Source organism: Glycomyces sp. NPDC049804, assembly GCF_040674615.1.
GTDB classification, from domain to species: domain Bacteria; phylum Actinomycetota; class Actinomycetes; order Mycobacteriales; family Micromonosporaceae; genus Glycomyces; species Glycomyces niveus.
In genome coordinates this window covers 49,934-107,604 of sequence record NZ_JBFAMQ010000009.1, presented here as the reverse complement: position 1 = coordinate 107,604, position 57,671 = coordinate 49,934, and the positions used below count along the sequence as shown (strand labels likewise).

48 protein-coding genes (1 of these 48 cut by a window edge) are annotated in these 57,671 nt (G+C 71.4%); 20 read left to right on the top strand and 28 right to left on the bottom strand.

Annotation, left to right across the window (positions count from 1 at the left end):
* Positions 1-379, top strand: partial view of an NAD(P)H-binding protein gene (locus tag AB0K52_RS16305; RefSeq protein WP_363532368.1) — the 3' portion only. It extends 356 nt beyond the left edge of the window; 379 of the gene's 735 nt are visible here — the last part of the coding sequence; its start codon lies off the left edge, out of view; it ends in the stop codon at positions 377-379.
* Between the two features lie 37 nt (positions 380-416).
* On the opposite strand, the gene AB0K52_RS16300 is transcribed toward AB0K52_RS16305, so the two are convergent.
* Complete coding sequence (locus AB0K52_RS16300) at positions 417-1,316, bottom strand: RNA polymerase sigma-70 factor (protein ID WP_363532366.1); 900 nt, start codon at positions 1,314-1,316, stop codon at positions 417-419.
* 144 nt (positions 1,317-1,460) lie between these two features.
* On the opposite strand from AB0K52_RS16300, the gene AB0K52_RS16295 reads away from it, so the two are divergent.
* Positions 1,461-2,555: a cellulose binding domain-containing protein gene (locus tag AB0K52_RS16295; RefSeq protein ID WP_363532363.1), complete on the top strand. Its 1,095-nt coding sequence runs from the start codon at positions 1,461-1,463 to the stop codon at positions 2,553-2,555.
* Between the two features lie 134 nt (positions 2,556-2,689).
* Here AB0K52_RS16295 and AB0K52_RS16290 read toward each other — a convergent pair whose 3' ends face one another.
* On the bottom strand, positions 2,690-3,184 hold the full coding sequence (locus tag AB0K52_RS16290) for an excalibur calcium-binding domain-containing protein (protein ID WP_363532360.1): 495 nt from the start codon (positions 3,182-3,184) through the stop codon (positions 2,690-2,692).
* A 314-nt stretch (positions 3,185-3,498) separates the two neighbouring features.
* Positions 3,499-4,956 carry a glycoside hydrolase gene (locus AB0K52_RS16285; RefSeq protein ID WP_363532357.1) on the bottom strand — a complete coding sequence of 486 codons (1,458 nt, stop codon included), beginning with the start codon at positions 4,954-4,956 and terminating at the stop codon, positions 3,499-3,501.
* Positions 4,957-5,194: 238 nt separating this feature from the next.
* Here AB0K52_RS16285 and AB0K52_RS16280 point away from each other — a divergent pair, with 238 nt between their 5' ends.
* Positions 5,195-6,187, top strand: coding sequence for an SDR family oxidoreductase (locus AB0K52_RS16280; RefSeq protein WP_363532590.1), 993 nt, complete (start codon positions 5,195-5,197; stop codon positions 6,185-6,187).
* A gap of 3 nt (positions 6,188-6,190) precedes the next feature.
* Here the strand turns inward: AB0K52_RS16280 and AB0K52_RS16275 are convergent, their stop codons facing one another.
* From AB0K52_RS16275 to AB0K52_RS16220, 12 genes are all read right to left on the bottom strand, one after another.
* A complete protein-coding gene (locus AB0K52_RS16275) occupies positions 6,191-7,936 on the bottom strand; it encodes a serine hydrolase (RefSeq protein WP_363532354.1) in 1,746 nt (581 codons plus the stop codon).
* A gap of 27 nt (positions 7,937-7,963) precedes the next feature.
* The gene (locus tag AB0K52_RS16270; protein ID WP_363532587.1) at positions 7,964-9,214 is read right to left on the bottom strand and encodes a DUF1343 domain-containing protein; all 1,251 of its coding nucleotides are present in this window, start codon (positions 9,212-9,214) and stop codon (positions 7,964-7,966) included.
* Between the two features lie 5 nt (positions 9,215-9,219).
* Entirely contained in the window at positions 9,220-10,998 is a 1,779-nt protein-coding gene (locus AB0K52_RS16265; RefSeq protein ID WP_363532351.1) for a glycoside hydrolase family 3 N-terminal domain-containing protein, read from the bottom strand.
* 112 nt (positions 10,999-11,110) lie between these two features.
* Entirely contained in the window at positions 11,111-12,034 is a 924-nt protein-coding gene (locus tag AB0K52_RS16260) for an LD-carboxypeptidase (protein WP_363532348.1), read from the bottom strand.
* The gene (locus AB0K52_RS16255) at positions 12,031-14,013 is read right to left on the bottom strand and encodes an LpqB family beta-propeller domain-containing protein (RefSeq protein WP_363532345.1); all 1,983 of its coding nucleotides are present in this window, start codon (positions 14,011-14,013) and stop codon (positions 12,031-12,033) included. The genes AB0K52_RS16260 and AB0K52_RS16255 overlap by 4 nt, the downstream gene beginning before the upstream one ends.
* Before the next feature lie 12 nt (positions 14,014-14,025).
* Positions 14,026-15,339, bottom strand: coding sequence for a M20/M25/M40 family metallo-hydrolase (locus AB0K52_RS16250; protein WP_363532342.1), 1,314 nt, complete (start codon positions 15,337-15,339; stop codon positions 14,026-14,028).
* Complete coding sequence (locus AB0K52_RS16245) at positions 15,332-16,156, bottom strand: M55 family metallopeptidase (protein ID WP_363532339.1); 825 nt, start codon at positions 16,154-16,156, stop codon at positions 15,332-15,334. Before AB0K52_RS16245 ends, AB0K52_RS16250 begins: the two co-directional genes overlap by 8 nt.
* The gene (locus AB0K52_RS16240) at positions 16,153-17,169 is read right to left on the bottom strand and encodes an ABC transporter ATP-binding protein (RefSeq protein ID WP_363532336.1); all 1,017 of its coding nucleotides are present in this window, start codon (positions 17,167-17,169) and stop codon (positions 16,153-16,155) included. Before AB0K52_RS16240 ends, AB0K52_RS16245 begins: the two co-directional genes overlap by 4 nt.
* Positions 17,159-18,139, bottom strand: coding sequence for an ABC transporter ATP-binding protein (locus tag AB0K52_RS16235; RefSeq protein ID WP_363532333.1), 981 nt, complete (start codon positions 18,137-18,139; stop codon positions 17,159-17,161). Before AB0K52_RS16235 ends, AB0K52_RS16240 begins: the two co-directional genes overlap by 11 nt.
* Entirely contained in the window at positions 18,136-19,044 is a 909-nt protein-coding gene (locus AB0K52_RS16230; RefSeq protein WP_363532330.1) for an ABC transporter permease, read from the bottom strand. The genes AB0K52_RS16235 and AB0K52_RS16230 overlap by 4 nt, the downstream gene beginning before the upstream one ends.
* Positions 19,041-20,087: an ABC transporter permease gene (locus AB0K52_RS16225; protein WP_363532328.1), complete on the bottom strand. Its 1,047-nt coding sequence runs from the start codon at positions 20,085-20,087 to the stop codon at positions 19,041-19,043. The genes AB0K52_RS16230 and AB0K52_RS16225 overlap by 4 nt, the downstream gene beginning before the upstream one ends.
* On the bottom strand, positions 20,084-21,913 hold the full coding sequence (locus AB0K52_RS16220; RefSeq protein WP_363532325.1) for an ABC transporter substrate-binding protein: 1,830 nt from the start codon (positions 21,911-21,913) through the stop codon (positions 20,084-20,086). Before AB0K52_RS16220 ends, AB0K52_RS16225 begins: the two co-directional genes overlap by 4 nt.
* 216 nt (positions 21,914-22,129) lie before the next feature.
* Between AB0K52_RS16220 and aspT (AB0K52_RS16215) the strand changes: the two genes are divergently transcribed.
* From aspT (AB0K52_RS16215) to AB0K52_RS16200, 4 genes are all read left to right on the top strand, one after another.
* Positions 22,130-23,857 (top strand): aspartate-alanine antiporter, encoded by a 1,728-nt coding sequence (gene aspT / locus AB0K52_RS16215; protein ID WP_363532322.1) that lies wholly within the window; start codon positions 22,130-22,132, stop codon positions 23,855-23,857.
* 22 nt (positions 23,858-23,879) lie between these two features.
* Positions 23,880-25,499, top strand: a complete 1,620-nt coding sequence (gene aspD, locus AB0K52_RS16210; protein ID WP_363532320.1) for an aspartate 4-decarboxylase — start codon at positions 23,880-23,882, stop codon at positions 25,497-25,499.
* A 21-nt stretch (positions 25,500-25,520) separates the two neighbouring features.
* On the top strand, positions 25,521-27,206 hold the full coding sequence (gene aspT, locus AB0K52_RS16205) for an aspartate-alanine antiporter (protein WP_363532318.1): 1,686 nt from the start codon (positions 25,521-25,523) through the stop codon (positions 27,204-27,206).
* 191 nt (positions 27,207-27,397) lie between these two features.
* On the top strand, positions 27,398-28,018 hold the full coding sequence (locus AB0K52_RS16200) for a GyrI-like domain-containing protein (protein ID WP_363532315.1): 621 nt from the start codon (positions 27,398-27,400) through the stop codon (positions 28,016-28,018).
* A gap of 4 nt (positions 28,019-28,022) precedes the next feature.
* Here the strand turns inward: AB0K52_RS16200 and AB0K52_RS16195 are convergent, their stop codons facing one another.
* Positions 28,023-28,898, bottom strand: coding sequence for an SMP-30/gluconolactonase/LRE family protein (locus AB0K52_RS16195; RefSeq protein WP_363532312.1), 876 nt, complete (start codon positions 28,896-28,898; stop codon positions 28,023-28,025).
* Between the two features lie 469 nt (positions 28,899-29,367).
* Between AB0K52_RS16195 and AB0K52_RS16190 the strand changes: the two genes are divergently transcribed.
* From AB0K52_RS16190 to AB0K52_RS16175, 4 genes are all read left to right on the top strand, one after another.
* On the top strand, positions 29,368-30,132 hold the full coding sequence (locus AB0K52_RS16190) for an IclR family transcriptional regulator (RefSeq protein WP_363532584.1): 765 nt from the start codon (positions 29,368-29,370) through the stop codon (positions 30,130-30,132).
* Positions 30,133-30,405: 273 nt separating this feature from the next.
* Positions 30,406-31,179 carry an MIP/aquaporin family protein gene (locus AB0K52_RS16185; protein ID WP_363532309.1) on the top strand — a complete coding sequence of 258 codons (774 nt, stop codon included), beginning with the start codon at positions 30,406-30,408 and terminating at the stop codon, positions 31,177-31,179.
* Between the two features lie 67 nt (positions 31,180-31,246).
* Positions 31,247-32,776: a glycerol kinase GlpK gene (gene glpK, locus AB0K52_RS16180; protein ID WP_363532306.1), complete on the top strand. Its 1,530-nt coding sequence runs from the start codon at positions 31,247-31,249 to the stop codon at positions 32,774-32,776.
* 13 nt (positions 32,777-32,789) lie between these two features.
* Positions 32,790-34,409 (top strand): glycerol-3-phosphate dehydrogenase/oxidase, encoded by a 1,620-nt coding sequence (locus AB0K52_RS16175; protein WP_363532303.1) that lies wholly within the window; start codon positions 32,790-32,792, stop codon positions 34,407-34,409.
* 226 nt (positions 34,410-34,635) lie between these two features.
* Here AB0K52_RS16175 and AB0K52_RS16170 read toward each other — a convergent pair whose 3' ends face one another.
* The gene (locus AB0K52_RS16170) at positions 34,636-35,181 is read right to left on the bottom strand and encodes a winged helix-turn-helix domain-containing protein (RefSeq protein ID WP_363532300.1); all 546 of its coding nucleotides are present in this window, start codon (positions 35,179-35,181) and stop codon (positions 34,636-34,638) included.
* A gap of 61 nt (positions 35,182-35,242) precedes the next feature.
* Between AB0K52_RS16170 and AB0K52_RS16165 the strand changes: the two genes are divergently transcribed.
* Positions 35,243-36,550 (top strand): MFS transporter, encoded by a 1,308-nt coding sequence (locus AB0K52_RS16165; protein WP_363532297.1) that lies wholly within the window; start codon positions 35,243-35,245, stop codon positions 36,548-36,550.
* Here AB0K52_RS16165 and AB0K52_RS16160 read toward each other — a convergent pair.
* Positions 36,547-37,032 carry an RDD family protein gene (locus AB0K52_RS16160; protein ID WP_363532294.1) on the bottom strand — a complete coding sequence of 162 codons (486 nt, stop codon included), beginning with the start codon at positions 37,030-37,032 and terminating at the stop codon, positions 36,547-36,549. The genes AB0K52_RS16165 and AB0K52_RS16160 overlap by 4 nt on opposite strands.
* Positions 37,033-37,084: 52 nt before the next feature.
* Entirely contained in the window at positions 37,085-37,603 is a 519-nt protein-coding gene (locus AB0K52_RS16155; protein ID WP_363532291.1) for an N-acetyltransferase, read from the bottom strand.
* Positions 37,604-37,726: 123 nt separating this feature from the next.
* On the opposite strand from AB0K52_RS16155, the gene AB0K52_RS16150 reads away from it, so the two are divergent.
* Positions 37,727-38,623 (top strand): sigma-70 family RNA polymerase sigma factor, encoded by an 897-nt coding sequence (locus AB0K52_RS16150; RefSeq protein WP_363532288.1) that lies wholly within the window; start codon positions 37,727-37,729, stop codon positions 38,621-38,623.
* 275 nt (positions 38,624-38,898) lie between these two features.
* Here AB0K52_RS16150 and AB0K52_RS16145 read toward each other — a convergent pair whose 3' ends face one another.
* The 4 genes from AB0K52_RS16145 to AB0K52_RS16130 form a co-directional block, all read right to left on the bottom strand.
* Positions 38,899-41,013 carry a beta-galactosidase gene (locus AB0K52_RS16145; RefSeq protein ID WP_363532285.1) on the bottom strand — a complete coding sequence of 705 codons (2,115 nt, stop codon included), beginning with the start codon at positions 41,011-41,013 and terminating at the stop codon, positions 38,899-38,901.
* Positions 41,014-41,180: 167 nt separating this feature from the next.
* Positions 41,181-42,587: an FAD/NAD(P)-binding oxidoreductase gene (locus tag AB0K52_RS16140; protein ID WP_363532282.1), complete on the bottom strand. Its 1,407-nt coding sequence runs from the start codon at positions 42,585-42,587 to the stop codon at positions 41,181-41,183.
* Positions 42,584-42,841, bottom strand: coding sequence for a (2Fe-2S)-binding protein (locus AB0K52_RS16135; protein WP_363532279.1), 258 nt, complete (start codon positions 42,839-42,841; stop codon positions 42,584-42,586). Before AB0K52_RS16135 ends, AB0K52_RS16140 begins: the two co-directional genes overlap by 4 nt.
* Positions 42,838-44,016, bottom strand: a complete 1,179-nt coding sequence (locus AB0K52_RS16130; protein ID WP_363532582.1) for an FAD-dependent oxidoreductase — start codon at positions 44,014-44,016, stop codon at positions 42,838-42,840. The genes AB0K52_RS16135 and AB0K52_RS16130 overlap by 4 nt, the downstream gene beginning before the upstream one ends.
* Positions 44,017-44,310: 294 nt before the next feature.
* Here AB0K52_RS16130 and AB0K52_RS16125 point away from each other — a divergent pair, with 294 nt between their 5' ends.
* On the top strand, positions 44,311-44,820 hold the full coding sequence (locus AB0K52_RS16125; RefSeq protein WP_363532276.1) for a DUF6448 family protein: 510 nt from the start codon (positions 44,311-44,313) through the stop codon (positions 44,818-44,820).
* Positions 44,821-45,125: 305 nt separating this feature from the next.
* Entirely contained in the window at positions 45,126-45,377 is a 252-nt protein-coding gene (locus tag AB0K52_RS16120; protein WP_363532273.1) for a hypothetical protein, read from the top strand.
* A gap of 162 nt (positions 45,378-45,539) precedes the next feature.
* Here AB0K52_RS16120 and AB0K52_RS16115 read toward each other — a convergent pair whose 3' ends face one another.
* Positions 45,540-46,283: a GNAT family N-acetyltransferase gene (locus AB0K52_RS16115; protein WP_363532270.1), complete on the bottom strand. Its 744-nt coding sequence runs from the start codon at positions 46,281-46,283 to the stop codon at positions 45,540-45,542.
* Between the two features lie 7 nt (positions 46,284-46,290).
* Entirely contained in the window at positions 46,291-48,195 is a 1,905-nt protein-coding gene (locus AB0K52_RS16110; protein ID WP_363532268.1) for a GTP-binding protein, read from the bottom strand.
* A gap of 178 nt (positions 48,196-48,373) precedes the next feature.
* Between AB0K52_RS16110 and AB0K52_RS16105 the strand changes: the two genes are divergently transcribed.
* Positions 48,374-49,558, top strand: a complete 1,185-nt coding sequence (locus tag AB0K52_RS16105) for a serpin family protein (RefSeq protein WP_363532265.1) — start codon at positions 48,374-48,376, stop codon at positions 49,556-49,558.
* Between the two features lie 46 nt (positions 49,559-49,604).
* A complete protein-coding gene (locus tag AB0K52_RS16100; RefSeq protein ID WP_363532262.1) occupies positions 49,605-50,801 on the top strand; it encodes a serpin family protein in 1,197 nt (398 codons plus the stop codon).
* A gap of 744 nt (positions 50,802-51,545) precedes the next feature.
* On the opposite strand, the gene AB0K52_RS16095 is transcribed toward AB0K52_RS16100, so the two are convergent.
* From AB0K52_RS16095 to AB0K52_RS16085, 3 genes are read right to left on the bottom strand one after another with little or no spacing between them, the layout of a single operon-like run.
* Complete coding sequence (locus tag AB0K52_RS16095; protein WP_363532259.1) at positions 51,546-52,181, bottom strand: hypothetical protein; 636 nt, start codon at positions 52,179-52,181, stop codon at positions 51,546-51,548.
* 41 nt (positions 52,182-52,222) lie between these two features.
* A complete protein-coding gene (locus AB0K52_RS16090) occupies positions 52,223-53,962 on the bottom strand; it encodes an ABC transporter ATP-binding protein (RefSeq protein WP_363532256.1) in 1,740 nt (579 codons plus the stop codon).
* Positions 53,959-55,653 carry an ABC transporter ATP-binding protein gene (locus AB0K52_RS16085; protein WP_363532253.1) on the bottom strand — a complete coding sequence of 565 codons (1,695 nt, stop codon included), beginning with the start codon at positions 55,651-55,653 and terminating at the stop codon, positions 53,959-53,961. The genes AB0K52_RS16090 and AB0K52_RS16085 overlap by 4 nt, the downstream gene beginning before the upstream one ends.
* 152 nt (positions 55,654-55,805) lie before the next feature.
* Between AB0K52_RS16085 and AB0K52_RS16080 the strand changes: the two genes are divergently transcribed.
* From AB0K52_RS16080 to AB0K52_RS16070, 3 genes are all read left to right on the top strand, one after another.
* Positions 55,806-56,108, top strand: coding sequence for a hypothetical protein (locus tag AB0K52_RS16080; protein ID WP_363532250.1), 303 nt, complete (start codon positions 55,806-55,808; stop codon positions 56,106-56,108).
* Positions 56,109-56,272: 164 nt separating this feature from the next.
* Positions 56,273-57,235: an iron chelate uptake ABC transporter family permease subunit gene (locus AB0K52_RS16075; protein WP_363532579.1), complete on the top strand. Its 963-nt coding sequence runs from the start codon at positions 56,273-56,275 to the stop codon at positions 57,233-57,235.
* A 170-nt stretch (positions 57,236-57,405) separates the two neighbouring features.
* A partial coding sequence (locus tag AB0K52_RS16070) for a hypothetical protein (RefSeq protein WP_363532247.1) occupies positions 57,406-57,671 on the top strand: 266 nt, incomplete at its 3' end.

Below are 57,671 nucleotides of genomic sequence, written 5' to 3'. Positions count from 1 at the left end.
CGGACCGGTGCCTTTCACGATCGTGCGGTCCACGCAGTTCTTCGAATTCGTGGACGCGGTGATGTCCTGGACCTCGGACGAGAACGCGGTGCGCCTGCCCGCCACGCCCGTGCAGCCGATCGCGGCCGCGGACATCGCCGCGGCGGTGGCGGACGCGGCTTCGGGCGCGCCGCTGCAGGGCACGCGCGATGTGGCGGGGCCGGAGGTGTTCGCGCTCGACGAGCTCGGCCGGATCACCCTCGCCGCCCAAGGCGACCCGCGCCCGGTCGTCACCGACGACACGGCCGGGATGTTCGCCGCGGTCAAGGGGGACGCCCTGGTCCCCAAGGGGGAGGCCGTGATCGCGAAGACCACGTACCGGGAGTGGCTCGCGCGTTGATCGAGTCGGGGCCGCGCCGCGCGCGGCCCCGCTCTGCTCAGCCCCGCTGCGGCAGCGCCGTCAGCTTCTCGGGGTTCACCATCCACAGCACCTGGTCGATCCCCTGGTCGGAGGCGCTGACGGTGATCACGCCGTAGACCTCGCCGTCGCGGCGCAGCACCGCGCCCGTCTGCCCGTTCACCTCGACCAGTTCGATCTCGAGGGCGTCCCAGAACCAGGTCGCGATGGCCGCGAGGAACTTCGCCACCCGCATCGAGCCGACGACCGGGCGGCGCGAGACCTGGTGCGCGCCGTTGCCGTCGGACACGCTCGCCACGTCGGCGGCGAACAGCCGCTCCAGGCCGTCCATGTCGCCGGAGCGCGCGGCGGCGAGGAACGCCGACAGCAGCCGGCGCTGCGCGTCCGGTTCGGCGGGTGTGCGCCGCCCTTCCGCCATGCGCTTGCGCGCCCGGCTCACCAGCTGCCGGACCGCCGGCTCGCCGGCCCGCAGGATCTCGGCGATCTGCGCGTACGGGTAGTCGAAGGCCACTCGCAGCACGTACGCGGCGCGCTCGTTGGGGGAGAGCTTCTCCATGACCATGAGCGCCGCGAACTCCAGCGCCTCGCCGCGCTCGGCGCCGAGGTACGGGTCCGCCTCGGTGTCGACCGGTTCGGGCAGCCACGGCCCGATGTAGGTCTCGCGCCGGGCCCGTGCCGACTTGAGCGCGTTGATGGCGAGACAGGTCGTGGTGGTCGCGAGGAACGCCGCGGGGTGCTCGACCCGCGCGCGGTCGTACGCCTGCCAGCGCAGCCAGACCTCCTGCACCAGGTCCTCGGCTTCGGCGGCGCTGCCGAGCATCCGGTACGCGATGCCGAACAAACGCGGCCGAACCTCGGTGAAGACGGCTGCGGCCTCGTCGAGCGCGTCGTCCGGCCGCCGCTCCGCCTCAGTTGTCACACCGCGCCCCTTCCGCTCGCCCGCTCCGGAGCGTACTCCGCGGAGGGCGGAGCCGCCCCCCGCGCACAGGGCATTCATATACTTGACTACGTTAATTAAATCTCGCTACGATCGCCGGGAGCGCTCCCGAAAGGACGTTGCGATATGGATGTCAAACGAAGCAGGCGACTGGCCCTCACCACCGCCGCGGTCGCGGCCCTCGGCGCAGGCGCGCTGACGATCGCCACCGCCAACCAGGCTCAGGCCGAGGAGGGCTGCGAGGTCGAGTACCGGATCGTCAGCAGCTGGGGCGGCGGGTTCCAGGCGAACGTCGCCGTCACCGCCGCCGAGCCGATCGACGGCTGGGAGATCACCTGGGACTTCCCGGCCGGCACCGCCGTCTCCAGCGCCTGGAACGTCGACTGGAACCAGTCCGGCACCGGTTTCAGCGGCTCCGACGTGGGCTGGAACGCGGCCATCGGCTCCGGCCAGACCCGTGAGGTCTTCGGCTTCATCGGCTCCGGCAGCACCGCCGCCCCGCAGGGCATCGCCGTCAACGGGGACCTCTGCGACGGCCAGTCCGAGCCCACCGGCGGACCCACCGACCCGACCGCGACGCCCACCGTCGACCCGCCCGGCGAGCCCGTCGCGATCATGCCCCTCGGCGACTCCATCACCGGCAGCCCCGGCTGCTGGCGCGGCAACCTCTGGGACCTCCTCGACCGGGCCGGCCACGAGGTCGACTTCGTCGGCTCCCTCTCCCAGGCCTGCAACCCGACCGGCTCCGACCCCGACCATGAAGGCCACGGCGGCTACCAGGTCACCCAGTCGGTCGCGAACGGCAGCGTCCGCGGCTGGCTCGAGCAGCACACCCCCGACGTGCTCATGATGCACTTCGCCACCAACGACGTCTGGTCGGCGATCCCGCCCTCGCAAATCCTCGCGGCCTACACCCAGATCGTCGCCGACCTGCGCGAACTCAACCCGGACGCGGTCATCCTCGTCGCGCAGATCATCCCGCTGCACCCCGATCCGTCCTTCGGCTGCACGGACTGCCCGCAGCGCGCGATCGACTTCAACGCCACCATCCCGGGCTGGGCCGCCGGCCTCACCACCGCCGAGTCCCCGATCGTCGTGGTCGACCAGTGGACCGGCTTCGACCCCGCCGTCGACACCTACGACGGCGTCCACCCCGACGAGGACGGCTACGCCAAGCTCGCCGCCAACTGGTTCGAAGCGCTCGACCCGATCCTGTCCTGACCGACTCGGCCCACCGGGCGCCCGGCGGTTCCTTGCGCGTTCCGCCTGGGGCGCCGACCGGCAGGGGGCTGCGCACCGCTGACGCATGGCGCCGCTCACCCGTTGGGTGAGCGGCGCTGATGTTTCGCGGCCGGTCACTGGCTTTCGCAAGCGGTCCCGTCGCTGTCGCCGTCCAGGTGCTCTGCGTACCGATCGTCGGTTGCGGGGATGTCGGTCGCCCCGTCAGCGCGAGCCTCGGTGCAGTTGTCGTACTGGGAGTCCTGAGGAGCCTGCCCTTGTCCCTCGGAGTCCTGCGCGGTTCCGCTCCAGTTCTCACATCCGACGCCGTCGTTGTCGGCGTCCAGATGCTCGCCGAACCCGTGCTGTCCTTCTAGGACGGGAGCCGCGCCCGCATCGCGGGCCGCCTCGCAGTTCTCGTACTCGAAGTTCGGATCCGTCTCCGCGTCCGATTGTTCGTCGGTGTCCTCCATCGACGTTTCGCCGGAGGTGTCGTCGTCCGACTCCTCCATCATCGCTTCCTCGTCGAGCGGCTGGAAGTCGACCAGTTCGAAGTCGTGGGTGATTTCCCGTTCTTGCGTTCGTTCTCCGCCTGCGGGCGAAGTCGCGATGACGCCCAGGACGAGCGTCATGACCCCCGCTGCTTCGAGCAGCAGCCGAGGCAGTAGACGATTGCGGTGAGATTGCGTTTCGTGCCGTCTGTTGTGGACTGACGGCGAGGACGGTGATCGCATCACTACCTCCAATAGCATCGCTTTCGTGCTATTCGACGACCCCTCTGGGGCCTCCCTCGAAGGATAGGTCGGCGATTGGGGTCGAGCACGCAAGATGCGGAATCGAATTGCGAGACCCCTGGTCGCGAAGGGCGATGTGGTGCGGCCCGGTTGTTTTCGGCACGGGACGACCGTGCCGAAAACAACCAGAGAACGCTGATCGGAAAGGTGCTTTAGAGGACCACGCCCTCGATCTCGAACGTCTGCACCGTGTTCGCCGGGAACGCCCGCGAGAACCGCTTGGAGGCGACCTGCGTGTCCGTGTACCGCGCGTACCGCTCGGAGCCGCCGGTCTGGGTCGACCAGCGCGTGACCGTGCCGTTGGGAACCGTGCCGAACCGCGAGAGGTCGTACGTGATCGTCTGGGCCGTGCCGTAGTTGGTGGTGACGAGCACGAGCCGCCGCGCGGCGGCGTCGTAGGCCGCGACCGTGTTGGCCTCGCCGCCGTCGATGATGCGCATGCCGGGGCGGATGTGGCGGACGTACTGGGCGTACACGAAGTACTTGGCGTTCGCCGAGCCGAGCGTGCCGGTCTCGTTGTTGGCCTCGATGATGCCCCAGCCGCCGCCGTCGAGGACCTGCCAGTAGCACCACGCGGTCGGGTGCAGCCAGCGGAAGTCGAGGTTGAGGTTGCGCGCCAGGCGCATGCCGGTGGCGTCGTTCTCGCCGTACTCGGAGTTCCAGAGCTTCTTCCCGGCGGCGCTGACGGCGCTGTAGACCGAGTCGCGGCGGCCGTTCTCGTACTGGTAGCCGTGGACGTTGACCTTGGCGATCTTGCCCTTCGCGGAGCCGGTGAGCCCGTTCCAGGTGCTCACGGCCTGGTCGTACAGGGACTCGTCGGAGGCGGTGATCGGCATCCACGAGAGGCCGCGCGCGTCGAGCTCGGCCCGCAGGTGGTCGATGACGACCGACTGGGTGGCGACGTTGAAGTGGCAGCCCTCCTGGGTGCCGGTGGCGGTCCACCAGTTCGCGATGGGCTCGTTGAAGGGGTCCACGTAGTCGAAGTCGACGCCCCAGTTGTCGTGGGCGTACTTCGCGATGGTGGCCATGTAGACCGCGTGCTGCTGCCGGTTCCACGACTGGAGGTTGTCGGCGTTCCCGTCCGCGCCGCCGGAGGGGTTGTGGTTCACGCACATCCACCACATGGGCGAGTTCGAGAACAGCTCGAAGATGTTCGCGCCGCGGTCGCGGGCCTTCCACATGAGGTTGCGCTGCGCGCTGTCGACGAACCAGTTCCAGCTCGCGGAGGCCGGGTCGCTGGAGTTCCAGTCGAGCCAGTAGCCGTCGATCTGGCGCGAGCGCATCATGTTGGGCGAGACGACCATCGACTCGCCGTTGATCGAGTTCGTGGAGCACGCCCCCGCGTTGTAGCGCACGATGTTGAGGCCCAGGCCCGGCAGGTTCGCGCCCCCGAAGGCCACGGTGTTGCGGGTGAACATGATGTCCGCGAGGTCGTTGCGGTTGCCGAAGGCCTTGCCCCACCAGGCCAGCGAGGTGCCCCATCCCTCCCAGGTGCCCCAGTTCGTCGTCGGCACCGGGGTGGTCGTGTAGTCGGCCTGGGCCGAGGACGCGACGGCCCCCGAGCCGACGGCGCCGACTCCGGCGGCGGTGATGAGTGTGCGGCGACGCATGCGGGCCTCCATTGGCTCGGGCGGTGAGAGAATCCGATGATCGCACCCGGAATTGAGAAAGTCAACTCCTTCGATAAAGCATGAGAAGAAGTGGAACCCTAGCGCACGGACGCGAATGAATCGACAGATGTAAATCCGACTCGAAGCGCTCGCGAGGCAGTCCCGGCAGAGCCGCCGGCCGCGTCGCGCACGAAGGTAGGGTGGGGCCGTCAGCGACCGAAAGGGGTTTCACGTGAGCATCAGCGTGCTGTTCATCGGCGGTACCGGCCGCATCTCCACCTCCTGCGTGCGCGAGGCCGTGCGACTGGGCATGGACGTCACCGTCCTCAACCGCGGCCGCACCGCCGAACGCCCCCTCCCCGCCGAAGTCGCCATCCTCACCGGCGACGCCAACGACCCCGCCTCCGTCCGCGAAGCCCTCGCCGACCGCACCTTCGACGCCGTCGTCAACTGGGTCAACTTCACCCCCGCGCAGGTCGAGCGCGACATCGAGCTCTACGCCGACCGCACCGGCCAGTACCTCTTCATCAGCTCCGCCAGCGCCTACCAGACCCCGCCCGCGTCCCTGCCCGTCACCGAGTCCACCCCGCTGCGCAACCCCTACTGGCAGTACTCCCGCGACAAGATCGCCTGCGAAGACCTCCTCGTCGCCGCCTACCGCGACACCGGCTTCCCCGCCACGATCATCCGCCCCTCCCACACCTACGACGAGACCATGCTGCCCTTCGACGGCGGCTGGACCGTCGTCGAGCGCATGCGCCGGGGCAAGCCCGTCATCGTCCACGGCGACGGCACCTCACTGTGGACCATCACCCACGCCCGCGACTTCGCCGTCGGCTTCACCGGACTCCTCGGCCGCGACGACGCGATCGGCGAGGCCTTCCACATCACCGGCGACGAGGCCCCCACCTGGAACCAGATCTACGGCTGGGTCGCCGAAGCCGCCGGCGTCGAACCCCGCCTCGTGCACGTCCCCAGCGACGCCATCGCCGCCGCCGATCCCCACTGGGGCGCAGGCCTCCTCGGCGACAAGGCCCACTCCATGGTCTTCGACAACGCCAAGGTCAAGCGCCTCGTGCCCCAGTTCGGCCTCGGCGCCACCCCCTACAAGCTCGGCGCCCGCGAAGTGATCGAGTGGTACGACGCGCACCCCGAGCACCAGACCGTCGACGCCGAAGCCGACAGGACCATGGACTGGCTCGCGGACCGCTACGCCCCCAAAGCGATGTAGCGATCAGTCGCCCGCGAGCTCCCAGCCGTCGGGCACCAGGTCCGCGTCCTCGCACAGGAGGGCGCGGCCCTCCTTCACCCGCACCTTGTCGACGTACACGCCGCGCCCCTGGTACGCCGGGTCGCTCGTGTACCGCCACCGCACCCGCGCCGCCCCGTCCGGCAGCACCGCGTCCGCCTGGATCCACCGGCGCCCCGCGAACCCCGAGAACACGCCCTCGGTCCGCCAGCAGTGGTCCTCCGTGCGCAGCGACAGCGGCACCGCCGTCCACGTCGCGCCGTCGGCGCTCGCCTCCAGCACCGCCTCGTCCGTCGCCTCGGTGTCGTACCACAGCGCGAACGACGCCTTCGCCCCCGAGGTCGCGCGCGGCAGCACCGCCGTCAGCGTCGCGGTCACCGCATCCGCCTGGCCCGCATACCAAGCCGTGCGCCCGGTCTTCGGCTTCACCGGCACCGCCCGGCCCATCGGGCGGCTCGCCGCCCGCCGGTACGCGCTCGCCGTGCCCCAGTTCCGCGTCGGGTGGACCCGGTTCGTCAGCAGCACCAGCATCGTCCCCGCCAGCGGGTCGAGCACGAGCGACGTGCCCGTGTAACCGGTGTGCCCCACCGTGACCGGCGAACTCATCGCGTCCATGTACCAGCGCTGGTCGAGCTGCCAGCCGAGGCCGCGCGCGGCGCTGTCGCCCATGCCGGCGTTCATGTCGGTGAAGACGAGCCGCGCGGTGTTCGGGGTGAGGATCTCGGCGCCGCCGTAGCGGCCGCCGTTGAGGATCATCTGCCCGAAGACCGCGAGGTCCCAGGCGGTGGCGAAGACCCCGGCGTGCCCGGCGACGCCGCCGAAGGCCCACGCGTTCTCGTCGTGCGCCTCGCCGTGGACCATGCCCCGGCCGGTCCAGGGCTGGTACTCGGTGGCGGCGGTCCGCGCCCGGTCGGCCAGGTTGTACCCGGTGTCCTTGAGCCCCAAGGGCTCGCAGATGAGTTCGGCGACGAGCGCGTCGAGGGGCTTCTCGGCCACGATCTCGAGGATCTTGCCGAGCACGATCAGGTTGAGGTCGGAGTACTCGTAACCGCTGCCGGGCGGGCGGCGCAGCGGCCGCGCGTAGATCGCCTCCATGCGCGCCTGCTCGTCGGGCAGGCTGTACAGGTTGATGAACGCGATCATGCCGGAGGTGTGGGAGAGCAGGTGCCCCAGAGTGATCGGGGTCTTCTGCGGGTCGAGGGCGTCGAAGTCGGGCAGGTACTCGACGACGGGCAGTTTGAGGTCGACGAGTCCCTCATCCATGAGCGCGCCGGTCACGGTGGCGGTGAACAGCTTCGAGATGGACGCGAGGTCGTAGACGGTGCCGGTCTCGGCGGGCAGCCACTCGGCGGGCGGCAACTCGATCGCCGTCTTCGCCGCCTCGTCCCAGCCGGAGTAGCGCAGCCGGTGCCCGCCGGCCGCGTGCTCGACGACGACGCCGTCACGCGCGGCGAGCACGGTGTAGCCGGGGAACGAGGGCGCCGGCCCCGCCATGAACGACTCGAGGCCGGGGGTGATGCGGGCGATGTGGGCGGCGGTGAGGCGGGCGTCGCCGCACGAGCCGTACCGCAGTTGAGCAGGGTTTTCAGGGAACGTCACGTCGTAGGGGCCGGCCGTTGGCGGGCCGGTGAGTTCGGGCATGGAGGGGATCTCCTCGGCGTTGGCGCGGGAGGCCAGCGCGAGCGCCAGCGCCGCCCCCGCCGCGCCCCCGAGCATGGTTCGACGCTGCATTCGTGTCTCCTGGTTATCGTGCCATCACTAAGCGGTGCGGCGATAGAGCAAATACGACTCTCTTTGCTCGGAAAACGCATCCAATTCCTCGGCCCACAGCGTCGTCACCTCGTCGACGTCGGCGCCCGCCTCGATCGCGAGGCGCACGGCCTGGTTCCCTGTCAGCTTGTCGAGCCAGAACGAGGTCGTGTCCTGCGAGCGCCACCCGTACTGCGGGAAGGCGCGCCGCTGGGCGATGATCATCGCCAGCGCCGTCCGGATCGGGTCGAAGTCCCGCCTGGAGGTCACCTGCAGCTCGACGCCGCCGCAGACCTTGCCCGCCCATTTCGAGAACGTCGGCGTGAAGTACGCCTCGCGGAACCGGGCACCCGGGAGGCCTTGCACCGCCTCGGCCCAGGCGTGGTCGATCCCGGGCGCGCCGAGCAGTTCGAACGGCTTGGTCGTGCCGCGCCCCTCCGAGAGCGCGGTCGCCTCGAACAGGCACGTCCCCGGGTAGGCGAGCGCCGTGGCCGCGGTGGGCATGTTGGGGGACGGCGGCACCCACGGCAGGCCGGTCTGGTCGAAGTGCATGTCCCGCTTCCAGCCGCGCATCTTCACGACGGTGAGGTCCGCCGGGGTCGCGACGAACTCGCCGTTGAACAGGGACGCGAGTTCGCCCACGGTCATGCCGTGCCGCTGCGCGATGGGCTTGAGCCCCACGAACGTGGCGTGCTCGGGGTGGAGGACCGGCCCGCTCGCCTCGCGGCCCGTCACCGGGTTCGGCCGGTCGAGCACGACGAACCGCAGTCCGAGCTGCCCGGCCGCCTCGAGTGCGAGGTACATGGTCCAGATGTAGGTGTAGAACCGCGAGCCGACGTCCTGGATGTCGAAGACCAGCGTCTCGACCCCGGCCTCGGCCAGCAGTGCTGCCATCTGGTCCTTGTTGTTGTAGGCGTTGTAGACCGGGATGCCGGTCTTCGGGTCGAGGAAGAAGTCCTCGCCCTCGCCGGCCTGGGAGACCCCGCGGAAGCCGTGCTCGGGCCCGAACACGGCCACGAGGTCCACGTTGCCGCTGGCGTGCATGAGGTCCACCTCGTGGCTCAGGTCGGGGAGCACGCCGGTGGGGTTGGAGACGACGCCGACCCGCTGCCCGGCGAGTGCGGCGAAGCCGTCCTCGGCGAGCACTTCGATGCCGGTGCGGACCCGCCCGCCGCCCGCGGCGGCCGGGACGGCGGCGGTGGTCGCGAGCGCGGCCCCGGCCAGTGCGCTCCCCAGGAGCCTCCTGCGCTGCATGGCGATCCCCTTCACTCGTACGAGAGGCCGTGGCCGAAGGCGAACAGGACCGATTCGGGGTCGTCCGCGCGCGGGATGTCGACGGGCAGCCGCCCCTGCGGGTCGAGGTGGCCGAGGACGGCGGCGACGGCCGATTCGAGCCCGTCGGCCGAATACGAGTAGGTCGCCAGGTAGGCGTTGACGTCCTCGGTGAGGTGCGCGATGTCGTACGGGTTGCGGACGCCGAGCGCCACGACGGGCACGCCGGTGGCGGCGAGGGCCTTGACGAGTGCGACCTGGCCGGGGTTGTCGCCGACCCCGTTGGTGCTCACCACGATGAACGCCTTCCCGTCCGCGGCGGCGACAGCCGCGTCGATCTGGGCCTGGGTCGGGGCGATGCCGGTGACGACGCGGGCGGGGGAGAAGCCGCGCTTGGCGAACTCGGCGGTGAGCACGTTCGTGGTGGTCTCGCCCCAGCCGGTGACGAGGAGCGCGCCGCCGTCGGTGGGGATCGGCAGGGTGCCGTCGTTGGTGACGAGGGTCGTGGTCCGGTCCGAGAGCGCTTGGGCCGCTTCGAGGTGCGCGGGGATGCCGACGATGGAGGCGACCTCGCCGGGGTCGGCGTACGGGTCGTCGTAGAGCCCGAGCCGGTACTTGAGGCCGAGGATGCGGGTCACGGACTCGTCGATGCGGGACTCGGTGAGCTCGCCGGAGGCGACGGCGGCGAGGACCGCGTTGTAGGCCAGGTCGAGGTCGACGGGCATGAGCAGCATGTCGATCCCGGCGAGGAGGGCGAGGACGGGAATGCGGTCGTCGCCGTAGCCTTCGCGCACGCCTTCCATGGCGAGGGAGTCGGTGACGATGACACCCTCGTAGCCCAGCTCCTCGCGCAGCAGCCCGGTGAGGATCGGCTTGGAGAGGGTGGCGGGCGTCAGGGTCGGGTCGAGGGCGGGGAACTGGATGTGGGCGCTCATGATCGCGCCGACCCCGGCCTCGACGGCGGCGCGGAACGGCGGCGCGTCGATCGTCTGCCACTCCTCGTAGGTGTGGTCGATCTGCGGCAGGTCGGTGTGGCTGTCGTCCTCGGTGTCGCCGTGGCCGGGGAAGTGCTTCACGGTCGCGGCGAGGTCGCCGCGCGCCTGGTAGCCCTCGACCTGGGCGGCGGCGAACCCGGCGACGTGCTCGGCGTCGGACCCGAAGGAGCGCACGCCGATCACCGGGTTCGCCGGGTTGACGTTGACGTCCGCGTCGGGCGCGAAGTTGAGGTTGAGGCCCATCGCGCGCAGCTCGGTGCCGCTGATGACGGCCGCGTCGTAGGCGGCCGCGGTGTCGTGGGTCGCGCCGAGCGCCATCGCGCCGGGCAACTGCGTCGCGGGCGCGGTGATCCGAACGACGAGGCCGTGCTCCTGGTCGGTGGCGATGAGCAGCGGCTCGCCGCCGTCCGCTGTGGACGCGGCCTGGAGGCCGTTGGAGAGGCCCGTGATCTGGGCGGGGTTCGCGACGTTGTTCGACCAGGTGAAGTAGATGATGCCGCCCACTTTGTAAGCGGCGATGAGCTCGGCGGCGTTGTCCACGCCGTGCGTCTCCTGGTTCTTCGCGACGTCGGCGGCGTCCGTGGTGTCGGCGGTGCGCCCGTAGGCGTACACCGTGAACAGCTGGCCCACTTTCGCTTCGAGGCTCATGGCCTTGAGGCGGCGCTTGACGAACCGCCGCTCTCCCTTGTCGCCGTGGGCTTGGGCGGTGCTCGCGGTGGCGGCGGCCGCGGCGGCGCCGAGGGCGGCTGCGAGCACGGTCCGGCGGGGATGCGTCATGGGCTCCTCCAGGTGGGGCGGGTCCTTTTTTGACCTAGTCGACCCGATCGGCCCATCCTGGCAGAAAACTTCATGTGAAGGCAAGCCTACGGAAAAAATTTTCAGACAGTGTTCAAGCGAGCGCGGGCTCCGCGAAGTGGAGGGTCCCGGCGTCGGCGTCCAAGGTCGCCCTGAGCCCCAGCGGGATCGTCAGCGAACCGGCGCAGTGGCCGAACCCGAACTCCTCGACCACCGGGAGGCGCAGTCCGGCGAAGCGGTCGCGCAGGACCGCGCGGACCTCCTCGTACGGTCCGCAGTCGGCCCACGAGCCGAACAGGACGCCCCCGAGGCCGTCCAGGTACCCGGCCCGTTCGAGCTGGGTCAGCGCCCGGTCGATCCGGTAGGGCGCTTCACCGACGTCCTCGAGGAGCAGCAGGCCGCCGCCCACGTCCTGGCGGTGGTGGCACGTCCCGGCCTCGGCGGCCAGGAGCGTCAGCGTGCCCCCGAAGGTGACCCCGGTGGCCGTGCCGCCCCGCAGCGGCTTCGCCGTGGGCGACGCGATCCGCTGCACCCGTTCGGGTTCGAACAGGGTCGCCCGCAAGTGCTCCCGCATGGCCGAGTCCGATGCGAACAGCGACCAGCTCGGCATCGGCCCGTGGATCGAGGCGACGCCCAGCTCCACGGCGATCGCCTCGTGGATCGCGGTCATGTCGCTGAAGCCGACGAACGCCTTCGGCTCGGCCGCGCGGAGGTCCTCCCAGCCGACGTGCTCGACCATCCGCTGCGAGCCGTACCCGCCGCGCGCGGCGACCACGGCCGCGAAGGACGGGTCGAGCCAGGCTTTCGCGAAGTCCACGGCCCGATCCGCGTCGGTCCCGGCGAGGTACCCCGCACTGTCGGCGGCGTGCGGCATGAGGACCGGCTCCAGGCCCCAGCTCCGCAGGACCGCGAGCCCGGCGTCGAGCGCGCCCTCGGGGTACGGGCTCGCGGGGGAGACGATCGCGACCCGGTCGCCGGGCGCGAGCCGCCTCGGGCGGCGCAGCGGCTTGAGGCTCACGGCTTGAGCTCCAGTTCGAAGTCGGGGCCGGGGAACGCGAAGACCTGCGCGTACAGGGCGTGCTCGGCGAGCACCGCGTCGATGACCGTGGCGTCGCGGCGGAAGCCGTGCTGCTCGCCCTCGTAGGCGCGGTAGGCGTGCGGCACGCCCCGGCCCGCGACCGCCCGGAGCAGCCGCTCAGCCTGCTCGGGCGGGCAGACCTCGTCGTCCAGGCCCTGCAGCAGCAGGAACGGGACCTCGATGCGGTCCGCGTGGTGCACCGGCGAGCGCAGCAGCGAGCGCTCCTCGAGGACCTCCGGCCCGCCCACGAGCGAGTACACGTACTGCGACTCGAAGTCGTGCGTGCCGTTCCCGGTCCAGCCGGAGAGGTCGAGGATCGGGTACTTCACCACCGCGCACGCGTAGACCCCCCGCGCCGCAGGGGAAGTGAGCGATGCGGCGGCGGTCCAGCCGCCCGCGCTGCCGCCCCGGATCGCGATCCGCGCGGGATCGGCGGCGCCCTCGGCGGCCAGCGCCCGCGCGACGGCCGCGCAGTCCTCGACGTCCACTTCGCCCCAGCGTTCGCGCAGCCGCTCCCGGTACTCGCGGCCGTAGCCGGTGGAACCGCCGTAATTGACCTCGACGACGCCGATGCCGCGCGAGGTGAAGTAGGCCAGCTCCATGTCGAGCACCGCCCGCACATGGCTGGTCGGCCCGCCGTGGACCCACACCGCGTAGGGCGGCAGTTCGCCTTCCGGCCCTTCGTGGTCGGGGTTGAGGGGCGGGTAGACGTGCGCGTGGATCTCGCGCCCGTCCGGCCCGGTGAACGTCCGGTCCTCGGGGACCGGATAGTACGCGGGGTCCACAAGGTCCTCGTTCGCGGCGGCGACGACCCGCGCCGTGCCGTTCACCGCGTCGACCTCGACCACCTCGTAGCCGGTGTGCGGGGTCGCGGCCAGGCCGTACACGCGGTCGCCGACGGCCGCGATCCCCGGCGCCCACTCGGTCCAGGGCCCGTCGACGAGGTTCATCTTCCGGTCCCACGCGTCGAACACGCCGAGGCGGCCCTCGCCCTTGCCGTGCACGGCCGCGATGTCGCCGCTGGCGAGGATCTGGAACCAGCGCTTGCCCAGGTCCCACATGGGCCCGGCGAACTCCTCCTCCGCTTCGTGGACCGTGCCGGACTCGCCGGTGAACGGGTCGATCCAGTGCAGGTTCCACCAGCCGGTGCGGTCGCCGGTGAACACGAGCGTGCTGTCGCGCGACCACTCCACCTGCGCGATGGCCTCGCCCTCGCCTCCGGCGACCGTCCGGACCTCCGCCAGCGACCCGTCGCCGGTGACCTCCGCGACGCGCAGTTCCGTCTCGTCCCAAGGCATGTGCGGGTGGTTCCAGGCGATCCACGCGACCGAGCCGCCGTCCGGGCTGAGCTTGGGGCCGGTGAGGAACCGGTACGCGTCGTCGGTCAGCTCCCGCACCGCCGCCGCCTCGCCGCGCCCGGTCAGGCCCACGGCCGCGAGCACCCGCCGCACCTCGGTCGGCTCCGGCCCGGTGTGCTGCTCCATGACCGCCCACGCCTCGAACCGCTCGAGGTCGATCACCGGATCGCACCAGCGCAGCCCCCCGGGCCGCTCCGGCGCGGGCGAGACCGGCCGCGGCTCGCCGCCCTTGTCGGGCTCGAACACGTACAGGCGCTGGTCGTCGAAGTTCGTGAAGACCACGATCGGCGAGCCGTCCTCGAGGATCGCGCCCGCCCACGGCCGCCCGCCGTACTCGTGGACCCGGTTGCGCACGTTCCACGGCGGGGGCAGGACCGACACGGCGGTCCCGTCCTCGGTGCGGCGCATCAGCGCCCGCCGCCCGCTCTCCTCGGGACGCGGCTCGGTCCACCACAGCTCGCCGCCGACCGCGCCGAGGTGGCCCGGCCGGCCGTCGGCGGCCGCGACCATCGCCGCGGTGATCGGGGATTCCCAAGCGCCGTAGGGGGACTGCTTGCTCATGAGCGACCTTTCTCAGGCGTTGCGCAGGAAGTCGTCCAGGACCTTCAGCCCGAACCGCAGGCCCTCGACCGGGACCCGCTCGTCGACGCCGTGCGCGAGCCGCCCGTACCCGAGCTCCGCGGTCTGACCGAGCGGGGAGAACCCGTACCCGGTGATGCCCAGCTGCGCGAACTGCTTCGCGTCGGTCCCGCCGGACATGCAGAACGGCACCGGGAGACCCTCGGGGTCGAACCTCCGCACCGCCGCGCGCATCGCGGCGAACGTCGGGGAGTCGACCGGCGCGGCCAGCGGCTGCGTGCGGTGCTGGTACTCCCAGCGCACGTCGGGACCGCACAGCTCGTCCATGGTCGCCTCGAACTCGGCCTCGCCGCCGGGCAGCACCCGGCCGTCCACTTCGGCGTAGGCGTGCTCGGGAATCACGTTGACTTTGTACCCGGCCCGCAGCACCGTGGGATTCGCGCTGTTGCGCAGCGTCGACTCGACCAGCTGCGCGGCCGGGCCGAGCTTCGCGAGGAGCCCGTCCACGTCGTCGAGGTCCGGTTCGGCGCCGTACACCGCGGCCAGCTCGGTGAGCGCCGCCCGCACCGTGGGCGTCAGCCGCAGCGGCCACTCGTGCGCGCCGATCCGCGCGACCGCGGCCGCCAGCTTCGCGACCGCGTTGTCCGGGTTGGCCTTCGAGCCGTGCCCGGCCGTGCCCTCGGCGGTCAGCCGCAGCCACGCCGTGCCCCGCTCGCCCGCCGCGATCGGATAGAGCCGCAGCCCGTTCCCGCCGTGGAACGTGAACCCGCCCGACTCCGAGACGCCCTCGGTGCAGCCCGCGAACAGCTCCGCGTGCGCGTCCGCGAGGTACCCCGCCCCGAACTCGGCGCTGGCCTCCTCGTCGGCGGTGAACGCCACGACGATCGGCCGCCGCGGCCCGACCCCGGCCTTCGCCCACGCGCGCACGGCCGCGAGGACCATCGCGTTCATGCTCTTCATGTCGATCGCGCCCCGGCCCCACAGCATCCCGTCGCGGACCTCCCCGGAGAACGGGTGCACGCTCCAGTCCGCGGCCTCGGCCGGGACCACGTCCATGTGCCCGTGCACCAGCAGCGCCGGGGCCTCCGGGTCCGTCCCCTCGATGCGGGCCACCACATTGGACCGGCCCGGCGCCTTCTCCAGGATCTGCGACTCGACGCCGACCTCGGCCAGCTTCGCCGCCGCGTACTCGGCCGCCTCGCGCTCGTTCCCGTCCCCGCCACCGCGATTGGTGGTGTCGATCCGGATCAGCTCCGACGTGAACCGCACGACCTCGTCGAGCGCCTCCGCGCCGATCGGCTCACCCATATCGCTCCTCCATCGCCGCCGAGGCGATCGTCGTAACGGCCTTGAAGCACCGGATGGCCTCGTACATCGTGGGCAGGTCGAAGCCGACCCGCCGCTCACCGCACCGCTCCACGCCCGGGATGACCGTGACGGCCCCGGCCAGGTGCTCGGCGTCGAACTCGACCTCGATCCGGTGCGGCTCGACCACGGCCTCGCGCCGCCCGGCCAGCGCCACCGCCTCGGCCGCGCCCTTGCGGATCGCGCGCACCGCCCACTTCGGGGTCCGGCACGCCGCCGCATACCGCGAGACGTAGTCCTTCACCGCGATCCCGACGGCCTTGGGCGCGTACTCGCGCGCGTCCTCGATCGTCTTGTCGTCGCCGGTCACCATGATCACCGGGACCCCGAACTCGGCCGCCACCGCCGCGTTCAACCGGCCCTCGCCGGCGCGCACGCCGTCGAGCCACACGCCGGTGATCGTGTTCGCCAGGTAGGTGTGCGCGAGCACGCCCTCCAGGCCCGCCCCCGCGTGGTAGCCGAGGAACACCACCGCGTCAGCGTCCCGCACGCCTTCCATCATGGACAAATCCTTGTGCCGGCCGCTCACCACCGTCACCGGCCACTCGAACCGCTCGACCATGAGGTTCCGCATCGACCAGTGCGCGTCGTTGACCACGACCTCCCGCGCCCCGCCCCGGTGCAGCCCCTCCACCGCGGCGTTCACCTCGTCGGTGAACAGCGGCCGCATCCGCTCCCAGCCGGGACCTCCCGGGAGCACATCGTCGGGGCAGGTGACACCCGTGGCGCCCTCCATGTCGGCGCTGATCAGAATCCTCACACCCCGATCCTCGCATCCGCGTGCGGGGCACGGTCGAGATGGCACGCGACCAGATGCGGTTTCGCCTCGGCCCCAAGGATCTCCGGGTCCTCACCCGTGCACCGGTGCAGCACCGGCGCGGCGTTCCCCGACGCCACCTCCTGGCAGCGCGGCCGGAACCGGCACCCGCCCGGGATCTTCGACGCGTCCGGCAGCTCCCCGGCCAGCACGATCGGCTCCGCGACGGGGGACTGCGCCTCTGAAAACCGTGGGAGCACCGACACCAGCGCCCGCGTATACGGATGCCTCGGAGCCGTGAGCACCTGCTCCACCGGCCCCTGCTCCACGATCCGCCCCAGGTACATGATCGCGATCCGGTCCGCGATGCTCCACGCCAGACCCAGGTCGTGCGTGATGATGAGCGACCCCAGGCCCTGCTCCTCCTTGAGCCGCAGCAGCAGCGCCAGGATCTCCCCGCGCACCGACGCGTCGAGTGAGGCGACCGGCTCGTCCGCGATGAGCAGGCTCGGCTCCAGCACCAGCGCCCCCGCGATCACCACCCGCTGGCGCTGCCCGCCCGACAGCTCGTGCGGGTACGCCAGGAAGAACTGCTCCGGCGGCCGCAGGCCCGCGCGCGACAGCGCCGCCGCCACCCGGCCCGGCTCGTCGTCACCGATCCCGTGGATCCGCAGCCCCTCGGCCACCGCGTCGTACACCGTGTGCCGCGGATTCAACGCGCCCGTCGGGTCCTGCAGCACCAACTGCACCCGCCGCCGGTACGCCTTCAACGCCCGCGTCGAGTACCGCAGCGGCACCCCGTCGAACGCCACCGTCCCGCCCGTCGCCCGCTCCAGACCCAGCAGCGTCCGCGCCAACGTCGTCTTGCCGCAACCGGACTCGCCCGCCAGCGCCACGATCTCGCCCGGCGCCACGTCCAGGTCCACCCCGTCCACGGCCCGCGCCACCCGCCCGCCCGGCAGCCCGAACTCGACCCGCAGCCCCCGGGCCGTCAACGCCCTCTCCTCAACCGACAACGGGCATCCCTTCCTGCGCGACGAAACAGGCGCTCACCCGCGCCGCACCCACCTCGAGCAGCTCCGGCGACTCGGCACCGCACCGCTCCACCGCCACCGCGCACCGCGGCCGGAACGAGCAGCCCTCCGGCAGCCGCAGCGGATCCGGCGGATCGCCCGCCAGCCCGCCCGGGTTCATCCGCGCCGCCGGGTCCCCGATCACCGGGAACGCCGCCCCCAGCGCGGCCGAATACGGGTGCCGCGCCTGCGCGAACACCTCGTGCGCCGGCCCCTGCTCGACGATCCGGCCCGCGTACATCACCGCCGCCCGGTCGCACACCGCCGACAGCACCGACAGGTCGTGGCTGATCATGACCAGGCCGACGCCCCGCTCCCGCACCAGATCCGAGATCAACCGCAGCACCTGCGCCTGCACCATCACGTCCAGCGCCGTCGTCGCCTCGTCGGCGATCACCAGGTCAGGATCGCACGCCAGCGCCATCGCGATCATCACGCGCTGACGCTGCCCGCCCGACAGCTCGTGCGGGAAGCTCCGCGCCCGCGACGGCGGCAGCCCCACCCGCTCCAGCAGCGCCTCCGCGCGCTTCGCGGCCTGCGCCGGCGTCGTCTTCGGCTCGTGCACCAGGATCGGCTCGGCGATCTGCCTCCCGATGCGCTGCACCGCGTTCAGCGAGTGCATCGCCCCCTGGAACACGATCGACGCGCCCGTCCACCGCACCGCCCGCAGCCGCCCCCACCCCATCGCGAGCAGGTCCTCGCCGTCGAGCAGGATCTGCCCGCTCACCTCGGCGCTCTTGGGCAGCAGCCGCAGCACCGCCATCGCCAGCGTCGACTTCCCGCACCCCGACTCCCCGGCGATGCCCAGGGTCTCGCCGGCGTCGACCGCGAGGTCCACGCCCCGCACCGCCGGGAGCCGCCCGCGCGAACCCCGGTACGTCACCCGCAGGTCCTTGAACTCCAAGAGCGTCACGATGCACCCCGCAGCCTCGGATTGAACACGGCCTCCAGCGCCCGGCCGCACATCATGAACGCCAGCACCACGACCAGGATCGCGATGCCCGGCGGCAGGAGGTACCACCACGCGTGCGCCGAGACCGCCCCGTTCTCCGAGGCCCGGTTGAGGATCGACCCCCACGACACCACGCCGGGGTCGCCCAGGCCCAGCCACGCCAGGGACGACTCCATGAGGATCGCCGAGGGCACGAGCAGGGTCGCGCTGGCGAGCACGAGCGGGAGCACGTTCGGGAGGATGTGCTTGGTCATCTGGTGCCAGTGGCCCGCGCCGAGCGCCTTGGCGCGCTCCAGGTACGGCCTCGACTGGACCGTGAGCGTCTGGGCGCGCACGAGCCTGGTCGTGCCGGGCCAGGACACGAGGGCGATCACGGTGATGGTGGTGGCCATGCTGCGGCCGAGCACGGCGAGGAGCGCGATGGCCACGACCAGGCTGGGCAGCACCATGAACCAGTCGGAGAGGCGCAGCGCGACCCACCCGTACCAGCCGCCGATGTGGCCGCTGGTGACGCCCACGGCGGTGCCGATGACGATCGCCACGACGGTGGCGGTGAGTCCGATGAGGAGCGAGAGGCGCGAGCCCCAGACGGTGAGCGCGAGGATCGAGCGGCCGGTCTCGTCGGTGCCGAGCGGGTAGGCCGCGCTGGGCGGGGCCATGCGCTCGCCGGTGGCGCGGGTGACGCTGAGCGCCGACTCGTCGATGAGGACCGGCGCGGCGAGGGCGACGACGACGATGGCGCCCAGGAGGACGAGCCCCCACATGCCGGTCCTCTGGCCGCGGTAGGCGGTCCAGGACCGCTGGAAGGACTGCCGCCGCCGCGCCCATTTGAGGGCGCGCGGAGATACGGTGGTCGTACTCGTCATGACCTGCGGATCCTGGGATCGATGAACCAGTAGAGGACTTCGGCGCACAGCACGGCGACGATGGTCGAGCTGGAGAACAGCACGAACAGGGCCTGCAGCACGGGCCGGTCGGGGTAGAAGATCGCGTTGACGAACAGCGTGCCGAGGCCGGGCCAGCTGAAGACCGTCTCGGTGACGATGGAGCCGTTCACGACCGAGCCGAGCGCGAGGAACACGAGTGTCACGGTGGGCAGCAGCGCGTTCGGCACGGCGTGCTTCTGGCGCACCTCGTCGTCGCGCAGGCCCTTGGCGCGTGCGGTGGTGAGGTAGTCGCTCCCGATCTCGTCCAGGATGGACGACCGCATGATCATGAGGTACCCGGCGTACACCACGGCCGTGTAAGTGAGCACGGGCAGCACGAGGTGGTGGCCGATGTCCACGGCCTGCGACCAGAAGTCGGGCGGGGTGCTCGGCGAGCGCATCCCGTTGACGGGGAACAGCCCCAGGTACCGGGCGAAGACCAGGATCACGATCATGCCGAGCCAGAACGTGGGCGCCGAGTAGAGCACGAGCCCGGTCGCGACCTGGCCCTTGTCGAACCGGCTGCCCTGCTTCCAGCCCGAGCGCGTGCCGATCCAGAACCCGAGCAGGACCGCCAGGACCATGCCGGTGCCCGAGAGCAGGAGCGTGGCGGGCAGCCGCTCGACGATGAGGTCGAAGATCGGCCGCCGGTACTGGAAGGACTCGCCGAGGTCCATGGTGAGCGTGCCGGTGATGTAGTCCCAGAACTGCTGCCACAGCGGCCGGTCGAGGCCGAGTTCGGCCCGCATCGCCGCCCGCTGCTCGGGCGAGACCGGCCGCTCCTTCGTGAGCTGGTCGATCGGGTCCCCGGCGATGAGCCGGAAGATGAAGAACGAGGAGAACAGCACCAGCAGCAGCGACACGGCCGCGCCGCTCACGTGCTTGAGCAGGTACCGCCCGAACCCTGTTGAGGCCCGGGCGGCACGCCCCGCGGACGGCGCCTCGGTGGAGGCGCCGTCCGCGGGTGGGAGCGGGTCGGTCATTCGCGCTCGTCGGCCGTCTGCTTGCGGCGCATCACGAAGAACACCGCGGCGGCCGCGGCCAGCACGGCCGCCGCCGCGACCGCGATCCACACGCCCATCGGCACGCCGCCGTCCTCTTCGGCGTCGGCGGGCTGCGCCGTGTAGTACGACCAGGTGAAGCCCTGCTGGCCGGTGTACATGCCGCCGCTCGGCTGCGGGGACATGCCGGTCACGCGCTCGTGGTTGAAGGCCTCCATGACGTTCTGGTAGTACAGCCAGATCACCGGGGTGTCGGTGTAGAGCAGTTCCTGCTGGCGCTTGACGAGCTCGGCGCGTGCGGCCGGGTCGGACTCGACCTTCTGCTGCTCGTGCAACTGGTCGAACTCGGCGTTGCAGTAGGAGTTCTCGCTCGAGCGCTCCGAGCCGTCCGTCAGGGTCGGCAGCACCGCGCAGGTGTGCATGCCCAGCTGCTCGGTCGGGTTGGGGCCCACGCCCCAGCCGGAGAACGCGATGTCGAACTCGCCGAGGTACGCCAGGTCGTTCAGGGTGCCCTGCTCGATCGCCTGGGCCTCGACGGCGATGCCGAGCTCGGCCCACCACTCGGTCACGAACTCCACGATGGTGGCGTACGCGGTGTTGTCGGCGTGGTGGTAGAAGCGGAAGTCGAGCGGCTCGCCGCCGCCGGGCATGGTCCGGATGCCGTCCGCGCCGCGGGCGTACCCGGCCTCGTCGAGCAGCCGGTTCGCCTCGTCGAGGTCGAACTGCACCAGGGCGTCGCCGCCGTCCCAGTGCCACTGCTCGAAGATCGCGGGGATCAGCGAGGTGGCGGGACTGCCGCTGCCGTCGAGGACGGTGTCCACGAGCGCCTGCTTGTCGATGGCGGTGTGCAGCGCCTGCCGCACGACCGGGTCCTTGAGCGCGGGGTGCCCGTCGCCGAACTCGGTGCCGTCCTGCGTGACGGTGCCGTGGTTGATGGTGAGCGAGACGTACCGGCGGCCCTGCACGTCGTTGGTGGTGATGTGCTCCTGGGACGCGAGCGCCCCGATCTGGGCCGGGTTCAGCGCGCCCTGCATGCCGTTGCCGACGATGTCGACCTCTTCGGCCTCGAGCGCGGCCACGGCCGCGTCGGTCTCGAGGTAGTACTGGTAGACGACCTCGTCGAAGCCGGGCGCGCCCTCCCAGTAGTCCTCGTTGGCCTCGAGCCGGATGAACTCGTCGGTCTGGTACTCGACGACCTGGAACGGACCCGAGCCCACCAGCGGCAGCTGGTTGGCGTCGTCGGCCGAGGGATCGGGGTACTGCGACCAGATGTGCTCGGGGACGATGTAGACCTCGCGGCTGAGCACCTCGGCCGGCGCGGGCTCGGCCAGCGTGAGCACGAACGTGGTCTCGTCGGTCGCCTCGGCGCTCACCAGGTTCGCGGCGAAGTCGATGTTCCAGTCGTGGATCGCCTGGTTCTCGATGAGCAGGCCGTAGGTGTAGGCCACGTCGTCGGCGGTGAGCGGCTCCCCGTCGGACCAGGTGGCGCCCTCGCGGATCTGGAAGGTCCACGTCAGGCCGTCCGCGGACTCCTCCCACTCGGTCGCCAGACCCGGCGTCGGCTCGTAGTTGTCGGCGCTCATGCGGACCAGCGTCTCGTACGTCATCATGCTGGTCTCGTAGGTGATCACGAACCGCCGCTTGAACGGGTTGAAGGTGTCGACCTCCTGGTTCGTGGCGATCCGGAGGGTGTCGACGTCCTCCTCCTGGGCGGCGGCGCCGGGCGCGGCCACCGCGAGCGCGCCGGCCGAGAGGGCCAGCGCGGCGACGGCGGAGAGGCACCGCCGCATCAGGGCATGGGGATTCATGGGGTGCAAGGTCCTCGCATTCGGTTCCAGGAGGCGGGCACGCCGCCGGTCCTCGATGTACCGACCAGAATGACGGAATGCTTCTCGAGTTGTCAATGAAGTGAAGAAAGTTTTCATTGCTGCAACATCGTACGACCCCATCGCCGCGAATCCGATGAGCGGATCCCGCAATTCCACTAGATTCAGATCACTACCCTGAGTGACGCGGAGGTCGCATTGTGGAACTGGCTGTCTGACGCGCTCGTCGCCCACCCCGAGATAGCGATCTTCCTGGCACTCGGCCTCGGCTTCCTCGTCGGCAAACTCAAGATCAAGGGCATCGCGCTCGGACCGGTCACCGGGACCCTCCTCGCCGGCGTCCTCGTCGGCATCCTCTTCGCCGGGCTCGACATCCCCGACCTCGTCAAGACCGTCGCCTTCGTGGCGTTCCTGTTCGCCCTCGGCTACAACGTCGGCCCCCAGTTCTTCGCCGGGCTCCGCGGCGACGGCGTCAAGCAGGTGATCCTCGCGATCGTCAACTGCGTCTTCGGCCTCCTCGTCGTCATCGTCCTCGCCAAGACGCTCGGCTACGGCCCCGGCTGGGGCGCGGGCCTCCTGGCGGGCGGGCTCACCCAGTCCGCCGTCATCGGCGTCGCCGACTCCGCCATCGCCGCCCTGCCCGGACTCAGCGCCGCCGACGTCAAGGAACTCGAGTCGCAAGTGGCCGTCGGCTACGCCGTCTGCTATCTCTTCGGCACGGCCGCCGCCGCGTTCTTCCTCTCCACCATCGCCCCCAAGATGCTCGGCTCGAAGAGCCTCGCCGCCGACGCCCACGAGATGGAGCAGCGCCTCGGCGTCGCCAAAGAACCCGGCATCGGCAGGGCCTACTACTCGATCGTGCGCCGCGCCTACCGCATCGGCGCGCCTCCCGCCGCCGCCGGCACCGGCGCCACGGCCACGATCACCGGGCGCACCGTCGGCGAACTCGAGGACCGCGCCCTCGAACTCGGCCACCGCGCCATGTTCCACGAGATCCGCCGGGACAGCCGGGTCGAGCCCGTCCATCGCTCCACCGCGCTCGAACCCGGCGACGTGGTCACCCTCGCCGCCCGCCGTCCCGACCTCGTCGCACTCGAGGTCGACCGGTGGGGCGAGGAGGTCGACGACGAGGATCTCCTCGCCTACTCGGTCGAGACCCTCGACATCGTCATCACCAAGAAGGAACTCGTGGGCATGACGATCGGCGAGGCGTTCGCCCGGCACGCCCCGCGCCTGTTCGTCACCAAGGTCGTGCGCGGCGGCCAGGAGATCCCCTGGAGCGACGCCACCGAGATCCACCGCGGCGACGAGATCACCGTCCAGGGCGGCAAAGAGGAGGTCGAGGCCGTCATCGGCGACCTCGGCTACCCCAACCGCGCCGGCGACGCCACCGACATGAGCTACGTGGGCTTCGGCATCGTCGTCGGCGCGCTCATCGGCGTCCCCACCATCGCCGTCGCCGGGGCCGACATCGGCCTCACCACCTCGGGCGGCGCGCTCATCATGGGGCTCGTCTTCGGCTGGCTGCGCGCCAAGTCGCCCACCTTCGGGCAGTTCCCGCCCGCCGCGAACTGGATGCTCTCCACCGGCGGCCTATGCACCTTCGTGGGCATCGTCGGCATCATGGCCGGCCCCGACTTCGTCTCCGGCGTCAGGGAGGAAGGCCTCAGCCTCGTCCTCGCCGGACTCGTCGTCACCCTCCTGCCGATGCTGCTCACCATGTACCTCGCCAAGTGGCTCTTCAAGATCCCGGTGCCCGTGAACCTCGGCATCGTCGCCGGCGCCAACACCACCACCGCGTCCATCGGCGCCATCACCGACACCGCCAAGAGCCAGATCCCGGTCCTCGGCTACACGATCCCGTACGCCATCGGCAACGTCCTGCTCACGATCTGGGGCGCGGTCATCGTGGCCGTGCTCGCCTGAACCCATCCAGAAGGGAACCGCCATGTCCAAGGTCGACCGCGCCGAAGAGAAGCGCCTCGAAGGGCTCAGCCCCTTCGAGCTGAAGAACCGCCTCATCGACCTCGCCGGGGAGAACCAGCGCGCCAACGCCCTCGCCATGGTCAACGCCGGCCGCGGCAACCCGAACTGGACCGCGACCGCCCCGCGCGAGGCGTTCTTCCTCTTCGGGCAGTTCGCCGTGACCGAGACCCGCCGCGACTGGGACGAGTTCGACAACCTCGGCGGCATGCCCCAGCCCGACGGCATCGCCGAACGCCTCGACGACTACCTCAAGGCCAACGCCTCCGCGCCCGGCGCCTCCTCACTCGCCTCCTACGTCGCCTACGGCATCGACGTCCTCGGCTTCGAACCCGACGCCTGGGTGGGCGAACTCGCCGACGCGATCATCGGCGACCACTACCCCGTCCCCGACCGCATGCTCGTCCACACCGAGCAGGTCGTGCACGCCTACCTCGACGCCGAGATGGGCGGCGCCCCCGCGGGCGGCTGGGACCTCTACGCCGTCGAAGGCGGCACCGCCGCCATGTGCTACCTCTTCGACTCCGCGCAAGTCAACGGCCTGCTCGACAAAGGCGACCGGATCGCGCTCATGGTCCCGATCTTCACGCCCTACCTCGAGATCCCGCACCTGCAGCGCTACGACTTCGACATCGTCGAACTCGAGGCCTCCAAGAACACCGACGAGGGCATCCACACCTGGCAGTACCCCGACGAGGAGATCGACAAGCTCAAGGACCCCTCCATCAAGGCCCTGTTCCTCGTCAACCCCTCGAACCCGCCCTCGGTCAAGCTCGCCGAGGCCACACTGGAGCGCATCCGCGACATCGTCGCGAACGACAACCCGGGCTTGATGATCATCACCGACGACGTCTACGGCACCTTCACGAACGGGTTCACCTCGCTCATGTCGAGCCAGGCCTCGCACACCATCGGCGTCTACTCGTTCTCGAAGTACTTCGGATGCACCGGGTGGCGCCTGGGCGTCATCGCCGTCGCCCGCGACAACGTCTTCGACAAGCGCATCAAGGCCCTCGACGAGGCCCACACCGCCGTCCTGCGCGAACGCTACTCGTCGATCACGCTCGAGCCCGAGAAGCTCAAGTTCATCGACCGCATCGTGGCCGACTCCCGCGACGTGGCGCTCAACCACACCGCCGGTCTCTCGACCCCGCAGCAGGTCCAGATGGCCTTCTTCTCCCTGCACTGCCTCACCGACACCGAGGACCGGTACAAGCGAGACTGCCAGGCGATCATCGCCCGCCGCCTCAAGGCCCTCGTCGAGGGCCTCGACGTGCCCTACCCGGACGACCCCGAGGCCGCCAACTACTACGTGGAGCTCGACCTCCTCAGCTGGGCCGAGCGCAACTGGGGCGCCGAGTTCGCCGACTGGATGCAGGCCAACTTCGAACCCGTCGACCCCATCTTCCGCCTCGCCGAGGAGGAATCGGTCGTCCTGCTCAACGGCGGCGGCTTCGACGGCCCCGAATGGTCCGTCCGGGTGAGCATGGCGAACCTCCGCATGGACGCCTACAAGCGCATCGGCGCGGCCCTGCGCCGCATCGGCGACCAGTACCACGCCGAATTCCAGCGGCAGCGCCGCTAAGGCGACACGGAGGAGCGGAAGATGGACTGGATCAAGGACACGCTGTCGGGCACGCCCGAGATCGCGCTGTTCGTCTGCCTCGCACTCGGGTTCGCGCTCGGCAAGGTGCGGATCTGGAAGATCTCGCTGGGCGGCGTGGCCGGGACGCTCGTGGTCGCGATCTTCGTCGGCATGCTCGCCGACATCCAGCTGAACGACCAGGTCAAGACGATCGCCTTCGCCCTGTTCATCTTCACGCTCGGCTACATCTCGGGCCCGACCTTCTTCGCCAGCCTCAACCGCAAGAGCCTCAAGTACGCCACGTTCACGGGGATCGAGGTCGTCTCGGTCCTGGTCGTCACCGCGGCCGCGATCCTCATCATGAACCTCGACGTGGGCACCGCCGCCGGGCTCCTGGCCGGCGGCGCCACCGAATCCGCCGCGGTCGGCACCGCCACCGACGCGATCGGCCGCCTCGACCTGCCCGCCGACCAGATCGAGACGCTGCAGAACAACGTGGGCACCGCCTACTCGATCTCCTACATCTGCGGACTCATCACCATCGTGCTGTTCTCGAGCCAGTTCTTCCCGCTCATCATGCGCATCGACCTGCGCGCCGAGGCCGCGAAACTGTGGAAGCAGCTCGGCGGCGGCGCTGACGAGGACACCGCCGCGCCCGCCGCCCCGGCCGTCGTCGGCCGCGAGTACAGGGTCACCGCGGCCACCGGCCGCACCGTCGCCGAACTGCAGGCGGACCTCGGCGACATCACCGTCGAGGAGGTCCTGCGGGACGGCGAGAAGGTCGCGCTGGCCCCGGACCTCGCACTCGCGCAGGGCGACCGCGTGCTCGTGGTCGGGCGCCGCGAAGCCCTCGTGGGCTCGGCGAACCGGATCGGTGAGGAGGTGGCCCTCGACGAGTCGATGGCGATGAGCCTCGACCTCGCCGACGTGGTGGTGACCCGCAAGGGCTACGAGGCGACCACGCTCGCGGAGATCCGCCGCGACTTCGAGTCCGAGCGCCAGGGGGTGTACCTGCAGAGGATCACCCGCGGCGACCACGAGCTGCCGGTCAAGCCGTCCACGCTGATCCAGCACGGCGACACGGTGCGCCTGGCGGGCGCGGGCCGCGACCTCAGCCGCGTCATCCCCATGGTCGGGTTCCGGCTCGACCCCGCGGTGCGGTTCGACATGGTGTTCATCGCGATCGGCGTCGTGCTCGGCTTCCTCATCGGCATGCTGGTGTGGACCGTGGGCACGATTCCGCTGACGCTCGGCACCGGCGGCGGCTGCCTGCTCGCGGGCCTCCTGTTCGGTTGGATCCGCTCCAAGCGGCCCACGTTCGGCCAGTACGACTCCGGCGCGGCCGACGTCATCAAGACCCTCGGCCTGGCCGTGTTCATCTGCGCGGTGGGGCTCTCGTCCGGCCCGCAGGCCGTGGAGCTGGTCGAGGAGTTCGGCCTGGGCCTGCCGATCGCGGGCGTCGCGATGACCGCGATCCCGGCGTTCGTGTCGTTCTTCGTGGCCTGGAAGCTCATGAAGCTCCCCGCGCCGCTGGTGCTCGGCTCGGTCACAGGCCAGCAGTGCTCCACGCCCGGCGTCACGGCCGTGCAGGCCGCCGCGGGCAACGCGACCCCGCTGATGGCCTACACGATCGTCTACGCCTTCTCGAACGTCGTCCTGCCGCTGCTCGGCCCGATCGTCGTCGCGATGGCCCACGCCATGAGCTAGGGCGCCCGGGTCCCGTGCACAGCGGAACGGGTGGCGAGCGGTCCCGGGCGGGGCCGGGTCGCCGCCTCGACTCGCCCGAGCGCGCCATGAGACCGGCGAGCAGCGCCCGCGCGCCCGGCCGGGTGACCGTCATCTGCGCCCGATGCGCCGATCCGCCCTGGCGGGTCGGCCGATGATTCTAGGCTGCGGTGATGGACAAGTACGACGTGAAGAAGGCCCACCGGGAGCTGTACTCGGCGTCGGCCGACGACTTCGCCGTTGTGGAGGTGCCCGAATTCCAGTACCTCGCCGTCGACGGGCGCGGCGACCCGAACACCGCCGAGTCCTTCGCGCAGGCCCTCGAGGCGTTGTACGGCATGTCCTACACGCTCAAGTTCACCAGCAAGAACGAGCTCGGGCGCGATTACGTCGTCGCCCCGCTCGAAGGGCTGTGGCGAGCGGAGGACCCGCGGGCCTTCGCCGAACTGCGGAAGGAGTCCTGGGAGTGGACGCTGCTGGTGCACCAGCCGGAATGGATCACCGAGGAGATGGTCGCGGCCGCGGCGGCTTCGGTCGCGGAGAAGCGGTCCAACCCGTCGCTCGGGCTCGTCCGGCTGCTGACCCTCACCGAGGGCACCTGCGTGCAGACACTCCACATCGGCTCGTACGAGTCCGAGTCGTCGACGCTGGAGCGGATGCACCGGCACTTCATGCCCGAGCACGGGCTCGACTTCAACGGCGACCACCACGAGATCTACCTCAGCGATCCGCGGCGGACCCCGGAGGAAAAGCTGAGGACGATCCTCAGGCAGCCGGTGCGGCGCGTCGGCTGATATGTCACAGCCGCCAGGTCCCGTTGGTGTTCAGCATGATCGAGTAGACCGAGTCGGTCGCGGTGATGAAGAGCCGGTTTCGCTTCGGGCCGCCGAACACCAGGTTCGACACCGAGGGCTGGGGGATCGGCAGCGTCGCGAGGTGCGTGCCGTCCGGGTCGAAGCAGTAGACGTCGGCCGCGGCGGCCCAGACCCGGCCTTCGACGTCGACGCGCATGCCGTCGAACCCGCCGCCCGGCGACTCGGCGAACACCTCGCCGCCGGAGAGCTTCGCGCCGTCCACATCGAACCGGCGGATGTGGCCGCCCATGGTGTCGGCGATGTAGAGCACGGACTCGTCGGGGGAGAAGGCGAGGCCGTTGGGCCGCTGGAAGTCGTCGGCGACGCGCTCGACCGCGCCCGAGGCGGGGTCGACCCGGTAGACGTGGCAGCCGTCGATCTCCGGGTCGGAGCGGTGGCCCTCGTAGTCGCTCGTGATCCCATAGGGCGGGTCGGTGAACCAGACCGCGCCGTCACCGGCGACCACGACGTCGTTGGGGCTGTTGAACCGCTTGCCGTCCCAGCGGTCGGCGATGACGGTGACCGAACCGTCCAGTTCGGTGCGTTCGACGCGCCGCCGGCCGTGCGAGCACGAGACGAGCCGTCCCTGCCGGTCGAGGGTGTGGCCGTTCGTGTACCCGGCGGGGGAGCGGAAGACGCTCACCGAGCCGTCGGTCTCGTCCCAGCGCATGATCCGGTCGTTGGGGATGTCGCTGAACAGCAGGTACCTGCCCGACGGGACGTACACGGGCCCTTCGGTCCAGCGTCCGCCGGAGAACAGGCACTCGAGGTAGTCGTCGCCCGCGACCGCGAAGCGCTCGTCCAGTCTCCGGAAACCCACCGGGGCATTGTGCATCGAAACTCCTCAATATAGCTGGTTCGCGTGAACGTGAACAGCGGTTGTTCCGGTCACCGGTTGCGGCCCTGGGGCGGCCGCCCTTCACGTTAGCCGAACGCAAGACGGCCGGGAACGGACCGGCCGCCGCTTCGCGACGGGAAGCGAACACGGGACCCGGCACTCCTCAAGCGAAGGCGCCTGCGCGACCGACGGCGCCACCTCAAGAGCCGCTACGGCTTGCCGGCCCCTGAGCCGACGGCGGCGGACCGGGAGGCCCGCCGCCGTCCGCGTGCCGCGAACGCCCTCGGTGCCACCCGAAAGGCGGACACGGTTGGTCGGCAAGGACCGATAGCGTTTAGCATTGTCGAACGGGGCACTGCCTGAACGGGCGCTGCCGGGTGCGGCATCGTCAGGTGCGGCACCGCCGAGGGGACTCGGCCGCGTCGGACACCTGAGGAACGGAGGCGTGCTGGTGGCCAAGAACATCCAGTCGCTGGAGCGGGCGGCGGCCATGCTGCGGCTGCTCGCGGGCGGCGAGCGCCGCCTCGGCCTGTCCGACATCGCCTCCTCGCTCGGCCTGGCGAAGGCCACGGCCCACGGCATCCTCCGCACCCTCCAGCACGAGGGGTTCGTCGAGCAGGACCCCGGCTCGGGCCGCTACCAGCTGGGCGCGGAGCTGCTCCGCCTCGGCACGACCTACCTCGACGTCCACGAGCTGCGGGCCCGCGCCCTGGTGTGGACGGACGACCTCGCGCGCTCCTCGGGCGAGGCGGTCTACCTCGGTGTGCTGCACCAGCACGGCGTGCTCATCGTCCACCACGTCTTCCGCCCCGACGACAGCCGCCAGGTGCTCGAGGTGGGCGCGATGCAGCCGCTGCACTCGACGGCCCTGGGCAAGGTCCTGGCCGCGACGGACCCGGTGGCGCACGCGGAGCTCGTGGACGCCAAGCGCGAGCCGTTCACGGCCCGCACGGTCACCGAGCTCGACGAGATCGAGCGCGCGCTCGACCTCACCCGCGCCCAGGGCTACGCCACGGACAACGAGGAGACCCTCGAAGGGGTCGCCGCGGTGGCGGCCCCGATCTACGACCGGCGCCGCCTCGCGGTGGGCGCGGTCGGCATCACCGGCGCGGTCGAGCGGGTCTGCCGCGACGGCGAGCTGCGGCCGGAGCTCATCGCCGCCGTGCGCGACACGGCCCGCTCCGTCTCGCGCGATCTCGGGGCGAAGCCCTTCTAGCGTTTCGTCCGTTTCCTGCACTTCCCTGCGCTTCCCGTGTGACCCTGGTATGCCTGTCTTGCAGGCGTTTCGGGCGTTTCACGATTGGAGATGTGATGGAGGTCACATATCACTTGACGGGGTGGTATGGAAGGAGAACACTTTCGTACATCGGTCGGCATTGTCGAACGCCTAACGGCTTCGGTGTTCGATCCGCCGCCCGTGTCGAAACAAGCCCTTCCAACGAGGTCGAAACCCCCGGTGTCGGCCTCGGACGCAGACAAAGGAGTCGGTGTGTCCAACTCAGACATCATCCTCGGCGAGGTCGTCGGCACCGCGGTGCTGATCCTCCTCGGCGCGGGCGTGTGCGCCGCCGTCACGCTCAAGAAGTCCAAGTCCCAGAACGCGGGCTGGCTCGCCATCGCCTTCGGGTGGGGCTTCGCGGTCCTCACCGCCGCCTACATCGCCGCCCCGATCTCGGGCGCGCACCTCAACCCGGCCGTCACCCTCGGCCTCGCCGTCCAGGGCAACGTCCCGTGGGACCAGGTCCCGGTCTACATCGCCTCCCAGATCGTCGGCGCCCTCCTCGGCGCGGTCCTCGCCTGGGCCGCCTACTACGGCCAGTTCCAAGCCCACATGGCCGACCTCGCCCACCAGGCCGACGCCGTCGAAGGCGCCAAGGACGACAAGGCCGGCCCGGTCCTCGGCATCTTCTCCACCGGCCCCGAGGTCCGCAACGCCGCCCAGAACCTCGTCACCGAGATCATCGCGACCTTCGTGCTGGTCTTCGCGATCCTGACCCAGGGCCTCAACGACGCCGGCAACGGCCTGGGCACCCTCGGCGTACTCATCACCTCGCTCGTCGTCGTCAGCATCGGCCTCTCGCTCGGCGGCCCCACCGGCTACGCCATCAACCCCGCCCGCGACCTCGGGCCCCGCATCGCCCACGCGATCCTGCCCATCAAGGGCAAGGGCCGCTCCGACTGGGGCTACGCCTGGATCCCGGTCGTGGGCCCCGTGGTCGGCGGCGTCCTCGCCGGCCTCCTCTACAACGTTGCCCTCGGGTAGCGATGAGGACACAATCGACGTATCCCTCGCCGACTCCCACCACGACAACGACGTTCTGGAGCGAACCATGACCGACACGCACACCGGCCCGTTCATCGCGGCCATCGACCAGGGCACCACCTCCTCGCGGTGCATCATCTTCGACCGCGACGGCCGCATCGTCGCCGTCGACCAGAAGGAGCACGAGCAGATCTTCCCCAAGCCCGGCTGGGTCGAGCACGACGCCGCCGAGATCTGGAAGAACGTGCAGGACGTCGTCGCCGGGGCCATGGTCAAGGCGGGCGCCTCCCGCGAGGACATCCTCTCCATCGGCATCACCAACCAGCGCGAGACCACCATGCTGTGGGACAAGCGCACCGGCAAGCCCGTCCACAACGCCATCGTCTGGCAGGACACCCGCACCGACGTGCTCTGCAAGAAGCTCGGCGGGGACGTCGGCCAGGACCGCTGGCGCCAGGAGACGGGCCTGCCGCTCGCCGCCTACTTCGCCGGCCCCAAGATCGCCTGGCTCCTCGACAACGTCTCCGGGCTCCGCGAGCGCGCCGAGGCCGGCGAACTCCTGTTCGGCACCATGGACTCCTGGGTCATCTGGAACCTCACCGGCGGCGTCAACGGCGGCGTGCACGTCACCGACGTCACCAACGCCTCCCGCACCCTCCTGATGAACCTCGAGGACCTGAGCTGGAACGAGGCGATCGCCGCCGAGATGGGCGTGCCCATGCAGGTGCTCCCCGAGATCCGCTCCTCCTCCGAGGTCTACGGCACCGTCACCGGCGGCCCCCTCGGCGGGCTCCTGGCGGGCGTGCCCGTCGCCTCCGCCCTCGGCGACCAGCAGGCCGCCCTGTTCGGACAGACCTGCTTCGCCACCGGCGAGGCCAAGTCCACCTACGGCACCGGCACGTTCATGCTCATGAACACCGGCGAGAAGCTCATCCACTCCGAGTCCGGGCTCCTCACCACCGTCGGCTACCGCATCGGCGACCAGGACCCCGTCTACGCCCTCGAAGGCTCGATCGCCGTCACCGGCTCGCTCGTCCAGTGGATGCGCGACCAGATGGGGCTCATCAAGACCGCCGCTGAGATCGAGACCCTGGCGATGTCCGTGGAGGACAACGGCGGCGCGTACTTCGTGCCGGCCTTCTCCGGGCTCTTCGCCCCCTACTGGCGCTCCGACGCGCGCGGCGTCATCGCCGGCCTCACCCGGTACGTCACCAAGGCGCACATCGCGCGCGCCGTCCTGGAGGCCACCGCCTGGCAGACCCGCGAGATCACCGACGCCATGACCAAGGACTCCGGCGTCGAGCTCTCCGCGCTCAAGGTCGACGGCGGCATGACCTCCAACAACCTCCTCATGCAGTTCCTCGCGGACGTCCTCGACGCCCCCGTGGTGCGCCCGATGGTCGCCGAGACCACCTGCCTCGGCGCCGCCTACGCGGCGGGCCTCGCGGTCGGCTTCTGGGAGAACGTCGAAGACCTGCGCGCGAACTGGCGCCGCGCCGCCGAATGGACCCCCGACATGGACCCCGAGGTCCGCGACCGGGAATACAAGAACTGGCTCAAGGCCGTCGAGCGGACCATGGGCTGGCAGGACGAGTAGAGGGAGCATCGCGATGACCACCTTGCAGCACGTCTCCGGCCCGGAGGCGAACCCGACCGGCCCGATCCGCTTCACCGAGCGGGTGGGCCGAGCCGAAACGCGCGAGCAGCTGGGGAACGCCACGTTCGACCTGCTCGTCATCGGCGGCGGCATCCTGGGCATCTCCACGGCCTGGCACGCCGCCCAGTCGGGGCTGCGGGTGGCCCTCGTGGACGCCGGCGACTTCGCCGGCGCCACCTCCTCCGCCTCCTCCAAGCTCCTCCACGGCGGTCTGCGCTACCTGCAGACCGGCGCGGTGAAGCTGGTGGCGGAGAACCACTTCGAGCGCCGCGCCGTCACCCGCCAGGTGGCGCCGCACCTCTCCCGCCCGCTCAAGTTCTACCTGCCCGTCTACAAGGGAGGCCCGCACGGGGCCGCGAAGCTCGGCGCGGGCGTCTTCGCCTACTCCGCGCTCTCCGGCTTCGGCGACGGCGTCGGCCACCTGCTCAGTCCCGCCAAGGCCCGCGCGGCCGTGCCGGAGCTGCGCGTCAAGGACCTCAAGGCCGTCGCCGTCTACGGCGACAGCCAGATGAACGACGCGCGCATGGCCCTCATGACCACCCGCGCGGCGGTCGAGGCCGGCGCGTCCGTCCTCAACTACGCCGAGGTCACCGGCCTGCGCTTCACCGGCGGCCGCGTCACCGGCGCCGATCTGCGCGACAAGGTCGACGGCACCGAGTTCGGCGTGAACGCCCACGTCGTCCTCAACGCCACCGGCCCGTGGGTCGACCACCTGCGCCGCATGGAGGACCGCGGGGCCGACCCGTCCATCCGGCTCTCCAAGGGCGCGCACCTGGTGCTCAAGCGCACCAGCGACTGGGGCGCGGCGCTGGCGACGCCGGTCGACAAGTACCGCATCACGTTCGCGCTGCCGTGGGAGGACATGCTCCTGCTCGGCACCACGGACGAGGTCTACGAAGGCGACCCGGGCCAGGTCTCGCCCACCAAGGCCGACTTCAAGCAGATCCTCGACGAGGCGAGCCTCTCGGTGCGATCGCAGCAGCTCGATCCCGGGCTCATCACGTACGCGTTCGCGGGCCTGCGGGTCCTCCCGGGCGGCCCCGGGGCGACCTCGAAGGCCAAGCGGGAGACCGTGGTGACCGAGGGCCGCGGCGGGATGCTCTCCGTGGCGGGCGGCAAGTGGACCACGTTCCGCCACATCGGACGGACCGTGATGAGGAAGCTCGCGGCCCTGCCGGGCTACTCGCTCGGCCAGGAGATGGAGCCGATGGCGAACCTGCCGCACCGCCTGCCGCTGCCGGGCATCGCGAACCCGCACGCGGTCGCGCACCGGCTGCTCTCCGACGGCGGCGCGCCGCTGCCGAACCTCGGCGAGGACACTGCGAAGCACCTTGCGACGCACTACGGTTCGCTCGCCTTCGACATCACCCGCCTGGCGGGGGAGCACCCGGAGCTCGCCGAGCGCGTCCACCCGGACGCCCCGGAGATCATGGCCCAGGTCGTCTACGCCCGCGACGTCGAATGGGCCGAGACCGCCGACGACGTCTTGCGCCGCCGCACCACCCTCATGATCCGCGGCCTCGACACACCCGAGGTCCGCGCCAGAGTCCAGGCACTGCTCGACCGAAAGTAGAAGAGGGAGCGGCAAGGCCGCGACGCGAACCCCATTCGCGTCGCGGCCTTGCCATGTGCTGTCGCACCCCCGTGGCAGGGTTGTTGCCGGGGGGCCTGAGAATGCCCGTCTTGATGGCGAGAGCCCGAAAGGCAATGATTCACAAGGCCCGTGTCGCACCCCGATGCGACCATGGCGATCGGGGGCCCCGGGTGTCTGATTTGAAGGCTGGTGCCGGAAAGGCCCGTCAATCCCGGCTCGCGTCCGGATGGATCGCCGTGAACAGCGAGTACGGCTTCGCGTCGGGACCGGGCTGGATCGCCGCCAGCTCGTCGAAGAGCACCTTGAACTTGCGGGCGACCTCCTCGTACTGCTCCTCGTTGAGCCGCATGCCGAGCCGGCCGATGTTCACCTTCGACGGGTCGCCCAGCTGCGCGACCTCGGTGCGGAACGCGTCCATCATCGCCGTCGACAGGTCCGACCAGTGCTCCTCGCCCAGGCGCAGCGCCCACGACTTCCGCGTCGCCAGGTACGGGATCTCCCGCGACCCGCGCGCGCCGACCCGCTCCTCCTGCGGCGCGAGGAACCCGGTGTCGACCAGCTTGCGCACATGGTGCAGCACCGTCGCCGGGTTCGACTCGAGCCGCTGGGCGATCTCCTTGTTCGTCAGCGCCTGGTCGAGGCACAACCGCAGGATGCGCAGCCGCACGGCCGACGCCACCGCCTTGGCCTCCGCCTCGGAGGCCAGCGGCCGGTCGTCCTTGAACCTCTCGGTCTTGCGCTGCTCTGCCACGCCTTCATCCTAGCGGTCCGAGTGATTGACAGAACCCAATTGATTGGGAATACTCAATCACATGATCTCCCTCGGTGACGGCACCGCCGTGCCCCAGCGCCGCGACCGCCTCGGCCTCCTCCGCGAACGCGACTTCCGCGACCTCTTCCTCTCCACCTCGGTCGCCCAGTTCGGCTACCAGATCACCTCGCTCGCCCTGCCGCTCGCGGCGGTCCTCGCACTCGACGCCGGCGAGTTCGAAGTCGGCGTGCTCTCCTCGATGACCATGGTCGCGTTCGTCCTCATCGGACTCCCGGCCGGCGCCTGGGTCGACCGGATGCGCCGCCGCCGCGTGATGATCTGGAGCGACGTCGTCCGCGCCGCCGTCCTCCTCACCGTCCCGATCGCCTGGTGGACCGGCACGCTCACCATCTGGCAGCTCTACGCGGTGGCGCTCGTCATCGGCGCCTTCACCGTCTTCTTCGACGTCTCCTACCAGAGCTACCTGCCCCACCTCGTAGGCCGCGCGAACCTCGTCGAAGGCAACGCCAAGCTCGAGACCGTCCGCTCCACCGCCCAGCTCGGCGGCCCCGTCCTCGCCGGCCAGCTCATCGCCTGGCTCACCGCCCCCGTCGCGCTGGCCTTCGACGCCGTCGCGCTCGGCGCCTCCGCGCTCTTCCTCCTGCGCATCCGCCGCCGCGAAGCCAAACCCGAAGTGGCCCAGGGCTCCCGCATCGCCACGGAGGTCAAGGAAGGCCTCGCGTTCGTCTTCAAGAACCGCATCCTCGCCTCGATCATCGCCTGCACCGGCTCCTGGAACTTCTGGATGGGCGCGTTCATGGCCATGATCGTGGTCTTCCTGCCCCGGGACATGGGACTGACACCCGGCGAGATCGGCCTCTTCTTCGCGCTCTTCGGCATCGGCGGGGTGGCGGGCGTGTTCGTCGTCGGCCCGGCGACCCGCCGGCTCGGCCAGGGCCCGGTCGTGTGGATCTCGGTCGCCGCGACCTCGCCCTGGATCCTGCTCATCCCGCTGGCCGAACCCGGATGGCGCGTCTGGCTCGGCGCGGTCGCGATGACCTTCGTCGGCATCGGCGGCGTCGTCTACAACGTCACCCAGGTGAGCTTCCGCCAGCGCCTGACCCCCGACCGGATGCTCGGCCGGATGAACGCGACGGTCCGCTTCATCGTCTACGGCGCGTACGCGGTCGGGTCGCTCCTCGGCGGCGTCCTCGGCCAGGCCCTCGGCGCCCGCGCCACGCTCTGGATCGCGGCCGCCGGCATCTGCTCGGCGTTCCTGCCGGTGTTCTTCTCCCCGCTGCGGAACCTGCGCACCCTGCCCGAACCCGAACCCGAACCCGAGCCGGAACGCGAGCCGGTCGCGGCCTAAGGCGTCCTCGCGGGCAGTCCGTCGACGCCGCTGCCCGCGGGGAGGTCGCGCGTGCGCCCGACGTCGATGCTGGTGCGCACGAACGATCCGTCCACCGTGCCGCCGATGACGGCCGCGATGATGAGCAGCGGCAGGAGGACGGTGCGGATCACCATGGCCCACGGGCCTTTGGCGCCGATCCGCCCGCCGTCGCGCAGCCGAACCAGCCGCGTGCCGGTGCACAGCGCGCCGAGCGCGCGGCCGTCGGTGTAGCAGAGGCCGTAGAGGAGCGGCACGCCGAAGAGCAGCACCGCCATGCCGAGCACGAGCATGCCGCCGCCGAGGTGCAGCGCATCATCGAGCGCGGCCAGGGCCCCGACCCCCATGAGGAGTCCGAACAGGACCACGATCGCGTCGATCGACCACGCGAAGGTCCGCGCCCAGCCTCCGGCCTCGACGTACCGTGTCCCGTTGCCGAACGCCTTGACTCTGCTCGCTGCCATGCGTCCCAGGGTATCCGCGCGTGTCGAGCCGGCCGTCCCGCGAGTGGGCGGCTCAGTTCTTGGCGTCGAACCCGGGGGAGTAGGTGTAGGCGCCGCGCAGGTCGTCGCGCCAGTTCGCGAGCCTGCGGACCTGGAACGCGGGCTCCCACTCGGCTTCCTGCGGGGCGATGCCGTACCGGGAAGCGGGCTCGAACCCGAAGCGGCCGTAGTAGTCCGGGTTGCCGAGGAGGACGATCATGGGCTCGTCGCGGGCGTCGGCCGCCGCGATGGACGCGTGCATGAGGGCCGACCCGATCCCGTTGCCGTGCAGCGCCGGGTCGACGCCGATCGGGCCGAGGCCGAGGATGCGCTCGCCGGCGAGCCGCCCGTACGAGCACACGGCGTGGCCGACCGGTACGCCGTCGATCTCGGCCACGAGCGAGAGCTGCGGCACCCAGTCCTCGCTCTCGCGGAGGGCGTCGACGATCGCGGCCTCCGTCCCGGAGGCGTAGGCGACCGTGGCGAAGGCGGCGTCGTGGAGGGCGTGGACGAGGGGCGCGTCGCCCTCGATCTCGCGTCGGATGAGAGTCACGGGCCGAGTATCACAGCCTGCCCATACGCCCGCAATGGATTTGCGCGAGCCGCCTTCGCCGAGGCCTGGTCACGTTCGCGGTTCCCGGCGGGTCAGTACAGTGGGGCTCGAGTGGAGGATGAGATGGGTCAGAGCATCGCGGTGGAGGCGCGGCGGTTCGAGGAGCACCGCGAGCACCTGCGGGCCGTGGCGTTCCGGATGCTCGGCAGCGCCGCCGAGGCGGACGACGCGGTCCAAGAGGCGTGGCTGCGGTTCGCGCGCACCGACACCGCCGACGTGGCGAATCTGCGCGGCTGGCTCACGACCGTGGTCTCACGCGTCTGCCTGAACCTGCTCCGCTCGCGCCGCCACCGCCAGGAGGACGCGCTCGAGGCCGACCTGCCGCTGGCCGCGGGGCCGGGAGCGGGCGGCGACCCGGAATCGGACGCGGTCATGGCCGACGCGGTCGGCTCCGCGCTTCAGGTGGTCATCGATGCGCTCGGCCCGGCCGAACGCGTGGCGTTCGTGCTGCACGACCTGTTCGGCGTGCCCTTCGACCGCATTGCGCCGGTGCTCGACCGCACGCCCGAGGCCACCCGCCAGCTCGCCAGCCGCGCCCGCAGGCGGGTCCGCGCGGGCCGCGACCGCGTCGAGGCGGATCGCGATGCGCGGCAGCGCAGGTCGGTGGTCGAGGCCTTCCTGGCCGCCGCCCGTGAAGGACGTTTCGAGGACCTGCTCGCCGTGCTCGACCCCGATATCGTGGTCGTCGCCGACGAGGACGCGGTCGCGACCGGCTTCTCCGGCCGCGAGGTCATCGGCGCCTCCGCAGTGGCGGCGATCTTCAACGGTCAGGCCAGGGACGCGGTCACCGTGCTCGTCGACGGCCTCGCCGGCGCCATGTGGGCCCCAGGCGGCTCGCCCCGCTCGGTCCTGTCCTTCGCGGTGGTCGACGGCAAGGTGGCGAGCATCGAGATCATGAACGCCCCCAACACGATCGCCGCCCTCGACCTCGAACCGGCCGACGTCTCAAGGAACCGCTGAGGAAGCCTTGCGTGTCGCGCGGCGGGTCTCCTTTTCGGCCGCCGCCCGACGGCCGGCTCGACTTCGCGGCCGCTCTCGGCGCAGCCCTCTGCGCGGCGTTCCGGGCAGGGCTGACGCCAACGGCGCCCGGGAAGCAGTGCCCATGTTCAACGATCGCTCCGGGGTACGACATCTTCGGGGTCCGGAGCGCGGCAAGGGCCGGTGGTCTCGCTCACTGAGCGCCGACCACCGGCCCCTGCCAGCCTTGCGACGCCGCCCCGCGGCGGCGCCCGCCGCTACTGTTCGATGAGGACCTTCACGTCCCACGGGCCGAGGCGGAGGACCGCGCCCGCTTCGTGGTCGGTGTCGTCGATCGCGTCGGTCGCCGCCGCGGGCAGCGGGTAGCCGACCTCGTTCCAGGACCAGTTGTGGATGAACCGGACCGTGCGGCCGTCACCGGTGACGCCACTGGTGGTGGTCACGCCGGGATGCTCGGGCCGCCATGCGTTCTCCGGGGCGATCCATTCGAAGAGCGCTCGGCCGAAGGCCGAGTTGGGGATCGTGCCCACATACGTGACGCGGCCGCTGCCGTGCGCCTTCGTGGTCGCCGCCGCGAAGCGGCCGTAGTGCGGGTGGACGTACTCCGCGAGCGGTTCGGCGCCTTCGACATTGAGGCCGTCGGCCCACTTCACGGCCGCCGCGCCCTCGGGCAGTGCGAGCGGCGAGCCCTCCGGCGAACGCACGGTGAGCGCGTCCTTGAGGTTCGCGAACTCGTCGTACCAGACGCCGGCGGCCTCGGTGAGGCGCGCGGGTTTCACCTCGCGGCGCGCCCGCGCCTCCTCGTCGGCGTAGGCGGTGCGCGGTCCCACGACGAGGTGCCCGCCCGCCTCCGCGTAGGCGGTGAGCCAGTCGAGCAGGTCGTCGTCCTCGGCGTAGAGGCCCGCAGCCACGAGGACCGGGTACTCGGCGACCGCTTCCTCCGGCGAACCCAGCTGGCTGGTGTGGATGATGCGGGCCTGGAGGCCGGCGTCGAACGCGGAGCGGTAGAACGGCCCCTGGATCGCCTCGAACGAGCGGTGCTCGGGGCCGCCGTCGTCGTTCTGGATCTGCGGCTCGGCCGCGAGCGCCCATTCGCTGCGCTTGGAGTACAGGATCGCCACGTCAGCGCTCGGCACCATGCCCTGCAGGGCCTCGCCGGTCTTGCGCAGCTCCGCGCCGATCCGGGCGAGCTCGCGGTAGGTCCGCCCGGGCTGTCCGCTGTGGGGCAGCACGCCGCCCCAGTACGTCTCGGTGCCGAAGTGGAGGGTCTGCCACTGCCAGTACTCGATCATGGCCGCGCCGCGCGACACGAGCGCCCAGGCGGCCTGGCGCCACTGCCCGTCGAAGGCCGGCTCGTTCCACCACGGCATGCCGATGGCCTGCGCGTTGGTCTCGGTGACCAGGTACGGCGCCTGCTTCGAGGAGTACATGCGGTCGGCGGAGTGGTAGAGCGCCCACGCGCCCTTGGTGTTCCAGTCGATGGCGCTGCCGCCGTCGGCGGCGGGCATCGCGAGGCCGTCCTGCATCGCGTAGTACGGGTTCCCGGCGGTCACGTCGAGGTCGGCGGTGAGCGCGGGGTCGTCGATGCCGGGGCGCGAGTAGGAGATGCACGTGGTCACGAACTGGTCTTCGCGCGCGTACTCGCGGGCCAGGTCGGCCTGCCAGTGGATGAACTCGGTGGTCAGGTCCGCCTGGAACTGCCGCCACGCGAGCGTGTACTGCGGCTGCGCGTTCCCGTCGGGCCGCCACAGGTCGGCCCAGGCGGTGAGCCGGTGCGACCAGTAGACCAGGCCCCATTCGCGGTTGAGGGTCTCGACGTCGCCGTACTTCGCCCGCAGGCGGTCGACGAACTGCTGGAAGACGCCTTCGTTGTGGAAGATCTGGAGGCCGGGCTCGTTGTCGACCTGGAAGCCGATGACGGCCGGGTGGTCGGCGTACCGGGCCATGATCTTGCGGATGACGCGCTCGGCGTGGAACTTGAACGCGGCGTGCGTGTAGTCGACCTCCTGGCGTCCGCCCCACGGGATGCGCTCGCCGGTGCGGCGCTCGCCGGCGATCTCGGGGTAGAGGCGCACGAGCCAGGGCGGGACGGCGTACGTGGGGGTGCCGAGGATGACGGCGATGCCGCGCTCGTGCGCGCCGTCGAGGACCGGCTGCAGCCAGTCGAGGTCGAACCTGCCGTTCTCGGGCTCCCAGGTGCTCCAGACGGATTCGCCGACGCGGATGACCGAGAACCCGGCTTCGACCATGAGGTCGAGGTCGGTCTTGAGCCGCGCCCGGGCGGCCTCGGTGTCGAATCCGCCGACGGCGTCCGGCTGGTATTCGAAGTAGTACGCGGCCCCGAACAGGATCGGGTTCGGCCAGTGGGACATGCTGCGGCTCCTTCTGACTACGTAGTCAGCCCGTACCGTACGCAACCTCCGGAGCGTATGTCAACCCCTAACCCGCCGCCCCGTTTCCGCACCACAGCAGGCGAATGCGAAGGGCCACCCGCGGATGCGGGCGGCCCTCAGCGCCGTTCGACGAGCATTCGACTCGATCAGTATTCGACGCCCAGCGCCCGGCCCGACTCCTCGGCGTCGATCGGCGACTCGACCGGCTCCTCCTCGGCCAGCTCCGCCAGCCGGACCGGGGCCGCGATGGGCCGCTTCGCGAACCCCGTGGGGTCGACGCCCGCCAGCTCGGCCACGTTCCGGCCGCACACCCGGCCCTGGCACAGGCCCAGGCCGGCGCCGCTCACGAGCTTGAGCGAGCGAACCGCCTCCACGTCCCGCTCGTCCACGGCCCGGTAGAGCGCCGCCTTGGTCACCTCTTCGCACCGGCACACGATCGTGTCGTCGCGCAGCCAGCCCTGCCAGCCCGGCAGCACCGGGTACGCCGCGTCGAGCGCCGCCGCGAACCTCCGGCCGGACCGCACCCGCGCCATCGCCTTCAGCGGCGGTTCGACCGCCGCGCCGACGAACTTCGCCGCCGCCGCGCCCGCGACCTCGCCCTCGGACGCCGCCAGCGCCGCCCCGCCGATGCCCGTCAGCTCTCCGGCCGCGAACACGCCCGGGGCCGAAGTCCCTTGCGCCGCATCGACGACGACGAAGCCGTCCTCGACCCGGCACCGCGCCGCCAGCGCGAGCTCCAGCTGCGGCGTGAACCCGAACCCGACCGCCACGGCGTCGGCCTCGATGCGCCGCTCCGTGCCCGGCACGGGGTTCCACAGGCCGTCGAGCCGCGCCACGGTCACCGACTCGACGACGTCGATGCCGTGCGCCTCGACCACCGCCGTCCGCGACCGGTACGGCACCCGGTGCCGCGCCAGTGCCGCCGCGTACCGCACCAGCTCACCGGTCTTCGACCAGCCCGCCAGCGCCCCCGGCGGGTCGGAGAGCCACCCGGTGACCGCCGCGTTCGCCTCCGCGACCTCCACGACCCGCGCACCAGCGCCGATCAGCGAGGCCGCCACCGGCAGCAGGAACGGCCCGGTCCCGCCGACCACGACCCGGTCGCCGACCGCCACGCCCTGGCCTTTCGCGAGCGCCTGCGCCGCACCGGCGGTGAACACCCCCGGCAGGTCCCAGCCCGGGAACGGCAGCGCCCGGTCGTACGCGCCCGTGGCGAGCACGAGCGCCCGCGCCTCGACCGCCCGGCCGCGGCGTCGCGGGCCGTCGGCCGGGCCGACGCGCAGGTGCACGCGGTGCCCGCCGTCGACCGGCTCGATCGCCCACACGGCCGCGTCCGCGACGTGCTCGACGTTCCCCGGCAGTACCCATTGACGGCTCGCAGGCGTCGCCGAAGGGGCGAACGCGTCGCCGGGCGCGAGCGCGTCCTGCCGGTGGTACTGCCCGCCGAGCTTCGCGCCCGCGTCGATGAGGACCACGTCGACGCCGTGCCGCGCGGCCGCTGCGGCCGCCGCCATGCCGGCCGGACCCGCCCCGACGACCACGATGCGCCTCATGACGGCAGCTCCGCCCCGGTCTGGGTGCGGATGTCGTCGCCGTCGGCCACGACCCGCTGGCAGGCCCGCACATCGGGCACGCCGTTCACGTTCACCAGGCAGTCGAAGCACACGCCGATGCCGCAGAACAGGCCGCGCGGGCGGCCCGCCCCGCGCGTGGTCCGCCACGAGCGGACCCCTTTCGCGAGCAGGAGCCCCGCGACGGTCTGGCCCTCCTCGGCCTCGACCTCTACGCCGTCGAACCGCACTCTCACGTCCGCACCTCCGCGATCACCGCTGGCCTGTCCACTCTGAACCGGGTCGGGTCCACCACCGGCGCCCGCCCGTACATCAGGTCCGCCAGCAGGCGTCCCGTCGCCGGCGCCAGCCCGATCCCAGCCCCCTCGTGGCCGGAAGCGTGCCACAGCCCCCGGAAGCGCGGGTCCTCGCCGATCACCGGCAGGTGGTCGGGCGTGTACGGCCGGAACCCGCCGTACGCGCGCATCACCGGCACGCCCGCCAGCACCGGGAAGAGCTTCAGGGCACTGCGCGCGAGCCGCCGCAGCACCTCGACCTGCAGCGCCTCGTCGAAGCCGACGCGCTGGCGGCTCGAACCGATGAGGACCGTGCCCGTCGCGGTCGACTCCACGACCGCCGACACCTGCAGGTCGACGTCGGAGCTCGCCACGGCCGCAACGTAATCGGCGGCGTAGACCTTGCGGCTCACGACGCGGGGGAGCGGGGCGGTCACCAGGACCATGCCCCGGCGCGGCAGCACCTCGACGGGCGCGCCCGCGGCGGCGCCGAAATGCCCCGCCCACGGCCCGCAGGCGTTCACGACCGCGCCGCACGCGATCGTCCCCTCGCCCACGCGCACGCCCGCGACCTTGCCGTTCACGATGACCAGGCCGTGCGCCTCGGACCACCCGCGCACGTCGCCGCCGCGCGACCGCACGGCCGCGAGCATCGCGGTGGCGGCGAGCACGGGCTGCAGCTGCGCGTCCTGCGGATAGTGGACCGCGGCGGCGACGTGCTCGGTCAGGTGCGGTTCCATCTCGCGCGCCGTGGCGGCGTCGACGGCGGTCGCCTGGACGCCCGCCCGGCGCTGCGCCTCCGCGAGGATCGCGAGCGGGCCCCGGGCGTCGTCTTCGGTGGCGACCACCAGGCCGCCCTTGGGCTCCCATTCGACCCGCGCGATCTCGTCGCCGAGTTCGGCCCGCAGGGACTCGATCAGCTCGGGCCACAGCCGCCGCGACGCGACGGCCAGGTCCAGTTCAGGCCCGGGGGCCTTGTCCGACAGCAGCACATTGCCCTCGCCCCCGGCCGTGGTCCCTCCGGCGGGGGCGCCGCGATCGACCACGAGGACCCGCATCCCGGAGGCGCTGAGCGCCTCCGCGCACGCGGCACCGATGATCCCGGCCCCGATCACGACGACGTCAGCGGTCTCGATGCGACTCACCTGCCCCTCAACACACGCACGATCAGAGAGTATGCCCGCTCCCGGACCCGGTTACACGGTGGTCCGCGGACCGGGCCGCGCCTCCCGCATGGTGAAAACGGCGCGACCGCCCGCGCCCGCGGCCCCTACCCTTCCCGCAGCGACGACGACGGGCGATGCTTCGACACCGAACGCCCGGCAAGAGCCCGCATGGCCGCTTGCGAACCCTCTGGCGCCTCGATCGGGGAGAACTCGGCCGGCTGCCGACATATGCTGGACGAGTAGCCCCGCGAGGAGGCGATCCCGATGCCACCGCATTGCGATTCGATCGACGGCCCGGTCGCGACAGCCGCTCAGCGCGCCCTGGAAGCATCGAACGTCGACCTGGTCCTGCCGTTCGTTCCCGAGCCCGCCGAGCCTGAAGTACGGGCCGCCTTCCACAAGGCCCGGCTCGCTCGCAAGTCAGGGTCTGACGCCCGCGAGGTCGCCGATCGGTACTTCCTCGAGACGGTGGTGCGCCTCCACCGGGAAGGCGAGGGCGCGCCGTACACCGGCCTCAAGCCCGCAGGCTTGGACATCGGTCCCGCGATTCCGTTGGCGGAGAAGGCCGTCGAGTCCGAGTCGATCGCCGAGCTCTACTCGTTCCTTTCAGCGGAGTTGCGCACGCAGCTCGACGCTCGACTGGCCCTCGTACGGGAGCTGCGCGCCGAGGTGGCGGCCTCGGTCCCCGACGCGAGGGCATACGTCTCGGCGATGCTCGACTTCGAAGTGTTCGCGCATCGACTGCACAAGGCCATGCTGAGCACCCACCACTGAATGAGCGCCTCGACCGGCGCCGCGTCGATCGGGTCGAACCGAGCGAAGCGCTTCCCCCTCCGGTCGGTCCCACGCATGCGCCGTCCCGAACGGTCCGTCGCGGACCTTCCAGCGGTCTTCGAGCCGCGTGACTTCCATGGCTAGCCCCTTCGCGGCGGCGTGCCGTAGACGGGGCGGTACTCGGCGAACTCGGTGGTGAACAGCGCCAAGCCCTCCGTGATGCCCGGGAGGCGCCGCTCGACGCCGACAGCACGGACGAATGGGCCGGCCTCGGCACCGCCATCATCGGCGCGCTCATCGCCCCGGTGGTCGCCACGATCGTGGGCCCGATCGGCGCCCTCTGGACGCGGCTGCCGCTGCCCGGGCTCTACCCCCTCCCCATCCCGCTGGCCGTCCTCATCGGAGTGGCCTTGGAACAGGCGCAGGCATTCGGCATCGCCTTGCGGCTCGGCCTGACCCTGTGGGTCGCCGGGAACGTCGCGATCGCCCTCGCCACCGCCCGCCGACCACTGCGCAGGCGCCGTTCCAAGCAATACCGGTACGGCATCCCCCACTGACCGCGACCTTCGAACGCACCGTCCCGGCCCGAACGCGGACAAGCCACTGCCGTCGTTGCCGTCGCCAGCGTGGCAGTGGACCACGGAGCCGAGACCGGCCCCGCGATCGGCGGCACCCGCCGCGGCCAGGCGAAACCAAGTCGGAGAAGGTGCCCGCCCCCGTCATGGATGCCGGACGAACTCCAGCGTGCCGCCGACGATCCGCCCGCCCGCCTTCTCCAGCAGCGCCTTCGAGCCTGGGTTGGCCGAGTCGCACTCGGTGACCACGCTCGAGTGGCCGCGATCCCGCAGCACCCGGAACGCCGTGCCCAGCAGCGCCGCAGCGACCCCGCGCCCGCGGTACGGCCGCGCCGCGGCGACCAGCCCGAGGCGCGGGCCGGCATCCATCATCCAGACCCGCACCATCCCGGCGAACCGCTCGGCCGCCGGGTCCCACGCGACCGGATACACCGCCGGATCGTAGGCGTCGGCGTGCTCACCCTCCCAGTACGCGGCGTCCGAGCGCCAGCCCCGCAGCCCCGGGATGTCGTCGCGGATCTCGTCGTCGAAGCGCCGTACCGCGTCCATGCCGAACGTCTCGGGGGACCCGAGCGTGAGCCCGGCCAGCGCCGCGTCGTCCCAGTCGGCCGCCGTCGCGACCGGAAGCGCCCAGTCGTGCTCGTAGCGGTCGCCCACGAATCCCGCCGCCGCGAGCTCCCGCTGCAGGTTCCGCTCGTGCGCTCCGGCCATCGTGCGGACCGGCCGGTCCGCGCCGATCGCCGCGCACAACGCGGCGATCAGCGTCGCGTCGACCGGGTCGAACCACACGAAGCGCTTGCCGTCAGGGCGGTCCCACACGTGCGCCGTGCCGGTCCTGCCTTCGTCGTCGCGGACTTCCCAGCGGTCCTCGAACTGTGTGATCTCCATGCGACTCCTAACCGCGCCGGGGCGGCGTGCCGTAGACGGGGCGGTACTCGGCGAACTCGGTGGTGAACAGCGCCAAGCCCTCCGTGATGCCCGGGAGGCGCCGCTCGACGCCGTGGACGGCCTCCGTGGGCATGAACCCCGAGACGTAGCCGGTGGTCTCGGTCGAGAACTGGCCCTTGATGTTCGAGCGGGCCTCGCCGAGGGTCTTGAGGACCGCGTTGCCGGTCCCGGCCGGGAACTCCACGTGGAAGCTGTTCACCGGCTCGCAGACCACCGTCCCGGCCTCCTTGAGCATGAGGTCGAGGAGGAACGCGGTGACCTCGCGGAAGTCGTTCGCGGTGCTCGCCCGGCCGATGTAGCCGGTGGCCGTCAGCAGCACCCGGCAGTCGGTGACCGCCCAGCCGTACAGGCCCCGCTTCAGGACCTTGTGGACGGTCTCCTCGACGGCGTTGCGCAGCGCCCGCGTCAGCGAGCCCCGCTCGACCTCGAGCCCGTAGTGCAGGCCGGAGCCCGGCTCGCCCGGCTCCAGCCGCAGACCCACGGTCGCGATATGCGGGGTCTGCTGCCACGGGCCCATCTCGTGGAGCGCCTCGACCGTCCGGGCCGGGCGCTCGACGTGGATCGCCCGCGTCTCCTCGAACTCGACCGCGATGCCGAACTCCTCGTCCAGCAGCGAGGCCACGACCTCCTTCTGCACCTCGCCGTAGAGCCGCACCGCCATCTCCTCGGACAGCTCGTCCAAGTGCGGGTCCACCAGCGGGTCCCGCTCGGCCAGGCTCAGCAGTGCCCGGTTCAGCGGGATGCGGTCGTGCGGATCGGCCGGGCGCACCACCGTCTCCAGCGTGGGCGGCGTGAAGAACCCGCCGCTCGCCAGCGCGTCCTCGGAGCCGATCGCATCGCCGATGCGGACCTCGGTGAGGCCCTTGACCTTCGCGATGCTCCCCGGCTCGGCGACGGCCGCCACCGTCTCAGTGCCCGTGGCGAAGACCTCCACGCCGGTCACCTTGCCCTCGAAGGACTCGACGGCCCCGTCGACGCGGCGGAAGGTCGTGAGCTGCTCCCGCGGCGCGATCCTCCCGCTGCGCAGCCGCACGTACGCGACCTTCTGGCCCGCCGCGGCGTGCTCGACCTTGAAGACCGTCCCGACCGGCTCGCCCCCCGGGTCCCGTTGCGGCACAGGTAGGTACCGCCGGATGCCGCCGGTCAGCGCCGCCACGCCCGCGCCGGTCACGGCCGACCCGAAGTAGACCGGGTGCGCCCGGCCGGTGCGCACCTGCGCGGCCAGCTCGACGTCGCAGTCGAGCGCGTCCGGGTCGTCGAGGTACGCGGCCAGGAACTCGTCCGAGCCCGCGGTGAGCATCTCGACCGCCCGCTCGGTGAAGTCCGGGTCGCCGAACCCGAACGGCGCCACATCGGCGTCGCCGGTGCCGATCGCCCGGACCGTGCCCATCGGCAGCAGCCGCGGGCTCAGCATCTCGGCGAGGTCCCGCATGAGGTCGTCCTCGCGCGCGCCCCGGCGGTCGACCTTGTTGACGAACAGAAGCGTCGGCACGCCCAGCCGCTCCAGCGTGCGGAACAGGACGCGCGTCTGCGCCTGCACGCCTTCGACGGCCGAGACCACGAGCACCGCGCCGTCGAGCACGCGAAGCGCCCGCTCCACCTCGGCGATGAAGTCGGTGTGGCCGGGAGTGTCGATGAGGTTGACGGTGAGGCCGTCCAGCTGGAACGCCACGACCGCCGACTGGATGGTGATGCCGCGCCGCCGCTCCAAGTCCATGGAGTCGGTCTGCGTGCTGCCGGAGTCGACGCTGCCGACGCGGTCGATGATGCCCGCGTTGAACAGCAGCCGCTCGGTCAGGCTGGTCTTACCGGCGTCGACGTGGGCGAGAATCCCCAGGTTCAGAAAAGGCAAAGCAGGTCCTCGAGAGTGAGATCGTCTGGTTTCGGATGAGGCACTCCGAGGTTTGGCGCATGGCGATCTCCTGCTCCGGCGAGGACTGACACGTCGGGACCGACGATCTGCCGAGGGTAGGACCCCTGCGGGGACCGCGCAAGCGAATTAGGGCGCACCGGGCCGCTAGCATCCGGGCATGGAGCAGACCACCCTGCAAGACGCACTCAACGCCGATGAGATCGCCGCCGCCAACGAACTCACCCGACGCTGGCTCACCGGCCGCGCCGAAGTCCCCGCGGTCGCCTCCGGACTCGGCATCTGGCCCCTGCTCGCCGTCCTCGCGACCGGCGCGGTCGAAGCCACCTTCGATGAACTGCTGGAAGCCGCCGGCCTCGACATCGGCCAGGCCGCCGACGTCCCCGCCGCCCTCCTCGACGCGGTCGAGTCCGCCCCCGCCCTCAACCTCGCGCTGGCGGCCTGGGCCGGACCGGAGGTCGCCCTCGACCCCGACTGGGTCGGCGGCCTCCCGGTCGACGCCATCGGCGCGCTCACCGGCGACGCCGCCGTCGACAAGCCCGCCCTCGACGCCTGGGCCTCCCGCAACACCGGCGGCCTCATCGAGCGGATGCCGGTGAACCTGGACGAACCGATCGAACTACTCCTCGCCAGCGCCCTGTCGGTGCGCACCACCTGGCGCACCCCCTTCGACGAACGCGCGCCCTTCCGCAGCGGCCCTTGGAAGGACGCCGGCACCGTCCTCACCGCCACCTACCGCGAAGAAGTCCTGCGGGTCGGCCCCGACACGGCCGTACTCACCGTGCCCGGCGGCGACGACATCGACGTCCTGCTCGCGCTCGGCCTCGAAACGGCCCCGCCCCAAGAGGTCCTCTCGACCCTCATCGACGCGGCCGCCGACCCCGCATGGGGCCGCCCCGCGAGCGAACTCACCGCGCAAGCGCAGCCGATCGGCGTCACCCTCCTCGAGTACCGGAGCCCCCAGCCGCAGACCGGCCCCGAGACCAACGCGATCGTGCCCGCGTTCAAGCTCGACAGCGACCTCGACCTCCTCGAAGACGCGGCCTCCCTCGGCCTCGAACTCGCCTCCGACGACGAGTTCGCCCAGTTCGATCGGCTTGCGGCCCAGCGCCTCTACGTCAGCCAGGCCAAGCAGACCTGCACCGCCGTCTTCAGCGCCACCGGTTTCGAGGCCGCCGCCGTCACCGCGTTCGGCATGGACTGGATGGGCGCGGCCCCGCCGCAGGAGACGCACCGCCACCGCGCCGCCGTCGCCACCTTCGACCGCCCCTTCGCCTACCTCGCCCGCCACCGCCCCTCGGGACTCATCCTCATCGCGGGCTGGGTCAGCGAGCCCGGCGCGTAGTCAGCAACCGCCGGGCGCGGCGGCACGAGCGGGTTAGCATCCAGGCATGGGCACCGAGACGACGATCCAGGACGCACTGGCCGAACGCGAGGTCAAGGCCGCCAACGAGTTCACGAGGCGGTGGCTCGCCTCCCGCGACTCGGTGCCGGCGGTCGCCTCCGGGCTCGGCATCTGGCCCCTGCTCGCCGCGCTGGCGACCGGGGCCGTCGAGGACACCCAGGACGAACTGCTCGCCGCCGCCGGCATCGACGCGGACCAAGCCGCGAAGATCCCTGCGGCGCTGCTCGAAGCGGTCCGGACCAGTCCCGCGATCCGCCTCGCCATCGGCACGTGGGCCGGCGACAGGGTCACGCTCGACCCCGAATGGGTCGCCAAGCTCCCGGCGGAGGCCGTCGGGTCGCTCACCGGCGACCCCGCCGCCGACAAGGCGGCCCTCGACGCGTGGGCGTCGCGGAACACCGACGGTCTCATCGAGCGGATGCCGCTGGACTTCCAGCAGGCGATCGACATCGTCCTCGCCAGCGCCCTGTCGGTGCGCACCACCTGGGCCACGCCGTTCCAGGACGCGAGCCGCGCTTTCGACCACGGCCCCTGGTCCAAGCTCGGCCGCTGCTGTGCGCTCACCGCGACCCTGAACGACGACGTCCTCCGCGTCGCCGAGGACGCCTCGGTCCTCACGATCCCCGGTGACGGCGGCATCGACGTGCTTCTCGGCCTCGGCCGCGAAGGCCTTGCGCCGCAAGCGGTCATGAACACCCTCATTGACGCCGCGACCGATCCCGCCTGGGGTCGCTCATCCACCGAACTCTCGGTAGGGGAGCGGGCTGTCGGCGTCGAAGTCACCGAGTACCAGGGCATGCGCCCGCAGACCGGCCCGGAAGTCAGTGTCCAGACTGTCCGCTTCTCGCTCGACAGCGACCTCGATCTCCTCGAAGACGCCGAAGCCCTCGGGCTCGTGCTCGCCTCCGATGAAGACCGCGCCCGGTTCGACCGCCTTGCGGTCCAACCGGTCTACGTCTCCCAGGCCAAGCAGACCGCCATGTCGGTCTTCAGCGCCACCGGCTTCGAAGCCGCCGCGGTGACCGCGATCGCCATGACCCGCGCTGGGTTCTTCGCCAAACCCAAGCACCGTCACGTGCGCGCATCGGTCCGCTTCGACCGCCCCTTCGCCTACCTCGCCCGTCACCGCCCGTCCGGCTTGATCCTCATCGCCGGTTGGGTCGACCAGCCCGAACGTGCCTGAAACGCATCGATTCATCCTTTTAGGACTGTGACTGGCCCCCTTGGTGAGGTCGCGGCAGTCGGGCTGCCGTGTCGTGTTGCTCCTTTCCAGTTGGCGGGCAGGCTCTTGCCGCAGGCGTCGCTGTGCCCGAGTCAGTGTGATGTGTGTGCACGAGGTTCCGGCTATGGTGGGCGTTGCGCCTGCGTGTACGGTGTGCCTCGTTCGGAGCACGTGCCGCCCGGTCAGGGTGATCCCGACGGGGCCGTCTTCCACCCAGCCCGGCCGATGGCCTGGTCAGCTGCGGAACCCGATAGCACTCGGGGACGAGCCCACGCCGGTCATTGTTGGCGGTGGGTTCGAGATCGCAAGGTTAATCAAGCCGGCTAGAGGCTTGGCGTAGTCTGCTTGCACCTGCTCGACTCCTGTACGAATCCCATATCCCTGTGCGTATGTCAATGATCCGCCTGACCGCCTCCACCGGCAACACCCACAAGGGTCGAAAGCATTCACGTTTCGCGGCGGTCACCTTGGGCTGCAAGGAATCCGGTCGGCCCCGTACCCCGCGGTCGAGCGTGTCGCCCGCCGAGGCCCCCCGACTCAACAATGCCCGAGAGGTCCGACAACGAGCAGCGCGGAAACGACCGGACCGGATCAGCCGGGCGCGCACGTCCAACCCGATGATCGCTGTCGCCGTCGCTGATGCTTTTGCGGACCCGCACACCAAACGGTGCCGCACTCGCCAGCGCAAGAACTCCCAGAGTGGGCCTATCGCTCGTCGAGCGGCGCGGCGTGCCAGGTCCAGTCCGGCGTGCGCTTCGCGCGGCCGTCGAGGTCGCCGCGGCCCGTCGCCCACAGCAGGGTCGTCCACGGATCAGTGTCGGTCGGCGCCTCGGGGAAGAGGCGCGCGAGCGCGGGCGAGACCAGGTCGGCCGGCGCTTCGAAGTCGACACCGAGACCCTGCGTGAGATCGAAGGCGTGAGCCAGGGTCTCGACCACGCCCATCGCCGCGAAGCCCTCGGGGTCGGCGGCGCCCCAGATGTGCCAGGCCCGCGCGGACGCCGGCCGGGTGTCGACCACGGCCGCGACCAGGCCGCCCGCCATGAGCAGCACCTCGATCGCGGCTTCCGGGCCCGCGTCGCGGTCGGTCACGAGCGGCCGGGCCCGCGCGCCCGGTCGCTCCCACATGATCGTCGGCCGACCCTGCTGGTACGGCACGGGCGGCGCGAGGCGCAGCGCATACGAGAACACACCGTTGTTCAAGTGCTCCAAGGCGTCCCAGCAGGAGCAGTCCATGGGCCCGGCCTGCGCGTCCCACGCCTCGGCGGGCGCGGGGCGCAGCGCCTCCGCGGTGAGGGACACGGCCCGTTCGACATCGGTACCGGTCACCGGCGTTCTCGACATCCCCGGACCATAACCGCCCCAGCCGGACCGGGCAACCCCGTTCAGTCGCCCTGCCACGCGTGCCAGAGCCCGGCGTAGACCCCGCCCGCCGCGAGCAGGGCGGCGTGCGGACCCGCCTCGGCGATCCGGCCGTCCTCGACCACCGCGATCCGGTCAGCCGAAGCCGCCGCCTGCAGCTGGTGCGCGATCGCGATGACCGTGCGGCCCTCGAGCGCCGCCGCCAGCGCGACCTCCACATTGCCCGCGCTCGCCGGGTCGATGCCGGCCGTGGCCTCGTCCAGGATCACGATCGGGGGGTCGGCGATCACGACGCGGGCGAGCGCGATCTGCTGCGCCTCGGCCGTGGTCAGCTGGCGGTGTTCGGGGCCGAGCATCGTGTCGAGCCCGGTCGCCACCGCCCAGCCCGCGTCCACGCGGCGCAGCGCCGCGACCAGCCGCGCGTCGTCCGCGTCAGGGGCGGCGAGGATCAGGTTCTCGCGCAGGGTCGCGGTGAACACGTAGTGCTCCTGGGTCACGAGCACGACGCGGCCGCGCAGCTCCTCGACCGGGATGTCGCTCACCGGGACTCCGCCGAGTGTCGCCGTCCCGGTGCGCGGCCGGTCGATCCCGGCGAGCAGGCGCGCGATCGTCGACTTCCCGGCCCCCGAGGGCCCGACCACGACCAGCCGCTCGCCCTGCCGCGGATGGAGACTGAGGCCGTGGAGCACGTCGGGGCTGTCGCCGTACCCGAAGGTCACCGTGTCGAGCACCAGGTCGGCACCGTCCGGAACGGCCTCGCGGGTCTCAGGCTCGATGAGGCCGACCCCCGCGATGCGCGCCAGCGCCGCCGCGCCCTGCTGGAACTCGCTGAGCTGGGTCATGACGGAGTTCGTCGGGTTGGCGATGCGCACCACCACGGTGATCGCGGCGATCGCGGTCCCGAGGCTCATGCCGCCCTCGAGGTACCAGAGCCCGGCGGCGACGATGACCAGCACGAGCTGCAAGCGGTTGAGCCACAGGAGGAAGAAGAAGAACTCGACCTGCAGTCGGATGAGCCGCTTGAACCGCTCGAACAGCGTCTCGGCCCGCGCGTGCCCGATCGCCTGCCGCTCCTCCTGCATCGCCAGCGCCGCAACGGTCCTCGCGCCGCTCCCGGAAGCGGAGAGCGTCTCGGCGGCCTCGCTCATGGCCGCGCGCTGCTCGGTGAACACCCGGTTCGCCTGCCGCAGGTACCGGCGCGACGCCAGCAGCAGCGGCGGCAGTGTCAGCAGCGAGACCAGGCCGAGGAGCGGGTCGACCACGAACAGCGCGATGTACAGGACCACGACCTCGATCAGCGAGGTCACCATCGAAGGGCCGTTGTCCCGCAGCAGATCGGCGACGGTGTTGACGTCCGCCGACGTGCGGGTGCCGAGGTCCCCGCGCCCGGCCTGCTCGACCCGGTCCAGCGGCAGGCCGAGGACCCGCGCGACCACGTCCTCGCGCAGCCGTGCCGCCGCCCGCTCGCCGAACCGGTAGCCCGCGCGCCGGCCCGAGCGGCTGAGCACGAACTGCACTGCCACGCAGGCGAGGATCACTGCGCAGGTCAGGTTCACCTCGTGCGCGCCCCAGCCCGCGCTGATCCCGTCCACGACCCGGCCCAGCAGGACCGGGATGGCGACGCTGAACCCGGCCGCGAGCGTGTACATGACCAGGACCTGGACGGCCGGGCCCTTGTCGGAGGCGAGCAGCCCGCGGAAGGCCCGGCGCACCTGCGCCGGGCTCGCGATCGGCAGCCGCTCGCGGAGATCGTTGGCGCTCATGCGCTCTCCCCTTCTCGGCGAAGCTTGCGAGCCATGGATTCGCGCGGTGACGCGAGGCGGCGGTAGGCGGGGTCGGCCAGCAGCTCGGCGTGCGACCCGGTGGCGTGGACCTTGCCCTCGACCATCCACACCACCCGGTCGGCGTGCGCGAGCCACAACGGCGAGGCCGTCACCACCAGCGTCGCCAGCGACGCCCGGGCGGCGGACACGCGGTCGGCGATGAGCGACTCCGTGTGCGAGTCGACCGCCGAGGTCGGCTCGACCGCCAGGAGCGTCTGCGGCGCGGCCGCGAGCGCGCGGGCGAGCCGCAGGCGCTGGCGCTGGCCGCCCGAGAGGTTCCGTCCGCCTTCGGCGACCCGGCCTTCGAAGGTGGCGCCGAGGCCGGTGTACACGTCTGCGGCGCAAGCGGTCTCGAGGGCGGACAGGGCCGCGTCGGGCCCGACCCGCAGGGTCTCGCCGAGCGTCGCCTCGAACAGGTAGTCCTCGTCGGTGAGCAGCATGATCCGCTCGCGCACATCGGCGAGCGCGTAGGACTCGAGGGGCCGCCCGTCCCACACCGCTTCGGAGTCGCGGTAGCGGGCCAGCCGCTCGCAGGCCTCCGCGGCCGGGGCGGTCTCGGCGGTGACGAGGACGGTGAGCCCGGACTCGGGCACGACCAGGCCCGAATCGGGGTCGCGCAGCTCGCCCGACCCGCCTCGGAGCGTCCCGTCGTCGTCCACATCCGTTGCGATGGCGAGGAACCGGGTGAGCCGTCCCGCGGCCACCCAGCTGGCGACCAGGTAGTTCGCGGAGATGATGAAGTTCCCGGAGACGGCGATGAAGATGGTCGCGAAGCTGAACGCGGAGGCGAGGCCGCCGATGGTGAGCGCGCCGTCCACCGCCAGGAGCGCGCCGACCCAGGTGATGACCGCGACGAACACGATCGGCATCGAGTGGCGCAGGGCGTGGATCCACGAGCTGGAGTTCGCCACGGCGTAGCCGCGGTCGCGCAGCGCCGTCGACTGCTCGCGGTACCGGTCGGTGAAGAGCAGGTCCCCGCCGATGCCGCGCAGCACGCGCAGGCCGCCCACGATGTCGGCAGCCTGGGCGGTGAGGCCGCCGATCATGTCCCGGTAGTCGGCCTGGCGGCGTTGCAGGCGTTTGAGGAGCGGCCCGGCGACCAGCGCGGTCGCGCCGCTCCCGGCGATGATGATGACCCCGAGCAGCGGATGGATCGACCACACCAGGGCCGATCCGATGAGGAACATCGCGAGGTTGTTGGCCACGAAGCCGAGCTCGGTGACGGTGTGGGCCGCTTTGCGCATGTCCTCGCTGGGCAGGTTCACCAGCTCGCCGGCGGAGACGCGGCCGCGCACGCCGGTCCCGGCGGTGTTGAGGTGGTCGGTGAGCCGCCGCACGATGGCGCGCTGGCTGGCCGCGTCGGCGGTGTTGAAGAGCCGGAAGCCGAGCACCCAGAACGTCGGCTGCACCGTGACGGCGAGGGCCATGAGCCCCAACCAGAGCGCGAACGCGCCCGCATCGCGGGCGATGAAGCCCTCGTCGATGATTCGGCCGAGGATCCACAGCCCCGACATCGAGGCGCCGCCGGCGAAGAGGAAGAGCAGCGAGCCGAGTGCGAGTCGTCCCGCGTGCGGCCTGGCCAGGCCGGTCAGCAGACGCATCGGGGTGAGCGGTGGCGGTGCGGAGGGCATGGGTCCCAAGCTTACCGGCCGACCGGTATTCGAGAAAGCGCTTAAAGTGTCGCATTCTCGGCTGTGCCGATTCGGCGGCGTCCTGTTTGCACCGCTTCGATCCGGGAACCCGGTGTCCAAGAACGACAGACACTAGACCGAACGGAACCGTCATGGCCCACGTCGTCACGCGCTACAACCCCCTGATCGTGCACATCATCACCGCGGTCTTCGGTGCGATCGCGCTGATCATCCTGCTGCACTTGGGGTTCGTCCTCCTTGAGGCCAACCCCCGCAACCCGCTGGTGAACTTCATGGCCGACCTCGCCAACTGGTTCTCCTGGCTCTTCCGCGACATGTTCACCGGCATCGAGGACCCGAAGGTCCGGGCCGTCGTGAACTACGGGATCGCGGCCCTGGTCTACCTGGCGATCGGCGGGCTCTTCTCCGGGTTCGGCCGCCGCTGGCACGACTGAGCCCATACCCGGTTGAATTGAAGTTTCAAGTTAATGTGCGGAGTACCACGTTGGCGGTAGCGCGCGCCAGCCGTTAGGCATGCCTTACCTAATCTGCTCGCGTGCTCGACGCCCAGCCCGCCGCCGCGGCGGTCCGCCGCCGCACCCCCGCGCGCACCGCGGGGGTGTTCGCCGCGGGCATTGCGGCGCTTGCGGTCTGCGCGGCGCTCAGCCTCGCCCTCGGCACCCGCCCGGTGCCGCCCGGCACGGTCCTCGCCGCGCTCTTCGGCGACGACACGAGCCGCGACGCCCTCGCCGTCACCGGCATCCGCCTGCCCCGCACGATCATCGGCCTCGTCGTCGGCGCCGCGCTCGGCGTCGCCGGAGCCGTCTGCCAGGGCGTCACGCGCAACCCCCTCGCCTCGCCCACCACGCTCGGGGTCAACGCCGGCGCGGCCTTGGCGGTGGTCAGCGCGATCCACCTCCTCGGCCTCACCCGCCCCGCCGAGTTCCTGCCCTTCGCCCTCGCCGGAGCCGCCGTCGCCGCCGCCGCGGTCTTCGCCCTCGCCCGAGGCGCGGGCGACCTCGACCCGGTCCGCTTGGCGCTCAGCGGCACCGTGCTCGCCTCGGTCCTCGCCGCCTGGACATCGGCGGTGCTCCTCACCTCCGAGCAGACCCTCGACGAGGCCCGCTTCTGGCTCGTCGGCTCGCTCGCGAGCCGCAGCCTCGACATGCTCGTCCCCGTCGCCGCCCCCCTCATCGCCGGGACGGTGCTCGCCTTCCTGGTCGCATCCGCGCTGAACGCCCTGAGCCTCGGCGACGACGCCGCCGCGGCGCTCGGCGTGCCGGTGGCCCGGACCCGGCTCGTCGGCGGCATCGCCGTCGTCCTCCTCGCCGCATCGGCCGTCGCCGTCGCCGGACCGATCGCGTTCATCGGCCTCGCCGCGCCCCACCTCGTGCGCGCCGTCGTCGGCCCCGACCACCGCCTGCTGCTGCCGGGCTGCCTCCTCGGCGGCCCGATCCTCCTCCTGGCCGCCGACGTCCTCGGCCGCATGATCGTGCGCCCCAGTGAGATCGAGGTCGGCATCATCACGGCGTTCCTCGGCGCACCGCTCCTCGCCGTCCTGGCAAGGAAGGCCGCCCGATGAACTGCGATACCGGCCGCTTCGAGTGGCGCTCCGTCGGCGCGAGCGAGGCGCCTTGGAACCGAACGCAGGCGGCAGGTGGCGACAACGCGACTCACTTCGCCACCGAACCTCGCCACGCAGCGCTGCCCGTGCTCGATGGGGGCGGTTCCTCGCGCGAGGGAGGCCGCCCGATGACCGGCGAAACCGGCGAGCGGCGCCCCGGTGGCGCGATCGCGGTGCCTTGGAACGGGACGCCGGCAGCGTTCGGCGACAACGCGACCCGCTTCGACACGGTCGCCTGCCACGCCGCGCCGCCCGTGTTCGGCGGGGTCGGTTCCTCGCGCGAGGGAGGCCGCCCGATGACCGGCGAGCGGCGCCCCGGTGGCGCGATCGCGGTGCCTTGGAACGGGACGCCGGCAGCGTTCGGCGACAACGCGACCCGCTTCGACACGGTCGC

Bases quoted from the DNA above. Each gene is read 5' to 3' on its own strand.
- AB0K52_RS16295 (WP_363532363.1), top strand. From the start codon at position 1,461: ATGGATGTCAAACGAAGCAGGCGACTGGCCCTCACCACCGCCGCGGTC.
- AB0K52_RS16290 (WP_363532360.1), bottom strand. From the start codon at position 3,184: ATGACGCTCGTCCTGGGCGTCATCGCGACTTCGCCCGCAGGCGGAGAA.
- AB0K52_RS16285 (WP_363532357.1), bottom strand. From the start codon at position 4,956: ATGCGTCGCCGCACACTCATCACCGCCGCCGGAGTCGGCGCCGTCGGC.
- AB0K52_RS16275 (WP_363532354.1), bottom strand. From the start codon at position 7,936: ATGCAGCGTCGAACCATGCTCGGGGGCGCGGCGGGGGCGGCGCTGGCG.
- AB0K52_RS16265 (WP_363532351.1), bottom strand. From the start codon at position 10,998: ATGACGCATCCCCGCCGGACCGTGCTCGCAGCCGCCCTCGGCGCCGCC.
- AB0K52_RS16255 (WP_363532345.1), bottom strand. From the start codon at position 14,013: ATGAGCAAGCAGTCCCCCTACGGCGCTTGGGAATCCCCGATCACCGCG.
- AB0K52_RS16250 (WP_363532342.1), bottom strand. From the start codon at position 15,339: ATGGGTGAGCCGATCGGCGCGGAGGCGCTCGACGAGGTCGTGCGGTTC.
- AB0K52_RS16230 (WP_363532330.1), bottom strand. From the start codon at position 19,044: ATGACGAGTACGACCACCGTATCTCCGCGCGCCCTCAAATGGGCGCGG.
- AB0K52_RS16225 (WP_363532328.1), bottom strand. From the start codon at position 20,087: ATGACCGACCCGCTCCCACCCGCGGACGGCGCCTCCACCGAGGCGCCG.
- AB0K52_RS16220 (WP_363532325.1), bottom strand. From the start codon at position 21,913: ATGAATCCCCATGCCCTGATGCGGCGGTGCCTCTCCGCCGTCGCCGCG.
- aspD (WP_363532320.1), top strand. From the start codon at position 23,880: ATGTCCAAGGTCGACCGCGCCGAAGAGAAGCGCCTCGAAGGGCTCAGC.
- aspT (WP_363532318.1), top strand. From the start codon at position 25,521: ATGGACTGGATCAAGGACACGCTGTCGGGCACGCCCGAGATCGCGCTG.
- AB0K52_RS16200 (WP_363532315.1), top strand. From the start codon at position 27,398: ATGGACAAGTACGACGTGAAGAAGGCCCACCGGGAGCTGTACTCGGCG.
- glpK (WP_363532306.1), top strand. From the start codon at position 31,247: ATGACCGACACGCACACCGGCCCGTTCATCGCGGCCATCGACCAGGGC.
- AB0K52_RS16175 (WP_363532303.1), top strand. From the start codon at position 32,790: ATGACCACCTTGCAGCACGTCTCCGGCCCGGAGGCGAACCCGACCGGC.
- AB0K52_RS16165 (WP_363532297.1), top strand. From the start codon at position 35,243: ATGATCTCCCTCGGTGACGGCACCGCCGTGCCCCAGCGCCGCGACCGC.
- AB0K52_RS16160 (WP_363532294.1), bottom strand. From the start codon at position 37,032: ATGGCAGCGAGCAGAGTCAAGGCGTTCGGCAACGGGACACGGTACGTC.
- AB0K52_RS16150 (WP_363532288.1), top strand. From the start codon at position 37,727: ATGGGTCAGAGCATCGCGGTGGAGGCGCGGCGGTTCGAGGAGCACCGC.
- AB0K52_RS16145 (WP_363532285.1), bottom strand. From the start codon at position 41,013: ATGTCCCACTGGCCGAACCCGATCCTGTTCGGGGCCGCGTACTACTTC.
- AB0K52_RS16140 (WP_363532282.1), bottom strand. From the start codon at position 42,587: ATGAGGCGCATCGTGGTCGTCGGGGCGGGTCCGGCCGGCATGGCGGCG.
- AB0K52_RS16125 (WP_363532276.1), top strand. From the start codon at position 44,311: ATGCCACCGCATTGCGATTCGATCGACGGCCCGGTCGCGACAGCCGCT.
- AB0K52_RS16115 (WP_363532270.1), bottom strand. From the start codon at position 46,283: ATGGAGATCACACAGTTCGAGGACCGCTGGGAAGTCCGCGACGACGAA.
- AB0K52_RS16105 (WP_363532265.1), top strand. From the start codon at position 48,374: ATGGAGCAGACCACCCTGCAAGACGCACTCAACGCCGATGAGATCGCC.
- AB0K52_RS16100 (WP_363532262.1), top strand. From the start codon at position 49,605: ATGGGCACCGAGACGACGATCCAGGACGCACTGGCCGAACGCGAGGTC.
- AB0K52_RS16095 (WP_363532259.1), bottom strand. From the start codon at position 52,181: ATGTCGAGAACGCCGGTGACCGGTACCGATGTCGAACGGGCCGTGTCC.
- AB0K52_RS16090 (WP_363532256.1), bottom strand. From the start codon at position 53,962: ATGAGCGCCAACGATCTCCGCGAGCGGCTGCCGATCGCGAGCCCGGCG.
- AB0K52_RS16085 (WP_363532253.1), bottom strand. From the start codon at position 55,653: ATGCCCTCCGCACCGCCACCGCTCACCCCGATGCGTCTGCTGACCGGC.
- AB0K52_RS16080 (WP_363532250.1), top strand. From the start codon at position 55,806: ATGGCCCACGTCGTCACGCGCTACAACCCCCTGATCGTGCACATCATC.